Source organism: Sulfitobacter sp. M13, from assembly GCF_053474885.1.
On sequence record NZ_CM130281.1, the window covers coordinates 1,515,946 to 1,572,947 of the forward strand.

Consider the following 57,002-nt stretch of genomic DNA (forward strand, 5'->3'; position numbering starts at 1 on the left):
CCTGCATGTGGACAATGGCGTGCAGATCATTCGGCTGGATGCGGTGGCGTTTCTATGGAAGCAGATCGGGACACCGTCGATCCATCTGCCGCAGACCCATGCGATCATCAGGTTGATGCGGTTGCTGTGTGATTATGCGCCCGAAAAGATCATTTTGCTGACGGAAACCAATGTACCCAAGGCCGAAAACCTTAGCTATTTCGGCGCGGGGGACGAGGCGCATGCGATCTATAACTTTCCGCTGCCGCCGCTGATTTTGCACGCGATGATGTCGGGAAACGGGGCGCATCTGCGGCGCTGGCAGCGCACCATGCCGCCCGCGCCGATGGGCTGCGCGTATCTGAATTTTACCGCCAGCCACGACGGGATCGGGATGCGCCCTGCCGAAGGGTTGTTGCCCGAAGACGAAAAGCAACAGGTCATTGATACGGTGCTGCAGGTCGGCGGGCTGGTGTCGATGCGCAGCTTGCCAGACGGCGGGCAAAGCCCGTACGAGCTGAACACGACCTTTTACGATGCGCTATCTCGGACCTTTAAGGGCGAAGACGACCATCACCACACGCGCTTTATCTGTTCGCAGACCATCGTCATGTCGCTGGAGGGGATACCGGCCTTTTATATTCACGCGATGCTGGCGACGCCCAATGATCATGCGCAGGTCGAACACCGCGGGATGAGCCGCGCGATCAACCGCCATCGGTGGGACTATCCGACGTTACGCGACCGGCTGGCCGATGGGGCCAGCGCGCAGTCGCGGGTTTTGGGCGATTTGTCGGCGCGCTTGAAGATGCGGCAGAAGCAAAAGGCGTTTCACCCCAATGCCACACAGTTCACCGTAAATCTGCAAGACGACCGCGTGTTTGGTGTGTGGCGGCAAAGTCTGGATCGCAAGCAGTCGATCTTTGCGTTGCATAACGTCAGTGATGCGTCTGTTGCGATCTCTGCTGCGGCACTGAACCTGATCGAGGACCAGCCGTGGCTGGACCTGATCAGCGGTGAAATGATTGACGCCGGCGCGGATCATATCACGCTGGAGCCTTATCAATGCATGTGGATCACCAATCGCTTTTGACTGGGCGAAAGACACTGCCGTGATTAGGTGTATTCGGCATCATCCGCCGCCGCGGCTTCGCGTAGTTTCGACAGAAAATCCGGTGCCGCTGAATGGACGCGGTTCCACGTGGGAATAAAGGGCGTCTCGTGCGGGTTGTCCAAAAAGAAATGCCCCGCCCGCATGATGTTTTCGGTGAACAGTTCAATCGCGCGCTCTTCTTGGTGGCGGTCGATGCTGAGGCCGTTCATCTTGGCATCATTGTAATAGGCATCCAGCAGGTCGAGCGCGCAGCGATAGTAGGTCGCTTTTAGGGTGCGGAACACGTTGGGTGTGAACACCGTGCCATCCGCTGCCAGCTTGCGAAAGATCGCTTTGCAGATGTCGGTGGACATGCGGTTTAGGCCCGCGTCGGCATCCGCTTCGCTCAGGTCCTGGTGCTTGTGGTCATAGTCGTCCGCGATTTCGACCTGACAGACTGATTTCGGGGCAAGGTTGCGCCATGCCTCTGACAGAACGCCAATCTCTAGCCCCCAGTCTGACGGGATGCGCAGGTCGGGCAGGATATTGGTACGCATGGCAAATTCGCCCGACAGCGGATAGCGGAAGGCGCGCAGGTAATCGATATAGTCACGATCCCCCACGACCTTTTTCAACGCGATGAGCAGCGGGCTGACCAGCAGGCGCGTGACCCGCCCGTTCAGCTTGTCGCTGCCCACCCGCGCGTAATAGCCCTTGGCCACCTGATAGGGGAAATTTGCATTGGCGACCGGATAGATCAGGCGGGCCAGCAGGTCGTTGGTATAGGTGACGATGTCGCAATCGTGGATCGCCATCACAGCGCTGTCCTGACAGGCGATCAGATACCCAAGAGAGGACCAGACGTTTTTGCCTTTGCCCTTCTCGGCGGGGGCGAGCCCCATTTCTTGTAGCTGAGCCTCAAGCGCTTGCATGCGCGGGCTGTCGTTCCAGATCACAATATGGTTCTGGTTCAAGCCTTTAAAAAACTCTTTGGCGTGGCGGAACTGTGCCTCGTCGGCGCGGTCCAGACCGATGATGATGCGGTGCAGATAGGTGACCTTGGACAGCTCATCCAGAATGCGGGGCATCGCTTCGGTTTCCAGCTCGGAATAGAGGCACGGCAGGATCAGCGTCATTTTGCGGGTCTGGGCGAAGGTTTCAAGCTCGTAGGTCATTTCGGCCTGCGAGCGGGTGCGCAGATTGTGCAGTGTCGCGATGTTTCCGTTCTGATGAAAATCAGCCATGCTTTGTCTATCCTTTGTTCAGGTTAAGGCGCGCGATCAGATCAAGCACGGCGGTGTTCCACCCTGCGGGGCCGGCAAGGGTGGTGCGGGTGATCCGGCCCGTGCCTTCGCCGGGCATCGGGGGCAGGGGGTTACGGTGCGGGTTGGCAACGATGACGCCAAAATCTGCCGCTTGCAGCATCTCGATGTCGTTGGGGGCGTCCCCTAGGGCAAGTGTATGACGGGCCCCAAAACCATCGGTCAGCGCGGCCATCTGATCGGCCTTGGTGCGCCCGTATGACAGTGTGAGAAACCTGCCGCCTTCGCGGGCATGGATGCCGTGGTTGTGCAAGGCGTCGATAAATGTGGTGCGCAGTTGGGCGCTGCCGGACCAGATGCCGGGTTCGGAAAACGCGCGCTCTGCCGCGTTAGAGGCACCGCTGTGCGACAGGCCCGTGATGTGCGCAATCTGCGCCACAGTCATATCGCCGAACCCGCAAAACGGGTCGCGCAGATCGGCGGGCAAACTATCCAGCACGCGGCGCAGCCGGACATAGGTATCCGTGTTGGGTGTGTCGGTGCTCTCGGGGGGCAGAATGCCTGCGCCGTTTTCAATGATCGCGGGGCAATTGGTCCAGCCCAACTGGGCGCGAATCTCTATGATCTCTGGGGCGGATTTGGAGCTGGCGATCACCAGCGCTGCGCCGATATCGCGCAGTGTATCCAGCGCCTGTGTGGCCGCGTCCCAGCGATAGGAGGTATGCGACAGCAACGTGCCATCAAGGTCGGTAAACACCAGCAGAGATGGGGGCATATTCATCTGTTTAGCGTGTGTCGCGGGGCTGATTGTTGCAACGGGGCAGACGGGCCGATGGCGCGGTCCGCGTCGTTTTTTCTAGCGGTTGCCTAAAAAATGTGCACTCATCGGGCTGCGGGGAGTGTGCACGTATAAATGGAAACGGTCCTGTGCCACGGTGGGCGATCCGTGTCGGGTTCAACGCATAGTGCCGTCGCGGCAACTGGCAGTGTTTTCACTCTGACAATAATTTTTATTGTTGACGTAAACAAAGTTGCGCGACAGCCTGTGCGCCAAGATACGCCAAAGCGTGCTTTCGGGGGATTATTTGTCAACAACAGCGATACAGGCGGCAACGCTTTCGCCACCGGATGGATTGGGCGACCGCATGCGGATGCAGCGTCATCGTATGGCGATGACATTGCAGCAGCTGTCCGCCGCGTCCGGTGTGTCGGTCGGCTATCTGAGCCAGGTGGAACGTGCCAATGCGACGCCGACCCTTGGCACGCTCAGCCAGATCGCCGCCGCGCTTGAGGTTAATACAGATTTCTTTGTGCGCACCCCGCGTACGGTCGACAGTCTGACCCGCGGTGCCGGACGCCCCCGTTTTGCGGTGGCAGGATCGTCGATTGAATATGAACAGATCGGTGCCGAACGCGCGGGCCACGAGATGACATCCTATGTGATGAATGTCCCGCCCGGCTACGAATCCGAAACAGTGACCCATGTTGGCGAAGAGATCATCTATATCCTCGAGGGAGAGATCTCGCAGATGGTTGGCGAACGGGAGTATCTGATGACCGCGGGCGACAGTCTGCATTATCTGGGTACCACGCCGCATTGCTGGTCCAACAAGACAGATCGGCAGGCCCGCATATTATGGGTCGGTCGGATGAAATACGATAAGTCCGGGGAAATCGGACAGAATGAGGCCGCGCCAGCAGAGAGCTCGCGCGAAATGTTACCCCTCAGGCGTTAACCCTATCGCCCTCATCGGCCCAAAGAGGCCGTGGGGACATACCACTTTACCAACCAGGAGAGTAAATCGAATGTCTTTTAAGAAAATCATGGCCACTGGCCTGCTGCTGAGCACGCTTGGCGTTGCGGCGCAGGCGCAGTCGCTGGTCTATTGCTCGGAAGGGTCGCCCGAAGGCTTTGACCCGGCCCTGTACACATCGGGCACGACCTTTGACGCGTCCAGCCACCCGGTTTACAACCGCTTGGCGGAATTCAAGGTCGGCACAACCGAAACCATTCCCGCGCTGGCCGAAAGCTGGGACGTTTCCGAAGACGGCAAAACCGTCACGTTCAAGCTGCGCAAAGGCGTCAAGTTTCACAGCAACGCGCAATTCACGCCCACACGTGATTTCAACGCCGATGACGTGATCTTTAGCTTTGACCGTCAGGGCAATGCCGAAAACCCTTACAACAAAGTATCGGGCGGCACGTGGGAATACTACGGTGCGATGTCGATGCCTGATCTGGTCGAAAGCATTGAAAAAGTTGACGATTACACTGTTCAGTTCAACCTGACCCGCGCCGAAGCGCCAATCATCGCCAACATGGCAATGGATTTCGCGTCGATCGTGTCCAAGGAATATGCTGACGCGATGCTGGAAGCCGGCACGCCGGAAATGATGAACCAAGCGCCCATCGGCACCGGTCCGTTCACCTTCCAAGCCTACCAGAAAGACGCCGTGATCCGTTATGTGCGCAATGACGCATACTGGGGTGACCCAGCACGCGTCGAAGCGTTGATCTTTGCGATCACACCAGACGCGTCCGTGCGCTACCAGAAGGTTCAGGCGGGCGAATGCCACGTGATGGCCTATCCAAACCCTGCCGACGTGCAGGCGATGAAAGACGCCGAAGATGTCGTCGTGATGGAGCAAGAGGGCCTGAACGTGGGCTATCTGGCGTACAACACACAGATGCCTCCGTTCGACAACGCCAACGTGCGCAAAGCGTTGAATATGGCGATCGACAAACAGGCGATCATCGACGTGGTGTTCCAGGGCTCCGGCGAGATCGCCAAGAACCCGCTGCCGCCAACAATGTGGTCCTACAACGACGCGATCGAGGATGACAAATACGATCCCGAAGCCGCGAAAGCCGCGCTGGAAGCCGAAGGCGTGTCTGACCTGACGCTGAAAATCTGGGCGATGCCGGTTCAGCGTCCCTATAACCCCAATGCCCGCCGTATGGCCGAGCTGATGCAGGAAGATTTCTCCAAGGTCGGTGTCGACGTCGAGATCGTTTCCTACGAATGGGGTGAATACCTTGAGCGTTCCAAAGCGAAAGACCGCGATGGTGCCGTTCTGCTGGGTTGGACAGGTGACAACGGTGACCCCGACAACTTCCTCGCGGTTCTGCTGGGCTGTGACGGCGTAGAGAAATCCAACCGCGCACAATGGTGCAACGAGGAATTCGACGCCCTGGTTCAGGAAGCCAAGGTTCTGCCAACCCAAGAAGAACGTGCGCCGCTTTATGAAAAAGCGCAGGAAATCTTCAAAGACCAAGCCCCTTGGGCAACCATCGCGCATTCGGTTGTTTACATGCCAATGCGTCCCGAAGTTGAAAACTATGTCGTACACCCGCTGGGTGGCCACATCTTCAACCAGGTTGGTCTGTCGCAATAACAGCGACCACAAAGCAATGGGGACGGTGCATATCACGCCGTCCCTTCCTCTATTCTAGGCCCCGGCCACGTTAACGAAAGGCGCAAGCCCCCGTGTCAGAAAATCTCTCCCAACGTCTTGCCGACTATGCCGCTGTGGCCGCCATTTTGGGTGTCGATGCCGTGGCGCTGGTGCCCGGGCCCAATTTTTCGCGTGCCGTTGGCCAAAGCTTTATGAGCCACGAACGCCCCTTTGTTCTGGTGATCCCCGCGGATAAACCCGCGGCTGTGCTGTTGCCGAACCTCGAGCTGGGCAGCTGGGACACGGTCGGATTTGACGGCGCGGTATTCGATTGGCGTGATCAGACGGGCTATGCCGATGCCTTTGCCGCGCTGACGCAGCATTTGGGCATCTCGTCGCTGGCGGTTGAGGGGCAGGTGATGCGCGTGTTCGTGCACCATGCGTTCAAGACCGCGCAGCCCGATCTGACCATCACCGATGCAGAGCGCGAAATATCGGCACTGAGGATGATCAAAACCCCCGAAGATATTTCTGCCCTGCGCGAAGCCATCGCGATTTCCGAACGCGCCCTGCAGCGGACGTTGGACAGCGTTAAGCTGGGCCAGAGCGAAAAGCAGATTGAACAGACGCTGGTGCAGGCGCTGTTTGCCGAAGGGGCGGATGACCTGTCCTTTGGTCCCATCGTGGCCGCCGCAGACGGATCGGCCCGCCCCCATGCCCACGCGCGCGAGGATTACGCGGTCAAGGCAGGCGACGCGCTGCTGCTGGATTTCGGCGCGCGCAAGAACGGCTTTGCCGCCGACATTACCCGCACCGTTTTTCTGGATCACGTGACCGACGAGGGGCGCGATGTGTATGATACCGTGCTGCGCGCCAATATGGCCGGCCTTGCCGTGACCCGCGCAGGGGTGTCTGCGCACGACATCGACGACGCCGTGATTTCTGTGCTTGAAGCGTCGCCCTATGGTGACCGTATCCGTACCAAGACCGGCCACGGTCTGGGCCGCGAAGTCCACGAGGCCCCCTATATCATGCGCGGCAATCACATGACTTTACCCGCCGGAACGGTTTACACGAATGAGCCCGGTCTCTACGAGATCGGAAATTTTGGCGTGCGCATCGAAGATGACGTGCTGATTACCGACGATGGCTATGAAACGCTGACCAACTTCCCCAAAGAGCTGATGGTGATAAAATGCTGAACTATGTTCTGGGACGTCTGCTGACGTTCATCCCGACCTTTATCGGGGTGACGCTGATCTCCTTCGGGTTCATCCGCGCGCTGCCCGGCGACCCCATTCAGGTGATGGCGGGCGAGCGTGGCATCTCTGACGAACGCTATGCCCAACTGGCCAAACAATTCGGCTATGACCAGCCGATCTATGTGCAATTCTGGGATTATCTAACCGGCGTGCTTCAGGGCGATCTGGGCAACAGCTTTGTCACCAAACGCCCGGTGTTCGATGAATTCTTTACGCTGTTCCCCGCGACGCTTGAGCTGTCGGTCTGTGCGATGATCTTTGCCATCGCGCTTGGCCTTCCGGCGGGGGTGATTGCGGCGGTGAACCGTGGCAAGTTCTTTGACCGGGCGCTGATGTCGACGGCACTGGTGGGCTATTCGATGCCGATCTTCTGGTGGGCGTTGCTGCTGATCATCGTCTTTTCGGGCAACCTGCAATGGACGCCTGTGTCGGGGCGGATCGATCTGCTGTATTATTTCCCCAACCCCACCGGCTTTATGCTGATCGACAGTCTGGCGTCAGGCCAGAAAGGCGCGTTTATTTCGGCGGTGCGGCATCTGATCTTGCCGACGATTGTGCTGGGGACGATCCCGCTGGCCGTGATCGCACGCCAGACGCGGTCGGCTATGCTTGAAGTCTTGGGCGAGGATTATATCCGTACCGCCCGCGCTAAGGGCATGTCTCCGGGACGGATCAACGGCATCCACGCGCTGCGTAATGCGCTGATCCCCGTGATCACCGTGATTGGTCTGTCGGTGGGCACGCTGCTGGCCGGCGCGATCCTGACCGAAACGATCTTTAGCTGGCCGGGCATCGGCAAGTGGATGGTCGATAGTATTTTCCGCCGCGATTACCCCGTGGTTCAGGGCGGGCTGCTGCTGATTGCTGTGATGGTGATGGTCGTGAACCTGACCGTCGACATGCTGTACGGCGTCATCAACCCCAAAATCAGAAAGCGATAATATGGACGACGCACTCTCTGCCGAAGCCGCAATGGTTCAGGAACGTCCGGGCCGCTTGCGCGAATTCTGGTTCTACTTCCGCGAAAACCGTGGCGCTGTCATCGGGCTGTATATCTTTGCGGTCTTCGCCTTTCTGGCGCTGTTCGGCCCTTGGGTTGCGCCTCATGACGCAACCGAGCAATTCCGCGCCGCCACCCTACAGCCCCCCGCGTGGCAGGAGGGCGGCAGCTGGAACCATATTCTGGGCACCGACCCGCTGGGACGCGATATGCTGTCGCGCTTGATCGTGGGCGCGCGCTATTCTTTCTTTGTGGGGGTCGTTGTCGTCTCCATCGCGGCGAGCGGCGGGATCATCATCGGCCTGATCGCGGGCTTTGCGCCTAAATGGGTCGATAGCATCATCATGCGGGTGATGGATATCGTTTTGGCATTCCCGTCGTTGCTGCTGGCGCTCGTGCTGGTGGCGATCCTCGGACCATCGCTGACCAACGCGATGATTGCCATCGCGATTGTTTTGCAGCCCCACTATGTGCGTCTGACCCGCGCCAGCGTCATGTCAGAACGGCAAAAAGATTACGTGACCTCGGCGCGTGTCGCAGGGGCAGGGATAGTCCGGCTGATGTTCGTCACCGTGCTGCCCAACTGTCTTGCGCCGATCATCGTGCAGGCCGCCCTGTCGTTTTCGACCGCGATCCTTGATGCGGCTGCCTTGGGCTTTCTGGGGATGGGGGCGCAGCCGCCCACACCTGAATGGGGCACCATGCTGGCCGAAGCACGCGAGTTCATCCTGCGTGCATGGTGGGTCGTGACCTTCCCCGGCGTGGCGATCCTTGTGACCGTGCTTGCGATCAACCTCATGGGTGACGGCCTGCGCGACGCGCTTGATCCGAAACTGAAACGGAGCTGAGCCATGACACTTTTGCGTATCAGAAACCTAAGCGTTGATTTCGCCACGGCCTCGGGCAAGTTCCGGGCGGTGGACGGCGTCGACCAAGACGTGAACGAAAGCGAAATCCTCGCGATTGTGGGGGAAAGCGGGTCGGGTAAATCCGTGTCAATGCTGGCGTTGATGGGGCTGCTGCCCTGGACGGCTACCGTCACCGCGGACGAGCTGACCTTTGACGGGCACAACCTGCTGACGATGGGCGCCAAAGCGCGCCGCAAGATTGTCGGCAATGATCTGGCGATGATCTTTCAGGAACCGATGTCATCACTGAACCCGTGTTTCACCGTCGGCTGGCAAATCCGCGAGGCCCTGCGGGTCCACCTTGGCATGGGCCGCCGCGAACGTCAGAAACGGGCGATTGAGCTGTTTGAACAGGTCGGTATCCCCGATCCCGAAAAGCGGCTGTCCGCCTTTCCGCACCAGATGTCGGGCGGGATGAACCAGCGTGTGATGATCGCCATGGCGATTGCCTGCAAGCCCAAGCTGCTGATTGCGGACGAACCTACCACGGCGCTGGATGTGACCATTCAGGCGCAGATTCTTGATCTGCTGGCGTCCTTGCGCGAGGAAACCGGCATGGGGCTGGTCTTGATCACGCACGATATGGGCGTCGTTGCGGAAACCGCCGAACGCGTCAGCGTTCAATATGCGGGCCAAAAGATCGAAGAGCAGCCGGTGATCCCGCTGTTTGACACGCCGCATCACCCCTATACGTCGGCGCTGCTGGATGCGTTGCCAGAACGGGCGACGGAGAAACGGCTGCCGACAATTCCAGGCGTGGTGCCGGGGCAGTTCGACCGCCCCGCAGGCTGCCTGTTCTCGCCACGCTGCAAATTCGCCAACGCCAAATGCAAAGCCGAAGCACCGCCCGCTTTGGGCCCTGATCTGGGCTATGCGCGTTGCTTCTACCCCTTGAACACAGACGAAAGGGTCGCATCATGACCGCACCTGTGATGACTGCAACCGCGCTTGAACGCCACTACGAGGTCGGCGGCGGGCTGTTTCGCAAGCCGCAAACTCTCAAGGCGGTGGCAGGGCTGGATTTCACGCTCTACCCCGGCAAGACATTGGCCGTTGTGGGCGAAAGCGGCTGCGGGAAATCGACGCTCGCGCGGATGGTCACCATGATCGAAGACCCGACCGCGGGATCGCTGACGCTGGACGGCAAACCGGTGGTGCGCGAACACTGGGCGTCGTTGCGCAAATCGGTGCAGATCGTGTTTCAAGATCCCTATGGATCGCTGAACCCGCGCCAGCGGATCGGTGCGATCCTCGAGGAACCGCTCAAGATCAACCGCCCCGACATGAGCCGCAAGGATCGCACCGCCAAAGCGCGTGAAATGCTGGGTCTAGTGGGCCTGCGTCCCGAACATTTTGACCGCTACCCGCATATGTTCTCGGGGGGGCAACGCCAACGGATCGCGATTGCCCGCGCGCTGATGCTGGACCCCAAGGTGTTGGTGCTGGACGAACCTGTCTCGGCGTTGGACCTGTCGATCCAAAGCTCGGTACTGAACTTGCTGGTTGATCTGCAAGAACGTCTGCAGCTGGCCTATCTGTTCATCTCGCACGACCTCAGCGTTGTGCGTCACGTCGCCGACGAGGTGATCGTGATGTATCTGGGCCGTGCCGTCGAACGCGGTAGCCGCGAGGATGTGTTCGGCACGCCGTTTCATCCTTATGCCAAAGCGCTGCTGTCGGCGACGCCGCAGGCAGGCCCGCGTGCCGCGAAAGAACGGATCAAGCTGCAGGGCGAATTGCCATCGCCCTTAGCCATTCCCGACGGGTGCCCCTTTGCGCCACGGTGCTGGAAGGTGCAGGATAAATGCCGTGCTGAACGGCCCGAACTGACCCAAGGCCACCATGCGGCGGCTTGCTTCTTTCCCGAAAACGGTGGCACCCCGGCCTAAGGCCGGGGGCTTCCCCTTAGGTGGGCCCGTCTTGTTAGGTGGGCTCGTCTGGTCAGCCGACGCTCGCCTCTGCACAGACCTGAAGCCCTGTGCGCAGATGCTCCCTGCGCGAAACATCTTGTGCCACGACGCCCTGCGCTTTTAGGGCGCGTGCATATAGCGCGGACAGCGGGCTGTCCGATAGGATCACGACTTCGCGCCCCAGCCAGTAGGGGCGCGATCCGGCAAGCTCGAGCCCGATCAGAGCCCCCATCAGCCGCGACCAGCCTGCATCGGGGCTGGTCCCCTCAAGGGCGGCTTGCGCAGAAATCTCGGCAAGGGCGGTACCAAAGCCTTGAGGGCGGGCCATGATGTCATTCACGGCCGTGTCAAACGTCTCTTCAATCAGCGTCGTGCCGGCAACGGCCTGCGACAGGGGGGCGGCACCGCCAAGCTGGAGTGCCATCGCGGGTGTCACGAATGTTTGAAAGCTGACCACCTCGCGCGCGCTGATGTGGCTCCATGTGGACTGCGCATCAAGGGTGCAGATCACGCCGTCGAACTCTGGCAGTCCCTGCAGGTAGCCCGCGATCGCGGTTTCGGGGCCTTGCATAATCTGGGGCGGACTGACCTGTTTCAGCCCCGGCACCGCGCGTAAATCCAAGCGTGGGTCGTCGGCATCCAGACCCAACAACCCGTCAACGGGCAGCGCTGGCACCGGCCTCAGACTGTGTGCGGGCAGGGCGGGCAGCCCAGCCACAATCACCGGCAAGCGCTGGTGCTCTGACAAATAGGGTGACAGCAGGTCGGTCAGTGCGGCAACAAACCCCGCCTCGGCGGGCAAATCGGCAACTGGCCCGTCGGCCTGTGCCAGCACGTCACCACGGGGATCATGCACCCACAAATGCACGTGTCCGTCCGACACATCGACGCCGATCCACGCAGGGCTTGCGCCGCTCACGCGGGGCGACCTGCGTAAAACGGACGGTGATAATGGGGCATGCAGATCATTGGTTTTCTCCTTGTCCGCGCTGCATCATGCCGCGCGGTCCTATAGAAATCGGGTTGCATCGAAGGGCGCGATAGCGCTCTATTGCGCGACCAACAATAAACATAACGGGAGTTCCTCTGCCATGAAAATCCTTGCAGCAACCACCGCGCTTACCTTATCGCTCGCCAGCAGCCTTGCTGCGGCCAGCTGTGACGAAATAACTTTTTCCGACGTGGGCTGGACCGACATCACCGCAACAACCGCTGCGACCACCGTTGTGCTGGACGCATTGGGGTATGAAACCGACGTAAAAATCCTTTCCGTTCCGGTGACTTATACGTCGATGGCTGCGGGCGATATAGATGTGTTTCTTGGCAACTGGATGCCCACAATGGAGGCCGACATCGCGCCTTACCGCGAAGACGGTACGGTTGACACTGTGCGCACCAACCTGACCGGCGCGAAATACACGCTGGCGGTGAACAAAGCCGCCGCCGATCTGGGGATCAAGACCTTCGCCGATATCGCTGCCAATGCAGACGCGCTGGACGGCCAGATTTATGGCATCGAGCCCGGTAACGACGGCAACCGTCTGATCCAGTCGATGATTGACGACAACGCTTTTGATCTGGCCGAATTCGAGGTCAAGGAATCCTCCGAGCAGGGGATGCTGGCGCAGGTGAAACGCCTGTCCGCCAAGGACGAGCCGATCGTCTTTCTTGGCTGGGAACCGCACCCGATGAACGCGAACTTTGACCTGACCTATCTTGAAGGCGGGGACGACTTCTTTGGGCCCGATCTGGGCGGGGCGACAGTTGCGACCAACACCCGCGCCGGTTTCGTCGAAGAATGCCCGAACGTCGGCAAGCTGCTGAACAATCTGGAATTCACGCTCGCCATGGAAAACGAAATCATGGGCGCCATTCTGGATGACGGCGAAGAGCCACGCGATGCGGCAACGGCCTGGATCAAGGCCAATCCTGACGTGCTGAACACATGGCTGGACGGCGTCACAACACGTGACGGTGGCGACGCGATGGCCGCCGCTAAGACCATCGTCGAGTAATTGATCCAACAAAATGTGAAAAGGGCCTGCCACTGGGCGGGCCCTTTTTGCTATGATCGCACGATAACAGTCCTCCGGAGGTTCCCATGAACTGGCTCACCGACAATAAGATCCCGATTGATGACGCCGCAGAGGCGATCTTTGATTGGTTGCTGATCAACGCCGGGTGGCTGTTCGACGGGCTGGCCGTCGCGATGGAGTGGTTGATTGACGCAATCCTCTGGGTGCTGCAAACGCCACATCCGCTGTTCATCATCGCCGTCTTCGGCGCGCTGACATGGGCGATACAGCGCAACTGGAAAACCCCGTTGCTGATCGTGGTGGGGTTTTTGTTCATCCTCAATCAGGACTATTGGGAGGAAACGACCGAAAGCCTGACGCTGGTGCTGTCGGCCTGTGTGGTGTGTATGGGCGTCGGCGTCCCCATCGGCATCGCCGCTGCGCACCGCCCGCGGATGTATCGCTATATGGCACCGGTGCTCGATCTGATGCAGACGCTGCCCACCTTCGTCTATCTAATTCCCGCGATTGTCTTTTTCGGCATCGGCATGGTGCCGGGGCTGATCGCGACGGTGATCTTTGTACTGCCCGCGCCGATCCGGCTGACGCAGCTTGGCATCGCATCGACCCCCAAGGCGCTGCTTGAGGCCGCGCAAGCCTTTGGCGCAAAGCCCAGCCAGACCTTGTGGAAAATCGAACTGCCCTATGCCTTGCCACAGATTATGACCGGTCTGAACCAGACGATCATGCTGTCGCTGTCGATGGTGGTGATCGCAGCACTTGTGGGGGCCGATGGTCTGGGCGTGCCGGTGGTGCGGGCGCTTAATCAGGTGAACACAGGGCTTGGCTTTGAATCGGGGCTGATCATCGTGGTGGTCGCCATCATGCTGGACCGGATGCTACGGGTGACACGTAAATGAGCGATCAAATGAACAACCCCGCAAGCGCCGTCGAATTCGACAACGTATCCATCGTGTTCGGCACGAAACCGGCCAAGGCGCTGCCCTTGATGGATGCAGGCAAAGACCGCGCCGAGATCGAGGTCGAAACCGGCCAGATCCTCGGGGTGCACAACTGCTCGCTCGACGTCAAACAAGGCGAGATCCTTGTGTTGATGGGCTTGTCGGGGTCAGGCAAATCCACCTTGCTGCGCGCGGTCAACGGGTTGAACCCGCTGGCGCGCGGATCGGTGCGGGTGCATGATGGCGACTGGAGCTGTGACGTCACCGCAAGCTCTGCCGCTGACCTGCGCCGTGTGCGCCGTGAATGTGTGTCGATGGTGTTCCAGCAGTTCGGATTACTGCCGTGGCGCACAGTGCGTGACAATGTGGCGCTTGGGCTGGAACTGGCGGATGTGCCGAAACGCGAACGCCTTGAACGGGCAGAGGCGCAGCTGAAACTGGTCGGACTGGCCGATTGGGCCGACCGCAAGGTCAGCGAGCTGTCGGGCGGCATGCAGCAACGTGTGGGTCTGGCCCGTGCCTTTGCCACCGAAGCGCCGATCCTTTTGATGGACGAGCCTTTCTCTGCGCTTGATCCGCTGATCCGTACCCGCTTGCAGGACGAGCTGCTTGATCTGCAACGCGACCTTAAACGCACGATCATCTTCGTCAGCCACGATCTGGACGAAGCCTTCAAGCTCGGCGGTCGCATCGCGATCATGGAGGGGGGGCGCATCGTGCAATGCGGCACCCCGCGCGAGATTTTCTCGAACCCCGCGTCGGACTATGTCGCGGAGTTTGTGGCCAATATGAACCCGCTTGGCGTGCTGACGGCGCGCGACGTGATGGGACCACCGGCCGCCAGCTCGGACGGGGCCGTTGCCGCAGAAACGCCGGTCTCGGAACTGATTGGCAAAATCGGCGACGATGGACAGGCGATCCCCGTCGTCGAAGACGGAGAGACGATCGGGACGGTCACAGCCAGCAGCATCGTGTCGCGGTTGCACTCTGAATAACTCAATGATGCCGGCGGCCTTCATTGCGCGGGCGTGGCAAGCTTCAAGGCAGTAGGCGTGACCCTATGACAAACGCAGCCAATGCGGGCAGTCAAAGCAATGCGCGTGGCATCGCGGGTGTGCTGTTCGCGGGTACCGTTTGGGGCACGACAGGCACGGCCGCGACTTTCGCCCCCGATGTCAGTGCTGCTGCCATCGGTGCTGCTGCCATGGGGATTGGCGGTCTCGGACAGGCGCTGCTCGCGCTGCGGGGCATGGCCCATGCGCGTGCGCAACTGTGGCAGCATCGTGGTTTGCTGCTGCTGGGGGCCTTGGCCGTCATGATTTATCCACTGGCCTTTTACGGCGCGATGCGGCTGGCGGGGGTGACCATCGGTACCGTCGTCACCATCGGCACCGCGCCCTTGTTTGCCGCTCTCATTGAATATGTGATGGAACGATCCAAGCTGACCCTGCGCTGGACCGTCGGTGCGCTGTCGGGCGTTGCGGGGATAGTGCTGATTTGTCTGGCCGAGGGGAGCAGCCACGGCGCTGTGGGCGGTTCATCTGTCCCGCTTGGGGTGGCGCTTGGTCTGCTGGGGGGCTTTACTTATGCGCTGTATAGCTGGACGGCGCGGGCGGTGATGTTGCGTGGCGTGCGGTCATCGGTCGTCATGGGCGCGACTTTTGGTCTGGGAGGGGTGATGCTCATGCCCGTGCTGATCGTAACGGGTGGCCCGCTGCTGGCATCATGGGGCAATGCGGCGGTGGGGCTTTATATGGCGTTTGTGCCGATGTTTCTGGGCTATATCTGTTTTGGGTACGGGCTGTCACGGGTGCGTGCTAGTACGGCCACCACGCTGACGCTGATCGAACCCGTGGTCGCAGCGGTGCTGGCCGTGGTCATTGTGGGCGAACGCTTGCCCGCCTTGGGGTGGACCGGTGTGGGACTGGTCGTGATGTGCCTGCTGGTGTTGACCATGCCTATGGGACACCGTGCCCAGACCGTCCCGCCCATCCCGTCAAAGTAGCACCACGTCGCCTGACGCTGCGACACGCGAAAATTCTTTCGGGTTTTGCTACCTCAACCGCGATGTTTTGGTCTAGAAGCATGCGCAAGCCGGCCCATGCCTGTGCATGCGCCACAGTGATTGCAATGACGTACCTTATACAAAGGACCGCCAAGATGAGCGCAACAGCCCGCAAGACTGCCCCGATGCCGACGGATATTCTGGCTCGAAAAGGGGGGGCTCCGCTGGTGAGCCTGACGGCCTATACGACGCCGATGGCACAGGTGATGGATGGCATCTGCGACTTTGTGCTGGTGGGCGATTCAGTGGGGATGGTGCTGCACGGGCTGCCGTCGACGCTCGAGGTCACGATGGAGATGATGATCTTGCACGGTCAAGCCGTGCGGCGCGGGCTGAAGCAGTCGATGCTGGTGATCGACATGCCCTTTGGCAGTTATGAACAAAGCCCGGCTCAAGCCTTTGAAAACGCGGCGCGTTTGATGCGCGAAACCGGTGCTGGGGCGGTCAAGCTCGAGGGGGGCGAGGTGATGGAAGACACCATCGCGTTCCTGACCAAGCGGGGCATTCCGGTGATGGCGCATATCGGGCTGACGCCGCAGTCGATCCACACGCTTGGCGGCTATAAGGTGCAGGGGCGCGGCGCGGCAGGCACGCAGCTGATGGTCGACGCGCAGGCGGTGACGCGGGCAGGGGCCTTTGCCGTGGTGCTTGAAAAAGTACCGCAAGCGCTGGCCAACCAGATCACCGAAACCGTCGCCATTCCCACCATCGGCATCGGTGCATCCGCGCAATGCGACGGGCAAATTCTGGTGGTCGACGACATGCTGGGACTGTTCACCGCCTTCAAGGCGAAATTCGTAAAACGCTACGCCCATCTGGGTGATGACGCAAAGGCCGCGGTTCAGGCCTATGCCGACGAGGTCACGGCGCGATCCTTCCCCGGGCCCGACCATATATTTTCTGACGAGGTTTCCAAAACATGACACCCCAAATTATCCGCACCCTGACCGAGCTGCGCAGCAAAGTCGCCGGATGGAAAGCCGCGGGCGAAAGTGTCGCCGTCGTGCCCACGATGGGTGCGCTGCATCAGGGTCACCTGAGCCTTGTTCGGGCGGGGAAAGAGGTCTGCGACCGCGTGATCGTGACGATCTTTATCAACCCCAAGCAATTCAATAACCCTGATGACTACAAGAACTATCCCCGCACCGAAGAAGAGGACGCGCGCAAGCTGATCTCGTTGAAGGCGGATGTGGTTTACGTGCCTGACGGGGCGCAGATGTACCCCGATGGCTTTGCGACGACCGTATCCGTCGATGGCATCACCCAAGGGTTGTGCGGTGCGCATCGGGCAGGGCACTTTGACGGGGTTGCGACCATCGTGACCAAGCTGTTCACCCAGACCCAAGCCGACAAGGCGTTCTTTGGCGAAAAGGACTATCAGCAGCTACAGGTGGTCACCCGTCTGGCCCGCGATCTGGACCTCCCGATCGAGGTCGTCGGTTGCCCTACCATCCGCGAAGAGGACGGGCTGGCCATGTCGTCGCGCAACCTGATGTTGTCGGATCGCGCCCGTACGTGGGCACCAGAATTGCACCGCGCGATGGAAGAGATGTCAGAGGGGCTGCGCGCGGGGGGGGATCTTGAAGCATTGCGCGCGGTGGCAGTGAAGCGGATTGAACGCGCGGGCTTTACGCAAGTGGAATACCTTGATTTGCGATCCGCCGACCGATTGGAACTGATGACCACGCCCGACCGTCCTGCACGCTTGCTTGCAGCTGCTTGGTTGGCCGGTGTGCGGCTGATCGACAATATCGCCGTCGGATAACACAGCGAAGCTAGACACAGCAAAGCGGGGCCCGTTAAGGCCCCGCTGATAGCGTGCAATAGATAGGTTGGCGTTACTTGCCGCCAATGCTTAGCGCTGACGCCATACCGGGCGCTTTGGATTCACCGCCCAGCTTTTCACGCACTCCGGCCTCGATCTTGTCGCCGGTTTCCTTGTCGACATTGCGCCAGTATTCAAAGGCGCGGACCAGCACCTTTTCACTGACACCGTCACACAAATGACCCACGACGTTTGACACCAAACGTTCGCGGCCGTCCGCGTCCATGACCTCGCGCACAAGCTTGCCGGCTTGGGTCCAGTCGTCATCATCAGGGCGCAGGGTATAGGCCTGACGCACCATTTCACCGTCGGAATACCACAGGCCGGCCTCATGCCGGTGCGGCTGCGCAGACGGGCCACCGTAGGAGTTGGGCGCGTAAACCGGATCAGAGACCTTTTCAGTCCGGCCCGCACCATCCTTTGAATAGCTATGCGTGGGCGAGACGGGCTTGTTGACGGGAATCTGCTTGTAGTTCACCCCCAGCCGCGCGCGGTGCGCGTCAGCATAGGCAAAGCCGCGTGCCATCAACATCTTATCCGGTGACAGTCCAACGCCCGGCACCATGTTGTTTGGCTCGAACGCGGCCTGTTCGATCTCTGTGTGGAAATCGGTGGGGTTGCGGTTCAGCGTCAGCTTGCCGACCTCGATCAATGGGTAATCGTCGTGCGGCCAGACTTTGGTCAGGTCAAACGGGTTGATGCGATAGGTCTTGGCATCCTCGTACGGCATGATCTGCCATTTGAGCGTCCAGCTGGGGTGGTTCCCGTCGCGGATGTTGTTGAACAGATCGGCGCGGTGATAATCACCGTTGGTCCCGGCCAGCTTGTCGGCCTCGTCCTGACTGAGATAGGCGTTGCCGTTGCCCTGATCGGTGTGGAAGTGGAACTTGACCCAGAATTTTTCACCCTCCGCGTTGACCAGCGAATAGGTGTGGCTGGAATAGCCATTCATCTCGCGCCAGTTTTTGGGGATGCCGCGGTCGCCCATCAGATAGGTTACCTGATGCGCACTTTCTGGCGACAGGGTCCAGAAGTCCCACTGCATGTCGTGGTCGCGCATGTTGTTGTCGGCGCGGCGTTTCTGGCTCCGGATGAACTGCTGGAACTTGATCGGGTCGCGCACAAAGAAGATCGGGGTGTTGTTGCCGACCATGTCAAAGATGCCTTCGTCGGTGTACATCTTGACCGAAAAGCCGCGCGGGTCGCGCCATGTGTCAGGGCTGCCGCGTTCCCCCGCCACGGTAGAGAACCGCATCACCACATCGCATGTCGCACCGGGCTGAAAGATATTCGCCATCGTATATTTCGACACGTCCTGCGTCGTCTCGAAGGTGCCGAACGCACCGGAGCCTTTGGCGTGGGGCTGGCGCTCTGGGATGCGCTCGCGGTTGAAATTCGCCATTTGTTCAAGAAGATAGGCATCATTCAGCACGATCGGGCCATCGGGGCCAACGGTCAGCGAATGTTCATCACTTTGAACGCGAATACCTGCGTCAGTGGTGGTGGGAGGGGTCTGCTTTTTATCGGTCATCTGTAGCTACTCCTTCAGGATCCTTAGGTTAAACCTAAGGAGAGCGCGGAAGGTTCCCGACCGGATGCTTAAGATAGGCGTTAAATGTTGCGCAGGTTGTGCCAGTTAATGGGCGGCGGTGTGAAAGCGGATCACTTGGGCGTTGTCCGCCGGATCCGTGAGGAAGTGGCCGCAGACGCCGAACACCTCGCGCAGCAGAGGTTCGTTCATGATCTCGGACGGGGTGCCAATGGCACGCAAGGTGCCGTTTTGCAGCACGCAGATACGGTCGCAAAGGGTGGCTTGGTTCAGGTCATGAAGCGCGATGATGGCGGTGGTTGGCAGGCGTTGGATCAGCTCGAGGATCGACAGTTGGTGCCGGATATCAAGGTGGTTCGTCGGCTCGTCCAGCAGCAGCACTTGCGGCCTTTGTGCCAAGGCGCGCGCGATATGGACGCGCTGTTGTTCACCGCCCGACAGCGTGTGCCAGTGCCGGTCGCCAAAGCCCGACAGGTCCACATCCGCCAAGGCCTGTGTCACGATGGCATCATCCTGATGGCTCCACCCGCGCAGGGCCGACAGCCACGGTGTGCGGCCCAGTTCAACGGCATGCCGCACGGTGATGCGGTCAGCGGTGTCGGCGTGTTGTTCGACCAACGCCAGCCGTTGCGCGATATCGCGCTGGCGCATCTTTGCCAGCGGTGCGCCGTCCAGTTCGACCCGCCCGCGCGACGGTTTCTGAATGCCGGCGAGCATATGCAGCAACGTGGATTTACCCGATCCGTTCGGCCCGATCAGCCCCAGCTTTTCGCCCGGACGCAAGGACAGGGACACATCGTTGACAATGGCGCGGTTGCGCACCCGCCAGCCCAGTTCGTGACACGACAGGATCATGGCGACGTCCTTTTGCCAATCAGGATCAGCGCAAACACAGGCGCGCCGACCAAAGCGGTAACGACGCCAATGGGCAGCACTTGGCCCGGTACGATCACCCGCGAAATCACATCGGCAAAGACCAGGAACACAGCGCCCGCCAGGGCGGACGCCGGGACAAGGATCGCGTGGCGGTGCCCTACGACAATGCGCATGGCGTGGGGGATCACCAGCCCGACAAAGCCGATCGCCCCGACCACCGATACCATCACCGCCGTGACCAGTGCCGCCGTGCCGATCAGCAGCAGCTGCACGCGGCGCACCGGAATGCCCAAGGACGCGGCACTGTCGCTGCCAAAAGTAAAGGCATCCAACGCACGGGCGTGCCACAGGCAGGCGACCAAGCCGATCATCGCGGCAGGCAGCGCGCTGAACACATCGGGCCAACGCACGCCCGACATGTTTCCCAAGAGCCAGAACATGATGGCGCGGGCCTGTTCCGCATTCGCGGATTTGGTGATCATCAGCGCGGTCAGGGCGTTGAACATCTGGCTGCCAGCAATGCCTGCCAGCACGATCACACCCGCCGCCCGCAGTCCCACGCCGCCCCCCGCTGCCTGCGCCAGCACGGCGACAAAGGCAAAGGCCACAAGCGCCCCGCTGAATGCCCCGATGGACAACGAGATCGCACCACCCCCCAGCCCGAGGATGGTCACCGCGACGGCACCCGTCGACGCGCCCGCCGAGATGCCCAGCAGATAAGGGTCCGCCAACGCATTGCGCAGCAGGGCTTGCAACACGACGCCTGACAGCGCCAGACCGGCCCCGCAACACATCGCGACCACGGCCCGTGCCATGCGGTAGTTCCACACAATGCCTTCGTCGATCTTGTCGACCGCATAGCCCGCGTTCAGCACCTTGTTGGCCAGCACTTTCAGCACCACCTGCGGCGGGATGGAGACTTCGCCAATAGCGGCACCAAACAGCAGGGCGGCCAGCAGCACGGGCGGGATAATCACCCACCAGTGCCACTGCGGCCTGCGCATTACGGGGCGGTCGATTGCGGTCATTCGGCCAGATCGAAACCGGACAGCGCGTCGGCCATCGTCTCGAGCGCATAGATCGCGCGCACGGTCGGGTCCATCGCATGGGCGTCCATGGTGATGATGCGGCCCTCTTCCACGGCCGTCATCTCGCGGGCGACGGGGTCAGTCATCAGGAATTCGCGCTTTTTCTCGATATCATCAGCCGGAAAGCGGCGACGGTCCATCTTGGCAAGAACAATGAAGGTCGGATCTGATTTCGCCAGTGTTTCCCAGCCTACCAGCGGCCATTCCTCGGCCGAGGTCACAACGTTTTCGACGCCAAGCTTGTCCATCATATAGGCGGGCACACCCTGCTGGCCGGCGACATAGGGGTCCGCCGCCATTTCCGACGCAGAGAACCAGAACAACGCTGATGTACCCTGAGGCAGGTTCAGCGATTTGGCCTTCGCCACGGCCTTTGCTTCGCGCGATTGCAGATCTTGCAGCAGGGCGGCACCAGCATCTTGCGCGTTGTAGATCCGGGCAAGTTCCTCGATGCTGGTATAGAGCTGCTGGGTGGTGAACAGTTCAGATCGCGTGCCATCCGCCCCGACCGTATTGTCCTTTGCGGCGCAGTCGGTGGGCATCACATAGGTCGGAACGCCAACCTCGTGAAAACTGTCGCGGGTACCAACCATACCTTCGGGACCGACGTGCCATTCATACATGACGGTGACCAGATCGGGACGTTTGGCCAGAACGCTTTCAAAGCTGGGGTCATTGTCGGCCAACCTGTCGATGGCGGCGTTGGTCTCTTTAAATTCTGGCAGGACAGAGCTGAACCAGACCGACGTGCCCTTGATCCGGTCCTGCTGGCCCAGAAGATACAGGATCTCGGTCGTGGATTGCCCGATGGTCACGGTGGCCTCGGGGGTGCTGTCAAAGGTCAGGCTGTGGCCGCAATTATCGATCGTCAGCGGATAGTCTGTTTCTGCCGCCAGCACGGTGCTACCTGCAAGGGAGGCGATCAGGGTCAGGCCGGTAAATGTCGCTTTTGCGCGTGTGGTTGTCATGTCGAAGGCTCCGGTTGGTCCGACGCCGGGGTCTTTGAATAGAAAGAGAAGGGGCCAGCAAAACGGCGCGAGGGCGCAAGGTGGTCTGCGCGTGTCGTAAGGCTCGGTCCCATCATCATCCTCTCCCGAGCAACCCCGCCCGGTGTTTCAGGTTCAGTGTCGGCAGGTCTCCTGACTGACGGATCGCGGCTGTCCCCGCCTTCCCGGACCAAAGGGCCCAGTGGCATGATGGAGGTAGCTCACCGTCTACAGTTGCGGGGGCAGTTTCGGTTCATTCAAGACCAAGCTCGAATGGCGAATTCCCTATTATTTCCCGAAGGAAACCGACCGCATTTCGATGACAGTTGTTCCGGCACCCGTCAAGCCGCGTTTTGCACGCTACCCTTGGCGTCAGGCATGATTGGTGCGGCCCGGTCTTGATGCGCCATGCCACTGCAGGCCTTAACCGACCGTCGGGTGGGCCAGTAACTGCGGCAAATATAGGTTGGGGGAAAGTACAAGTGGCAGCCCGTAGGGGAATCACACTGGGCTAAATGTAGAACATGCATCAATATGAAGTTAATGAAATCAATAACTTAACGAATATTAGATTCTATTTGCGCAACATGTAGTTGGGGGTTAGTTTGGGGGTCAGTTTTCAGGGGCGCGAAGCCCGACCGATAGAAAGTGACCTCCAGATGTCAAAGCTGAAAGCGGCAGAGTTGCCCGGGCTACCTGTTAAGAAGCACCACGATGGCGCAGGGCTTTACTTCGATAAGAAAAAGCGGGGCGCGTCGTGGATATATAAGTACACGCTGAACGGAGCCGCCCGTGAGATGGGTTTAGGTAAGTATCCTGAAGTATCACTGGCAAAGGCCAGAGAGCTGGCGTCGAAGGCCCGGGGCATTAAGGCAGAGGGCAGGGACCCTATTGCGGAACGTACCGCCGTTAGGCGGCAAGGTGTGACATTTGAAGAAGCTGCCCGGGAGTATTGGCAAGTGCATTGCCAGCACTACGCGAGGCCCCTGAATTGGCTTCGCGGAATGGAGCTTAACGTCTTCCCGCATATCGGAAGGAAAGGCGTCGCGGACCTCACCGCCGATGATCTTATCAAGTTCCTCAAGCCCATGTGGGGGCAGGAGAAGACACGCAAGCTGCGCCAGTGGATTAACGCTGTAGTTGGCTACGTGTCGGTAGATGATCCAAGAGTCGACCGCGACTTGATGGACCGTGTCGCAAATCGCCTAGGGCCTCAGAACATCGAACATGAAAACCATCCTGCAATCCCGTGGCAGGATGCGCCTGCGCTATGGTGTGCACTACAAGATACATCTGTTGGGCTGTCCATGAAGCTCCTGATGTTAACGGGGGTGCGGGTAAACTGCATCGTGATCGCCGAATGGGAGGAGTTCGACTTCAAAGAAAAGGTTTGGACCATCCCAGCGGGCAGGGTGAAGCACTGGGAGTACGTCTTCCGCGTCCCCCTGACGGGGGCCATGATCGATATCCTGCGCACTGCACGGCGCAAATGGGGTGACTCCGGATATGTCTTCCCGTCAGAGGCATCGAAGAGCGGGCATCTTAGTAACAACGCGCACCGCCTTTGGCTCCGCAAGTATGAATGGAAAGATGCCGAAGGGCGTCTCGCCACAGCGCATGGTCTGCGGACCACGTTCCGCAATTGGTCGGATGACGTTCTGCGGATCGACTTCATGCTAGGTGAACACATCATCCAGCACATGAAGGGTCGGGGGGATCGCGATCAGCGTGCCTATCTCCGATCCGATAAGCTGGAGAGGCGTCGCGAGGTTCTGGAGGAGTGGGATACCTATCTACGCAGTCTCGCGGAGGTGCGTTACCGTCGGGATAAGGAGCGGCGCTCCTTGGATGACGTGATTGAGCTTAGCAGTGGGCGAACGAAGCGCGAGGTTCTGGAATGGGTGCATAAGGAAATGACACATGAAGAGTGAGCCGCGTTAGAGGCAAGGCCTGTCAGGCTTACAGAGAGGCCCCTGACGGGGCATCTGCTCATTCTATATACCATCCCGCCAAAGCATCGCGGATATGGCCTGCATTGGCTCTCCTATCGACTTCAGGACCTCGAGTGTGGCACGCAGGTGTGTTTCTACTTCAGCCGCGTTAGCGGCGTGGATGCATCACCACATTATCTTTAGGTATGGCCTCCTGCATCGCGGATAGCTGCTGCTGTGCGTGATCCAACATCCCGCTAAGCTGGCGCATCATCGCCGCAGAAATGGGGGCTAGAGCCGCGTCAGCCATCCTCGATGTCGCGGTAATTAGGTCGCCGTGCATCTGCTCAGAAATTGTCATGATTCGGTTTCTCCATTGGTGTGATTAACACCTAGGAAGCTATAACCTCGCTATGTGACTGTAAACGAAAGAGATTCTTGCCCGCAAATGGCACGCAAAGTGGCGTGGTGCAATTTTGATTCACAATATAATCATTTATGCAAGATAAAATGACCCTTTTTGCTCAAAAAGTTGACAGATGTCACTTTTGCTGTCATACAGGTGTCAAGCAGGAAGACGCAGAGCGTTCCAGCGATCCCCAAAAAAAAAATAATAGGAGTCATCTGTCGATGAGCCTTGATACGAACAGCGCGACGCTGCGCATTCTTGATCTACAGAACCTCGGTGTTGCAACCAAAAGATCACTGGTGCGGTGGTTCCAGCCGCGACCAGTAGCCCACGTGGTTTCAGGCTCGCCTAAGGGCGTCCTGTACCCTCTTCCTGAGGTCGTGGCACGCATCCGGCAGCGCTCTCAGCGTGGGTTGTCTGGCGATGTTCTGCATCGTGTCGTGACCTTCGACTCACAGGTACGCGCCCGGCGTGGTGACGATATCTACCTAGGTGAACACGCTCAGTGTCGATCTGCTGAGTTTGCTTGCTCCCTAGCCCCTGAGGAGGCCGAGCGGGCCAGAGGTATCCAGCGCCAAGTAAGAGAAGCGGCTATCCGAAGCGGTTTGCCGGGGGTGGAACATCTACGCCAGATCACTCTGATCCACCCAGCGGTGGTGCGGTACGTCCTGAGCAATCAAGCCGATGAACTCCCATGGGGTGATGCAGGCTGGCGAAGCTGGATCAGCGCCCTGTGGGCAGTAAACCCTGAGAAAAACACATAAATACAACAACTTGAGGTAAGAAAAATGAGCGATATTAACGAACTGCTACAACATCTCAGCGATGAGGACAGAGCAAATCACTTAAAAGCGCTAGCCGCCGTAAAGTCAGCTTTTGCGGAGTACACCAAGGTTGAGGTTGATAATCCAGCACTGATCGAAAACCTTCCTGCCGTGCGTGAGCACGTCCTCTCGGGCGGTGCCATCGAGCTGGACCTTGAAGCGGCGACTGCCTCCCTGCGGAATGAGCCGTCTATTTCAGCAAAGCTGATCGCCGCTGAGGTGGAAGCGGCAGAAATCAATAAGATTCAAACCGATACCGCCAGCATGAGCAGGCAGGAGAGGATGAATTATGCACGTGAACATGGTCTGGATCGACCCCGGGGTGATGTAGCGGCAGGTATGTCATTGAACTCCCATCTCGCCATCCTTAAATCGCTCGGCCCCCAGCAGCGAATGGCCTATGCGCGTAGACACGGCATCTCCTGACATGAATGATTTTTTGGACAGAGTCATGAACGATGCAGGGCGATTTCAATACGGTGCGCACGGCGACACCGCGACACCACCTCGGAAGAGATCAAAGCAGGATAATAAGCGGCGGAAACAGGTGCGTGAGCGGTTGGAGCGAGGTCTTCAGCGCAGGAAAGAGTGGACGCCTGATCAGCTAGAAGAGGAAGAGGCCCGGATTCAGGCGGAGATCACTGCAATCCTCGCCGCCCGCCGTGAGCAGGATCAAGCAGCATAGAATACTGGCCTACCCATGGCCAGTCGCTCCGGGAGCGGCGATCTCCACGCCCTCGGAGCACCCTCAAATTTCAAGAGAAAGAACTGATAAATGTACGAACAGACAGCAGGTTTGAGCACGCAGCTCGCCAGATTTTTAACAAATTCGATGGAGGCGTTTGAATCACGCGGGCAAGGATTTTACGTCAACTTTAACCGCTTAAAGCGCGAACTGGATGACGATGCAGTTCTGACCATGTCGGTGCTGCTTCAAGCTGGTTTTGCCCAGTCTACAAACACCGATGGAGAGTGGACCACGGCACGCGGTGCAGGAGGGAAGTCTGACCTTTTCACTGCATTCCCGGACGGTGGACTGGTCGACATTCTAGACATTCTGGAGCCTGTGTAATGGCAGCAGAATTGCCCAACAAGCGGCACGAGGAATTTGCGAAGCTTATCGCCGGTGGAGTCAAGCAACGAGATGCATACGCCCGCGCCGGATATGCCGCCACCAACAACAGGGCGGCGGCATCGCGCCTCGCGAAAAAGGTCGCAGCTCGAGTCGAGGAGCTCCGCAATGCGGAATACGCAAGGATTTTCGCGAATATGTGTGGAAGCTCAGGCGGGAGCCTCGCTGACCTAGGCATCACCTTGGGTTGGGTAGCGGACCAGTATAAAATCGTGGCCACCAGGGCTTTAGCGGGCTCAGATTTCAAGGCATCCACCGACGCGACGCGGTCCTTGGAAAAGATGATCCGAGATGCAGAAACGCAGGGCAGTGACGCACCTAAGAAGACCAGCGGTCAAAAGATCGATATTGATCATATGATGGCCATTCTTGCGAAGCTAGCAGCGCCTACAGCCAAGATCGTCGATGATCAGAAACACCCCGGCGAGGATTCCAGAGAAGTTTCGACGCTGGCCCGGAACAGAGCGCATCGGGCAGCGGCAAGGGATGAGCAATAAAAAACGCCGCCCCGTGGGGAGCGACGTTTCTGGGCGGGAGAAAGGGCCGCCACTAAGAGATAACAGGCACAGCTCCTGCTGACTTTACGGTAACGCGGATCACACAATTTGTCAAGAGAATCCGGGGTATAGACGTTATTTTGTGTCCCAGTCGCTACACAAATTGTGAATGCCAGAATCAGCCGAATGATTCGTTGACTTGTGTGAGATTCACACTTATTAATAATTTGCAAGCGGTATTTTAGAGAGATATCAGCTTGAAGCTAAAATAACACAGCAGCCCGCCACGGGCGAAAAAGAGAGAAAGAGACTACGATTTATGACTACTACCCAGCGCAGCGATGCGCCAACTATCAGCGATCTTGAAGCTAGGTGTCCTGATACACATGGCAACGCCTTGGACGCAGTAAGTGATACCCTTGAGAACGTCGTATACTTCAACGATTATAATGGCACTGGGAGCCGGGAAATCCTTCCGCCGGAGGATCTGAACGATGGTAGAATCCGGGAAGTTTTCCCGCCGAAGTATTTAAATGATGCCGAAATCCTAGGCACCGAGCCGGACGGGTTTGGGGATTTTCTTAATCGAGAAGTGACCTTCTTGACCGGGGAGATGTGGGGTGCTCGCGACCGCCGGAACACCCTCGACGGTGATTGGAAGTCTCCCACAATGACATGGGGGCAGTGGATTGGGGGTGGGGCTGGAACCGGCAACGCTCCTGCGTGGGGATTCTCTCGTCACCCTGAAAGCAAGAACAAGGCTGGACCGTGTATCGTGCTCGGATCGTCTGTAGGGGGTGCCCGCAAGGCCAAGGCCATGGACACCATGTTTGCTATGGGTCTGGATATTGACTCCGGCGCAAAGCTCGATGACGTTCTCGCTGATATTGAGGAGAAGGGTCTTCTGTGTCTTGTCTACACCTCATACAACAACGGAACGAGCGGACTTGAGCTGAAGCGCGACGAAGTGCTGCGCAAGCTGAAGATCACTCGTGATCCCACTGAAGGTGAAATCAAGCAATACCTGCGCGAGTTCGACAAGAACCGATATGAAGAATCCTTTATCTCTGGTTGTTCCATCAGTGCCCAGAAGAAGCAGACGACCGAGGGTGTGAAGATCATTCTTGATACTCCTCCTCTTGAAAAGTTTCGTCTAATTTTCCCGCTGGAAACTTCGGTTAAGCTTATCGATTTGGCTGACACGCAGCAGGCCTCTCTAGACCTGTGGGAAGACAAGATTACCGGCCTAGCCCAGAATGTTCTTGGCATTCACTTCGATACATCGTGCAGTGATCCTTCACGGCTATTCTATACCGCCAGACACCCGAAGGGTTCGGATGACTGGTATGCGGCTGTCGTCATGGGCACTCCATTGTGCTTCGATGATGTAGCTCCGATGCGGAAGAGCACCTACACGTCCAATCGGGAGGTTAACGCCTTCACGATGGCGGCGGACATGTCCGGTGACGAACGCCCGCCGATGGCGCTGACACCGTCCGGGAAGAGCCTGAACGACTGGCACACGCGCTATAAGGGCCGCTTTATGCTTGCGGACCTGATGGAGACCTTATGTCCTGATCGTGTCCGTCCAGCAGGTGGTGAAGCACAGGGACACGTCCACACCGAATGTCCGTTCGAGCACGAGCACACCTCAGAAGGTGGTACAGCGACGATGGCGGTAAACGCTATCGATGCCCAGAACGAGTATTGGACTTGGTTCTGTCACCACGATTCATGCCAAGGACGGCACAAGCTACAGCACCTTGAAGAGGCTCTGCGACAGGGGTGGTTCGAAGAGGATGCGCTGACAGAGGATGCAGAATTCCTTCTCGAAGGTGACGACGATTCAATCGAAGAACTGACTATCGATCAGCGCAAGAAGCATGCAAAGGTTGCGGCAGAGGACGCTACTCAGATCAATCAGGACTCAACGCAAGAAGAAATCGAAAACTTCTTCCGGCTACAGCTCAAGGCCGGGGCAGACCTGACCATGAAGAATAACTTAGTTTCACAGATCAAGGCGCAGACTAACTATTCGAAGACCGAGATTAAGCATCTATGGGCGGGCGTAGCTAAGGAAACGAAGAAGGTCGAGGTCAGTGACGCCGCTATCGTAAACATGTGGGACTTTACTGATCAGGTGGACTACGCCCAGAAGGCGCTGCATGCCGCAAACGAAGAAACGCCTCGTCTCTTTTATAACGTTTTCGATCTTGTAACTATTCGAATAGGTTCAGATGGTCGTGCAGGTATGCACAAGGTACACGCCAATGGTATGGCGCATATTCTGAATACCGTTGCGCCGTTCGTTCGTACCACCGAAAACAATAGCGTTGGCGTTTCTGCACCGCAGGACGTTGTGAACCACCTGTTTGCAGGTGATTATTGTGATTATCCCGTTATTCGTGGAATCGTGACGACTCCAAGCTTCACCGCCGAAGGTACGCTTCTTGAAAGCCATGGTTACCATGCTGACAGCGAACTGTACTACAAGCCAGATGATCGAATACAGGTCCCAGAAATTTCGCCAGAACCTTCAGCCGAAGAGGTAGAAGAAGCGAAGCGGCTGCTAATCCAAGAAATTCTAGCGGACTTCCCGCTAGGCGGCATGTCACGAGCTGAAATCTTACGGGCCGTTCTGTGCGCCGAAGAGGATAGTGAGGGCAATCTGGTACATATCGAAGGTGCGCAGCCCACAGCAGCGCCTGACGTATGTCACGCCTTGGTAATGGGCCTTTTCCCCTTCGTCCGGGAAATGATTGACGGGAATGCTCCAGGTATCGCTATCGATAAGCTCAAGCCGGGCACAGGTGCGGGGAAGTTGGAAGCAGCGATGAGCATTATATACGCTGGTCACGCTACATCCGCTATCGCGCTTCCCGGTAACCCTGAAGACATGACCAAGGTACTTTTGCCTGCAGTCCGCTCTGGTAGACCGAATGTGTTTTTCGACAATATCAGCTCCGCCATGGATAGCGGTGAACTAGCCTCTGTCATGACCGCCCGTTATTATGAGGCGCGAATTTTGGGTAAGTCTGAGACGGCGTTGGTACAGGTTCGCAATCAGTGGATCGTGGCAGGTAACAAGCTCAAGCTATCGCCAGAGCTATCGCGTCGTTTTGTGCTAACCTTCCTTGATCCTAAGATGGCCTCGCCAGAGGACCGGACAGGGTTCCGACATGCTGAGATTGAGACGTGGGTGACGGAGAACCGGGGGCAGCTCATCTGGGCCTGCCTTACTTTGATCCAGCATTGGGTTGCTGGCGGGCGTCAGCCCGGTGCGGTGTCTAAGGCCTCGTATGGCGCATGGTCCCGTGTCATGGGCGGAATTCTTGAATCCGCTGGTTTCGTAGGTTTCCTTGGAAATGAAAGCGACATGAAGGCCCGTTCGGCAATCTCTGACGATCCGCTAACGCTGCTGCTAGAGCGCTTGTTTACATATCCAGCGGGTACGCTGTTCGTGACCGGAGCTGTGTCGAAGCGACTTCCAGCAGGCACGGTCTCTGTACGCAGCATTCTCGAAGACTTCTTCGAAGAAGAGGATGACCCTGCGGCGCGATGCCTGCGTCTTCCGGGATGGGGGTATGAAAATGATGGAACATACACCATTCCGCAAAAGCTGGCGGCTGGATGGACGCGAGATGTTGGTGGCGAGCCTCATCGTGTAGGTGATGTACAGATGTCATTTGAAGTGGAGACGCATAGCAGCTCGGGCGTTAAGCTGTGGCGGCTGAAGAAGTAGCGGAGGGCGTTAGCCCCTTTCCTGATGGGCGAACATCGACGGGACCCCCCCGTCAGACAAAAACGGGACCCTACGCGGGGTCCCGTTTTTTGCAACCTATTGTTTTTTATGTTTAAATTCTAATATTGCGAGGTTAGGAACGGGACCTAGGTCCAGAAAAACGGGACCTAGCGGGGGTCCCGTCATAGTCCCGTCATCGTTAAGTGTCTGTTTTTATTGAATAATACGTAAAAAACGGGACAACGGGACTATATACCTCATTTTCTTTCAAAAATATTTTTTTTTCTAAATACCCCTCTCTTCGCTAACCAATCAGAAAAAAAAAATAATAATAGGGCCGACGGCGATTTGGGTCCCGTTGTCCCGTTATTCCCGTTAAACTCATATTTATCTTTTTATTTCAATTGTTTAGTAAAAACGGGACTATGACGGGACCCCCGCTAAGTCCCGTTTTTCTGAACGGGGTCCGGTCATCCCCGTAAACCAGCCTCCAGCCGCTGCACGACCGTGATGGTGCAACCCTGCGAAATCATCCATCACATTCGGTAAATTGAATATAATATCATAAAACACAGGGCTTTGACCCCTGCAACCACCAAGTAACAAAGTTGCGCATGAAGCACCGAGAATGTAATAAAATTACTTTTCGCCAAAGTGGACCTGTATCCCGCTAACGCGGGGCATCACCGACACACAGACCTAACCACATCCACATCCCGCTGACCTATCGCCCCTTTGACCTATCGAATGGGCATCCCCCCGCGTTAGCGGGGACCTGATCGCCGCGCCCCTCCGGTTTCTGATTTGGATCGCTATCAATAGAGATGTCCCTAAAGATATTTGATAGATATCTTTGATACACTATCAATTGAGGCTGGACTCCATCCTAGTGATACACTATCTCTTTCTAGTAGCATGTGGTAAAGGAGAGAGTATCGTGGAAAACTGGGGTTATGTGAGGGTGAGCACGAATGCCGATAAGCAGGCTGCTACATGGCAACATCAAGCAGACCTGCTGACGCAGGCAGGCGCAACGAACATCTTCAAAGAAGAGTCGAGCGCAGGTCATCACCGACCTATCTTTGAAGACATGCTAGAGCAGGCAATGGACCGCGCGGAACAGACAGGCCAGCCCGTCAACATCCATATCACTAAGATGGATCGCGCCTTCCGAGATATTGAACATGCTATCCGGACCGTGAAGCGCTCACACAAGCATGGTATCCGCTTTACGCTGCATGACATCGCTATGACGCCGCTGGACCCCACGGACGCCGCGCAGAGCCTGCACTTCCATGTCCTTGCCGCTATCGGTCAATTCGAGAAAGACCGCTTCGCAGAGCGTCGCGCTGTCGGCATCGCCAAGGCGAAGAAGGAGGGCAAGTACAAGGGCAGAGCACCTACGGCACGGGCCAAGACAGCCGATGTGCTGGCATTGCACGGTCGTGACTTCAAAGCACCTGAGATCGCCAAACAGCTCGGCATCGGCGTTGCGTCGGTCTACCGCATCCTAGCGGACCACAAGGCCAAGGCTGACGCCTAACAGCGCTGACGCGCTCCAGCATGCGTCTCACGTGCTAACGCACGTCAGCGACCTTTACCTGATCCACCGACACACCTGACACGATCTACCGCGAACGCATCGGCACGGGTGACACGGTAGACCAGCGATGTACCCGGGGCGGTTAGTCGGTGGTGGCCTGCGTCAGCAGGTCTGCCCGTGCCATCACCATCACCATTCAATCCAGATCGCAAAGCGAAACACATTAGCAGAGACGTGTAACTAATTGATATTTATATATAACTATCGACGGAGGGACCCAAGACGGGGAGTAGGGAGGGGGTGAGTCGAGCGCACAGGTGCCTCAAGCGACCAGCGGCACAAGTGCTAGTTGTTAAAGTTCTGCTCTGCGTAGCAATATTTTTTCATCGGTCGGGAGGGGGTACCCCCACCCCCTCATCTGAATCGCAAATACCTTCTCAGAAATTTTCACTTTTTAGCTGGCAGGTTGCTCGAAATGACCCGTTGGCAATTAGGTCATAAGTGCTGACATGTGTTATACTTTAGGTATCCAAGGACGGAGCGGCAGTCACCGCACCACCGGGGGGAGCTGCTGGGTGCGCTCCCCCCAATTTACCCAGCACGAAAGATACCAAAATGACAAACACACACGAGATTCGCCTGAATATTAACGCGGCTGCTGCCAAGCGCGGTAGCCGTGATTTTACTGCTGCGATCATCGCAGTAAAGAACGCCATCAAAGACCTCGACCGCGACAGCCAAAACGCTTTCAGCAAGCTTCAGAACAAGAAAGTAACAGTCGATACATCCGGCATCAAAAAGGCTTCGACGGAGCTATCCAGCTTCGATGCCGCCGCGAAGCGTCTGGAGCTTAGTTCTAAGTCAGTATCCCGCGTTGCTGGTTCTCAGTTTGACCGCCTTTACGAGAAGGCCCAGCGCCTATCCGATACAGATGGCATCCGCACACTCACTGTAGAAATGGGAAGGCTTGAGACACGCCTAGCACGTGCACAGACGCCGCTGGATATCGCCGATGCCAAGGGCAAATGGCAGGACTCCGCAGCAGGTGTTATGTCCCTGAATCGCCAGCTTGAACTGCAGGAACGTGCCAGCAATATCGCGGCTACAGCAAACAGAAGCCATGCGGCGGCGGTGGATCAGCTCCGCGCAAAGTATAACCCCCTCTACGCGGCATCGGCACAGTATGAGGGTGCACTTCGCGAGATCGCAGAAGCAGAGCGGCTGGGTGCTATCAGCGCCGTACAGGCCAGCACCGCCCGCAAGGACGCCGCCACGACACTCGCCAGCGCCAGCGGTGTCATGGGCAAGTATGGGGCCTCTATGAAGGTCGCAGGCCATCAGGCTCAAAACGCCAGCTATCAGCTTCAGGACGTCTTCGTTACGGCTGAAATGGGCATGTCGCCGATGCGCATCGCTCTACAGCAAGGCTCGCAGCTTTCGATGGTTCTTAACGATATGTCACGCTCCGCAGGAGGCGCGAAGGGCGTCATCAGTGGTCTAGGTGCTGCCGTTGGGGGGATGCTGAATCCTGTTTCGCTAGCGACCATGGGTGTGATCGCCGGGGGCGCAGCGCTGTACCAGTGGGCATCCAGTGCCAGCGATGCCAGCGAAGAGGCAGAGCGCCTGACAGAGAAGCATAAGCAGCTAACAGAGACGCAGCGGACGCTAAACGATACAGTGCGCGGTATGCGTCTAGGCGTGTCCAGTGACGAACTGATCGCCATGGACTTGCTAGCTGCCAAAGGCGCTGAGATCGCAAAGCAGAAAGAGAAGATCGCGGGTATGGAAGGCTCGCGTATGTATATGGACGTCATCGGTGGCGAGCGCCAAGCTCTGGAAGCATTGCAGAAGGAGAAGGCCGCGCTACAAGATCAACTTTCGACCATCAAGTCTTTGCAGGACGCCAAGGAACGCCTGATCGCATCCACCCGGACCCTCGCAGATGATGAACGAACTGTCGGCGAGGGGATGCAGCTCACCGGACGCCAGCTAGCCGAGAACGAACTTACCGCAGAACTACTGCGCCAAGGAATCTCCGCCAGCGCTATCGCTGGTCTGGACCTGTCACGCGTGGATATGACCAGTGGCATCAGTAGTGCCAGCGCAGAAGCTCTTAAGCTCGCTAGCAATCTGCAACTGTCTCTGAGCGCTGCGCTATCATTGAAGAATATGCAGGACGGTTTGGTATATTCCGGTCGCGGTGGTGATCCCCGGAAGATGAATGACCAGTACACACGCGATCTCAACTACGTAGACCCGCAGGTATATATTGACCGTTTCAACAAGGCACAGGCCAAGGCAAGCAAGGTACGCGGCGGTGGTGGTGGTCGCACCGCCAAGCTTTCCGACGAGGCTAAGGCAATCAAGAACACGACTGATGCCATCGCATCCCGACACGCTGCCCTACTGAGTGAAGCACGTGCGATGGAGTTGGTGTCCAATAGAAGTTTTGCCACGATGGAAGCTGCCAAGCTCTTCGCCGATGCTGAATTGTCCGGCGCGGCTAATGTCGATGCAAAGACGCGGGCTATGCTTGCCCAGATCGATGCAGCGGAACAGCTTAAGGACGCACAGGCCAGCCCCATGGACGCCGTGATGGGTGATCTGGAGGGCAATTTTAAAAGCGCTCTATCCAGTGCGCTGCAAGGCGATTTTGACCTATCCAGCATCGCCGAAGGCATCCGCGCAAGCCTAGCTGACGCTATGGCGGAGCAGATCACAGACGCGATCTTTCCAGAGCTGAATAGCGGCGCATCAGAAGCAGCGCAGATGCAGGCCGCGCTGACAGCGGGCGGGGCTAACGCTGCTCAACAGATAAGAGCTGCGATGGCAACCGGAGCAACCGGAGCAGGCCAGAAACTAGGCTCAGGCGTCAGAACGGCATCTATACAGGGCGCAAGTGCTCTACAACGTGCTGGTATAACCTCTGCAACTTCGATGGCGACAGGCGTCTCAGCCGCAGGTTCTGCAGGCGCAACACAGATGCAATCAGGCATCATCGCAGGTTCCACGGTAGGTGCACAGAAGATGGAGTCTGCAACATCCGGCGGCGGTAATGGTGGTGGAGGTTTCGGTAGTATGTTCAGCGGCGGCAACTGGCTGGGCATCGGTGTAGGCCTGCTAGGCGGTCTCCTAGGTGGCGGAGGAGGTAGCAGCTCCTCCAGCTCCACGTACACACCCGTGACGAAGGTCAGCAGCTACTATGGTCCAGACGACGTCCCCAGCTATGCAGCGGGTACCGCCAATACGTCGGGCATCCCTGCCGTTCTACATCCGAATGAAGCTGTCATCCCGCTTTCCAACAACAGGAAGGTTCCTGTGGAAATGGGTAACGCAGGCGGTCCAGCTCCGATGACGTTCAGCGTCGTGAACAACGTGACGGTGGAAGGCTCAGAAGATGATCAGGAGAACGCCATGAACATCGCGACATCAATCTCTGAGCGCATGGAGATGATGATCGAAGAGAAGATGATCGAGCATTCCCGCTACGGTGGATATCTTAATCCCCGGGGAAGTTAGTGGAGGCGGCGTTAGCCGCCCTTACTGGGAGTGTCATGAACTTTGTGTATCTGGTCTGGCCCATGCGGGTTTTAGATACAGTCACGCATTGAAGCGATCCTCAAACATTATGGCGAAATGATTGCGGGCCGCAAACCATTCTCGAACATTTCGGCCGCCTTTCTCAAACTTGCGGATCGCCAAGTAGATCAGCTTCGTGGCTGCGTCTTCGGTCGGGAACGATCCCCGCGTCTTAATCGATTTGCGGATTACACGGTTCAAGCTTTCAATTGCGTTGGTGGTGTAGATGATCTTTCGGATGGCGGGATCAAAAGCAAAGAACGGGATCACTTCCTGCCAAGCCCTGCGCCAGGCCGGTGCGATGGAGGCATATTTTCCGGCCCATTTTTCCTCGAAGGCATCCAACTCCAAGCCAGCTTGATCGGCTGTAGGGGCGCTGTAAATCCGCCGTAGATCAGCGGCCACTTCCTTGCGATCTTTCCAGGCACAGAAGTTCAACGAGTGGCGCACGAGATGGACAATGCACGTTTGCACGGCCGTGTCCGGAAAGGCTGCAGTGATGGCGTCAGGGAAACCCTTGAGGCCGTCTACGACAGCAATCAGGATGTCTTGCAGCCCACGGTTCTTAAGCTCTGTCATCACGGAGAGCCAAAATTTGGCGCCCTCGTTGTCAGCGATCCAAAGACCGAGAACCTCGCGCACGCCATCCTTGCTGACGCCAAGGGCCACGTAGACGGCTTTGTTCTTGACCATGCGGCTATCGGCGTCACGGATTTTGACCCGTAGAGCGTCAAAAATGACGATGGGATACATCCGGTCCAGCGCCCGGGACTGCCATTCCCGAACCTCATCCAGCACCGCATCGGTCACGCGGCTGATCAAGTCTGGCGAAACTTGCAGGCCGTAGACGTCCTCAAGATGAGCACGGATATCGCGGACCGTCAGACCGGCTGCGTAGAGGCCAATGATCTTGTCATCCATCCCATCAATGCGGGTCTGACCCTTCTTCACCAGTTCAGGTTCGAAGCTACCGTCCCGGTCCCGTGGCACAGCGATAGGCAGTTCGCCGTCTTGCCCCTTCAATCTCTTGGCGGATGACCCGTTGCGACGGTTGGTCTGATCAGGCGGGGCATCCTTGCCGTCTTCATAGCCCAAATGTGACGTCAACTCAGCACCGAGCATTCGCTCCATCAGCTTGATCTTGAGCTCTTTCATTAGCCCGGCATCGCCAAGCAGATCTTCAGGCCGCTCGCAGCCCTTCAGTAGTTCGTCCAGCAGTTCCTTGGATATGGTCATCGTCCTTGCTCCTCTCAGGAAGCATGGACCAGATCGCAATTACACAGAAGATCGGACACTCTCCCCTTACTGACTCAGTTTAATAGGTTAGTCCGCCAATGTTATTTGAACGCCGCCGCTTAGCGGCTTCGGTTCGTTTAGCGGATTCCTCACTAGCTTTTCGTCGCTGTTCGCGATGTACACTCTCTGCAACACTAGCCCGCAGCGTCAGAGGAATACTAAACTGAACGCGGCTAACCTCTTCATTCTGACGGGTGTGTGCACCGTTAACCCCGACCTCTGCAGAGAATACTTTGAGTCCAGCTTTGCCGCCGCCGCCTGTTTCAGTTGCGGCGGTTACGGCAACGTCGAAGCTTACGTTCTGAATCTGCCTATAGACGTGGCCTGTGCCGCCTTCTTTAAATAAATTGGACTGCTTAGAGTCGACAGGCGGATTCACGATGACACCATCATCGCTCCACTTCTCCTGCAACTCATTCGTCGCTTCGATGATCCCCGTGATAGTTTCAGTAATAAATTCTTTCAGGTCCATGCGTTTTCTCCCTTTCGAGAAGGCTAGAGCGGTGCAGTTTACATAGCAAGCGCGTTGCCTATGGTGATCTAGGCGAAGGCAGAGACCTCCATTTTTCACCGATAGGACATTTTGAAATGAAGATATTATTAGCAGTAGCTACCGCATTATTATGCACACCTCTCTGGGCCGAAGGCGATCTATCGGCGCTCTCTCATTCTGAACTGGTGAGCAACTGCGTAGACGTTCTGGACGCCGGAGGGGATGCATCCGGACAAGCAGCGGAGCTTCTGTCGCGCAGTGGTTTCAACCTTGGTGAAGAAAACACACGCAAAGGGCAGCAATGTTTAGGAGCGACATACGGCGCAGCATTCGAATTCATCGGGGGACGCTTCATTAGCCCAGAGCTACAGGCTGTTGCATTAGAGGATGCAGAGGCAAAGCGTGAAGCAGCGCGGCAACGGGAACTCAGATACGTTGAAGCGGTAGCAGAGGTCTGTCTCGAAGAATATGCCGCTGACCGCTTCCGCGCGTTAACAACTCCGATTTGCGGAGAGGTCTTCAAAGCTCAGGGCCTGCCAAGTTCCGACTAAGCCCAGAACCACTATACGGGGATTCTACAATCCCCACGACTGACGTCAGGCAGGGAATCGAAACTTAGGGACCAAACCAACTCTTGGGGGTTCATTTGGGGGCCGCTTTCGCATGGCGGCGCTAAGTATTTGTTATGAATGGGGGAAGTAGGCACAAGTGGCAGCCCGTAGGGGAGTCGAACCCCTCTTTTCAGGTTGAAAACCTGACGTCCTAACCGATAGACGAACGGGCCACTTAGCTTGTGAGCGTTTCTCTAAGGAAAGCGGCGCAGGCACGCAAGCAGAAATCGAAAGAAAGTGAAAAATTTTTATGCAGGGGCCGCGTCTTCCAGACGCAGCTGCACCGACTGTCGCCCCCGCCATGTGTTGATGTCCAGACGCCCCGCCAGATGGAACCGCGCGCCGCCGTGGTTTTCCAGTGCCGGACCAAGCGGCCCGTCAAACGCGCCAAAGGCGATCGCGTCCATTTTTGTATTGTTGCCGTCGCCAAAGCTGATCTTGAGATGGCTTTCACCCACCCGTTTCGCAAAGCGGATTTGCATATCGGCAAACACATATCGCGGGGCAGGGGCACCGGCACCAAAGGGACCGGCCTGTTCCACCTGCTGCGCCAGTTCAACAGTGGCAGCGGCGGGCATCAGCATGCCGTCAAGCTTCAGGTCTGCAGCGCCCGCCAGATGCGCGCCCTGTTTGGCAAGCAGTTCTGACAGCCGCGCCATCGCTTCCTCGAGCTTGTCCTCGGCCACGGTCAAGCCTGCGGCCATTTTGTGTCCGCCACCCTTGATCAACAGGCCCTCGGCTGCCAGCCGCTGGATCGGGGCACCCAGGTCGATCCCCGAGACAGAGCGCCCGGATCCTTTCCCGATGCCATCCTCGAACCCGATCACAACCGACGGACGGTTTGACGCCTCTTTCAGACGAGACGCAACAATGCCCACCACGCCGGGGTGCCAGCCAGCGCCCGACGCCCAAACCAGCGGCGCGTCATACCCGCGTGTTTCTGCTTGATCGAGCGCAGCGGCACGTACGGCGGTCTCTACATCGCGCCGCTCGGTGTTCAACAGGTCGAGCTTTTCAGCAAGGGATTGTGCCTCGTGCGGGTCATCGCAGGCCAGCAATCGCGCCCCGAGATCGGCCTGACCAATGCGTCCGCCTGCGTTGATTCGGGGGCCAAGCAAGAACCCAAGGTGATAGGCCGCGGGGGCCGTATCCATGCGTGCCACATCGGCGAGGGCCGCAAGACCGACCCGGTCGCGCCGCGCCATGACGCGCAGTCCCTGTCGTACAAAGGCACGGTTGACGCCGATCAACGGGGCCACATCCGCCACCGTGGCCAGCCCCACCAGATCCAGCAAACCCATCAGGTCGGGCCCTCGTGCACCCGCCTCGCGCAGCTGCCGCCCGGCCTCGACCAGCATCAAGAATACGACCGCCGCCGCACATAAATGTGCCAGCGCGCCGTCTTCATCCTGTCGGTTCGGGTTCACCACGGCCAAAGCGTCGGGCAGGGTTTCTGCGCCAAGGTGGTGGTCCAGAATGACCACATCCGCCCCGACGGCAGCGGCCACGGGCCCATGAGACAGGGTGCCGCAATCGACGCAGACAATCAGATCATGCGCAGCCGCTAGCTCGGCCATCGCCGCGTCATTGGGGCCGTAGCCTTCGTCGATCCGGTCGGGCACATACAGCGTCGCGGCGCAGCCCATGTCGCGCAGCCAGACCAGCAGCAGCGCGGCAGAGCTACCGCCGTCCACATCATAATCTGCAAAGACCGCAATCCGCTGGCGGGCTTTAACCGCAGCCAGAAAACGGGTCGCGGCCTTTTCCATATCGCGCAGGGATCGTGGGTCGGGCAGCAGGTCGCGCAAGGAGGGGGCAAGGAAGGCCTCGGCCTCTTCCGCCGCCACGCCGCGCCGCGCTAATACCTGACATAGGGCCAGCGGCAGGCTGGTCTGCTGCACCAGAACTTCCGTCGCGCGTTCCACCTCGACACCGGGGCCGACCCAGCGACGCCCCGTCAAAGACGCATCAACACCTAGAAAGCTCATGCATCCCTCACTTCCAAATGGTCAAAAATCCTCGCCGAAGGCATCCGGCCTGTCCTGCGCATACTCCGCAGATCGGGGCCCAAACCTCGCCTGCTTCGGGATCAAAGATCCTCGATACGCAGCGCCACAGGGTCGCTTGCCAGTACACCGGTATGCGCCATCGCGTCCAGCGCCTCGTCCAGCGCGGTACGGCTGCATTTATGCGTAACGATCAGCACCGGGGCCTGATCGCTGCGATGTTCGGTCTGGCGCATGCGGTCGATGCTGATGCCGGCCTCGCCCAGAACGGTGGCGACTTTGGCCAATGCGCCGGGTTTGTCCAGCAGCCCCATGCGCAGATAGAACGCGGCAGGGCGTTGCGACAGCGCTGCGGTGGCCGAGGCGAGCGTCGTCGCCTTCTGACCAAAGACCGGTCCATGCCAGCCGCGCGCGATATCGCAGATATCTGACAAAACAGCACTGGCCGTGGGGCCTTCGCCCGCACCGGGGCCGCGTAGGACGATCTGCCCAATTGCGTCGCCTTCCAGCACGATCATATTGGTTCCGCCCGCCAGCTGCCCCAGCGGAGAGCTGTCAGGCACAAGGCAGGGCTGCATGCGTTGTTCCAGCCCGCGGCCGGTCATTTGTGCGACACCTAGAAGCTTGATCTTGTAGCCCATGTTGGCGGCGGCCAGAATGTCGTCGATGCTGACGCGCTGGATGCCTTCGATTTCGATCCCGTCGAAATCCACCTGTGTGCCAAAGGCGATAGACGACAGGATCGCCAGCTTATGCGCGGCGTCAATGCCGCCAACATCAAGGTTCGGGTCCGCCTCAAGGTAGCCAAGCGCCTCGGCCTCTTCGAACAGCGAGTTGTAGCCGTTGCCGGTCTCTTCCATGCGGGTCAGGATGTAGTTGCAGGTGCCGTTCATCACGCCCATGACGCGGGTGATCTCGTTCCCGGCAAGGCTTTCCGTCAACGCCTTGATCACCGGGATGCCCCCTGCGACGGCGGCCTCATAGCGGATCAGGCAGCCGGCAGCTTCGGCTTGTTCGGCCAGCGCCTGACCGTGGATGGCCAGCAAAGCCTTGTTCGCGGTGACCACATCCTTACCCGAGGCCAGTGCGGCCTCGGTGGCATCCTTGGCGGGACCTTCGTCGCCGCCCATCAGTTCGACAAACACATCGACGTCGTCGCGTTTCGCCAGCGCGACCGGATCGTCCTCCCAAGCGTAGCCGGACAGGGACACACCACGATCTTTGTCGCGGCTGCGTGCAGAGACGGCGGTGATGGTGATAGGGCGGCCTGTGCGCGCTTCGATCAGTGCGGCCTGCTTGCGGATGATCCGCACCACGCCAACCCCAACGGTGCCCAATCCGGCAATCCCAAGACGAAGCGGTTGTGACATGGTGCAATCCTTTTGGTGGTGCGCGGCAGCGGGCTGCGGCGTTTAACGGGGTTCGCCGCGATGTATCCTTTTCCCGCCGCGCACGCAACGCGACATTGCATCTGCTTTACCGCAAACCTTGGGACAAACGCTGCTTTTCAGACCCCGACAGGACCGATCCACGCAACCGTGCAGCACGCGCCTGTAACCGTTCGACCCGTGCCGTCAGGCCGTTTTCGATCTGCGGGATGTTGACCTCTCCGGCGTCTGCCTTGGCCAGCAGCGGATCAATTGGCACCAGCGCGGGGTAATCCGCGGCAAGCAGCTCGGGCGTGGCACGGCTGTCGAGCGCGGGAAACTGGGTGCACGCCGCCGGCAGGACCAGCGCGGCAAGGCAGAATGATAGGAGGATACGGTTCTTCATTTCTCAGTCATGCACCAGCGACAGAAATCGCGCAAGCAGGGGTTTGCCTTTGTACATGTGTTCAATTAACCTTTGCCCCATGGGGCGTACAACCGGATCACATTCTGACATCACTCGGCCAAAAATTCGCGCGGCTGCGCTGCGGCTGTTTGCGCGGCACGGCTTTGCCGCCGTGTCCATGCGCGCGCTCGCGACCGAGGTGGGGGTACAGGCAGGGGCGCTCTATAACTATACGCCGGACAAGCAAACGCTGCTGTTCACACTACTTCAGGATCACATGAACGATCTGCTTGAAGCCTGCACCAGTGACGCTGCCCCGACCGCGCTTGAACGCCTGCGGCATTTCGTTGATTTCCACATCCGGTTCCACGCGGATCGCCCGGACGAGGTGTTCATTTCCTATATGGAACTGCGCAACCTGACGCCCGAGAATTTTGCCACTGTCGAGGCCCTGCGCCGTCAGTATGAGGACCGGCTTGAGACGATATTGCGCGATGGGGCCGCCGCCGGAGATTTCGCCATCGCAGATACCAAGATTGCCACGTTGGCGGTGATTGCGATGCTGACGGGGGTAAACACGTGGTATCGCGCGGGCGGGCGGTTGTCGCTGGACGAGGTGATAGCGCAATATTGGGGTATGGTGCGCAAATCCGTCATGGCGGGGTAGGGCCGAGCCGGCCCATACCCCTTTGATTTGGTATTTAGTGTGCGGGTTTGATGAACGTCCCGTTGTTCAGATCGCGCATCGCCTGACGCAGCTCCTCTTGCGTGTTCATCACGATCGGACCGTGCCACGCGACGGGTTCGTCAATCGGTGCACCCGAGATCAGCAAAAAGCGTACGCCTTCTGGTCCTGCCTGCATCGTGACCTCGTCACCCGTGCCAAAACGGATCAGTGTGCGGTCGCCGCTGAGATCGCGGATGTTCACCTCTTCGCCGCCGACCTCTTTCTCTAGCAAGACACCTGACGGGGCAGAGGCATCGGCAAAGGCGGCTGACCCCTGAAAAACATAGGCAAAGGCGCGGCGGTAGGTGTCGATGCGAAAGGTTTTGCGCACACCGGCTGGGACCGTGATATCAAGATATTGCGGATCGGCGGCGATGCCGTCCACGGGGCCTTTTTTGCCCCAGAATTCGCCTGTGATCACGCGTACTGTCGTGCCATCGTCATCGGTGACCACGGGGATATCCTTGGCCGTGACATCCTGATAGCGCGGCGCAGTCATCTTTTGCGCAGATGGCAGATTACCCCAAAGCTGAAACCCGTGCATTTGACCCTTGGCGTTTCCGTTGGGCATTTCTTGATGCAGGATGCCAGAGCCCGCCGTCATCCACTGCACATCACCAGCACCAAGCGTGCCGACGTTGCCCAGGGAATCCCCGTGTTCGACCGTGCCTTCCAGCACATAGGTGATTGTTTCGATCCCGCGGTGCGGGTGCCACGGGAACCCTTTTTCGAAATCCTGCGGACGTTCGTTGCGGAAATCGTCGAACAGCAGGAAGGGGTCCAGCTCGGACGGGTCCTGAAACCCGAAAGCACGGTGTAGCTTCACGCCTGCGCCTTCCATCGTTTGCTGGGCCGCGCGGGTCTCTAGGGTAGGGCGGATCGACATAGGGGCTCTCCTTATCCTGGTCTGGAACTTAGATAAGGGGCGTGCGTTCATGCGGCAATAGTCGCTGTGCGAACCATAAGTGTGCATGGTCGCACAGGGCGGGCAGCGATGCTTTCCCCCGTGCGACACAGTCAGATTTTATCAGTCGTCGAAGCCGACGAAGCGGGTCACCTCTTCGACGGGACGGCGGGTAGAGATGACGGCATTGGCCGAAAAATCCTCGTCGGGCCAGCCCATAGCGACACAGGTCATGATCACCTGATCGTCGGGGATTTGCGCGTGTTCGCGGACCACGGGCGATTGCATGATACCCTGACCGTTAATGACGCAGCCCAGTCCCTTGCTCCATGCGGCAAGGACAAGGCCATAGGTTACCGCGCCCAGATCAAAATGCGCGATGGTGCCATTGTCATTCAGCGACTTGTCAAAGCACACCACGATGGACACGGGCGCATCAAACTGGCGGAAACCGCGCATGACCCAATCCTGACGGCGTTCCTTGTCTTCGCGTTCAATCCCCATAGCGGCAAAAAGCTGTTTCGCGATGCCCACCTGACGGTCCCGGTGCACCCCCGCATAAGCCCCGTGGTCGCTGATTTCACGCACGGGCGGCACGCCTTCCAACATGCGCGTGGAGTTTCCCTCGCGGACTTTTTCCAGCGGGTCACCCGTCAGGACGTGCAGATACCACGGCTGCGTGTTCATCGACGATGGCGCACGGTTGGCCAGTGCGACGACTTCTTCAAGCAGTTCGCGCGACACGGGTTCTTTCTTGAAACCCCTGATGCTGCGTCTTTCCTGCATTGCCTGTTTCAGTTCCATGATGCCCCTCCCGCAAATTTCCTGACGGCTGTCAGACTGTTGTAGTTCCGCGGTGGGGTCAAGCGCGGGCAGGGCTGCGTGCCGCTGCGTAAGATCAGCAGTTGGGAACGTTCACCGCCAGCCCGCCAAGCGAGGTTTCCTTATATTTCTCGGACATATCCGCACCGGTCTGGCGCATGGTTTCGATGCAGGCATCCAGCGGTACCAGATGGGTGCCATCGCCGCGCAGCGCCAGCGAGGCCGCCGACACTGCCTTGATCGCGCCAAGCCCGTTGCGTTCGATGCACGGCACCTGCACCAGACCGCGCACGGGGTCGCAGGTCATGCCCAGATGATGTTCCAGCGCGATTTCAGCGGCGTTTTCGATTTGCGCGGGCGTCCCGCCCATCACGGCACAAAGTCCCGCGGCAGACATCGCCGCGGCGGATCCGACTTCGGCCTGACAGCCTGCTTCGGCCCCCGAGATCGATGCGTTGAACTTGACCAGCCCGCCAATCGCCGCGGCGGTCAGCAAGAAGTCCTCGATATGCGCTTCGGAGGCACCGGGTACGTGGTCCAGATAATAGCGTAAGGTCGCAGGCATAACGCCAGCGGCCCCGTTCGTCGGAGCGGTGACAACTTGCCCACCGGCAGCGTTTTCCTCGTTCACGGCCATGGCGTAGACGCTCATCCAGTCGTTGATTGTGTGGGGCGCGCGCTGGTTCTGGCCGCGTTCTTGCAGCAGGGCGTCATGGATCGCCTTGGCGCGGCGTTTGACGTTTAACCCACCGGGCAGGATGCCGTCGGTTTCGAGCCCACGGTTGATGCAATCGTTCATCACCTGCCACAGACGTTTCGTGCCGTCGCGCAGGTGTTCTGCCCCGCCGCGGGATTCTTCGTTTGCGCGTTTCATCTGCGCGATGCTCTTGCCGGATGCCGCCGACATTCGCAGCATCTCGGCCGCGGATTTGAACGGGAAGGGGACAGGCGCGCCTTCGTCCGAGTCCTTGCCCCCGGCGAGCTCGCTTTCGGTCATCACAAAGCCGCCGCCGATGGAATAATACGTCTCGCGTAGGCTGACGTCGCCTTGGGCGTCGGTGGCCATCAGCATCATCCCGTTGGCATGGCCGTCCAGCTTGGTGTCATAGTCAAAGATCATATCGGCCTTGGGCGCAAATTTCAGCGTGCCAAGACCGGGCAGGGTGATCTGTTGCGTCTCGTGTATCTTGGCCAGCACCTCTTCGGCACGGTCATTGTCATAGTCTTGCGGCGTGAACCCCGCGAGGCCCAGTATCGTGGCGCGGTCAGTGGCGTGGCCGACGCCGGTAAAGGCGAGGCTGCCATGCAACGACGCGCGCAGGCCCGAGAATCTGAACGGCGAGGCGCGCATCAAGTCCAAAAAACGCGCTGCCGCCACCATGGGCCCCATTGTATGGGACGAGGACGGGCCGATGCCCACTTTGAACATATCGAAGACAGAGAGAAACATCAGGTGGCACGTCCTTGCAGGCTGTGATCGGTCATAGGGTGGTGGTATCTCATTGCATTTGGGGCGGGCGATTGAAAACGACCGATCTGCGCGGTTTGCGGTACTCTATCGTGATAATCGCTGCATAAAACCCCTGCGCGGGTCACCTTGGCGGGCACGAGGGCCACAAGAGCCACCAATATCGCGGTTTTGAGGGTCGCGCGTGCGGACGGCTGCGTCTATAAGGGCATCGATTAACGAGGAGTCGCTGCCATGACCGGAGAATTGTCACCCATCGATAAGGCCAAATTTGTCGCCGCCAAACGCGCTGCGCAATTTGTAGAAGACGGCATGCGCGTCGGATTGGGCACCGGCTCCACCGCTGCGTGGCTGGTGCGCTGTTTAGGCGAAATGGTGCGCGACGACGGGTTGCGGATCAAGGGCGTGCCCACCTCCACCCGCACAGCACAGCTGGCGCGCGAAGTGGGGATCGAGGTGATCAGCCTCGATGAAGCCAAGTGGCTGGACCTGACCATCGACGGCGCGGATGAATTCGACGGCGAGCTGAACCTGATCAAGGGCGGCGGCGGTGCGTTGTTGCAAGAAAAGATCGTGGCGACCGCGTCAGATCAAATGGTCGTGATTGCCGACATCGGCAAAGAGGTCGAAACGCTGGGTGCATTTCCCCTTCCGGTAGAGGTTATTCCCTTTGGCTGGCAGACCACACAGGCGCTTGTCGAAGAGACTTTGGTGTCTATGGATGTGCTGGGGCGCAATTCGACGCTTCGGATGAACGGCGAGATCCCCTTTATAACGGATGAGGGAAACTACATCCTTGACCTGCACCTCAAGCGGATCGGCAACGCCCGCCAGATGGCTCTGGTGATGAACCAGATGCCGGGTGTAGTTGAAAACGGGCTGTTCATTGATATCTGTGATGCTGTGGTGATCGGCTATGGCGATGGCCGCGTCGAAGTGCGCGACATCAACGAAGGTACTGTTGATCGCGCTAAGATGGAGTTCGTCGAGACAGATAATCTGTTTTCCGACCTGAGCGATTAACAAAGAAAGGCCCCGGCCCAGATGAGCGATTTTGATTACGACCTTTTTGTCATTGGTGGCGGTTCCGGCGGGGTACGCGCCGCGCGTGTTGCTGCGGGTGAATACGGGGCCAAGGTCGCCCTCGCCGAAGAGGACCGGTATGGCGGGACTTGCGTAATCCGGGGCTGTGTGCCGAAAAAGCTGATGGTGTTCGCGTCGGGCTATGCCGAACTGGTGGACGAAGCACAGTGCTTTGGCTGGGACATCAAGCCTGGTACGTTCGACTGGCACGCGTTCAAAGGCCGTCTGAACAACGAGCTGGACCGGCTTGAAGGCGTCTATCGCAAGCTGCTGGCCAATTCCGACGTTGATACCTTTGACCAACGCGCCACGATCAAGGACGCGCATACGGTGCAGCTGGCGAACGGCGAAACCCGCACTGCCAAGCATATCTTGGTGGCCACCGGTGGCCGCCCCGTCCGTCCTGACGTGCCCAACGCCCAGCTCGGCATCGTGTCGGATGATATCTTCCATCTTGAAAGCCTGCCCAAGTCGATCCTGATCATCGGCGGCGGCTATATCGGGTGCGAATTTGCCTGTATTCTGAACGGGTTGGGCGTCGAAGTGACGATGTACAACCGTGCAGCACAGATCCTGCGGGGCTTTGACGATGAAGCCCGCGGGCTGATCGCGGAATCCATGACAGAGGCGGGTATCGATATCCATTGCGGCACCAATATCGTCGAAATGGCGTTGGAATCCCAACACGAAGCCGGCACCATGCCCAGCAACTCTGATGCGGCGATGGGTGCCACAGCTGAGCAGTCGAACGAGTTGAACAGCAGCGCCGCACCCCAAGGCACGCAGGGGCCGATTTGGGTCAAGGCATCCAACGGGTCCGACAAAGTGTTCGATATGGTGCTGTTCGCCACAGGGCGCGCGCCGAACACAGGGGATATGGGGCTGGAAGAGGTCGGCATTTCGCTCGGCCGCCGCCAAGAGATCGAAGTCGATGAATACAGCCAGTCAGGCGTGCCGTCGATCTATGCCATTGGCGACGTCACCGACCGCGTGAACCTGACACCTGTCGCAATCCGCGAAGGGATGGCCTTTGTGCAGACCGTCTTTGGCGGGAACCCGACGCCGGTGGATCACGATCTGATCCCGTCGGCCGTGTTTACCCAGCCTGAATTCGGCACTGTCGGGATGACCGAAGAGCAAGCAGCAGAGCAAGAACCGGTCGAGATTTACTCGGCATCGTTCCGGCCGATGCAAACGGCCTTTGCGAACAAGAACAAACGTGTGATGATGAAGCTCGTTGTGAGCAAGGAAACACGCGTTGTACTGGGGTGCCACATCGTCGCACCAAACGCAGGCGAGCTGATCCAGCTGGTGGGCATTGCCGTCAAGGCAGGGCTCACAAAAGAGCAGTTTGACGCGACCTGCGCCGTGCACCCGACCATGTCCGAAGAACTGGTCACCATGCGCAGCCCGACACGCACTGCTTGAAGTCCGGGCGATTATGCCCGACTCTGCACACGATCAAACCGCTTAGGCGGTTGGGATAGGGCCGCTGAAGCGGTCAAAAAATAGGGAAGAATTAATGGCTGGAAATACAGGCGGTCCTTGGGGCGGCGGTGGAAACTCAGGCGGAGGTAACAACGGCGGTGACCAGAACCGTCCCGGTGGTGAACGACCCACCGGTGGCGGCGGACGTGGACCGGGCGGTGATAAAGGCCAACGACCCGAAATCGACGATCTGATGAAGAAGGGGCAGGAACAACTGCGCGTTCTCATGGGGGGTAAAGGCGGCGCGCGGAATTCCGGTGGTGCTGGCGGCAGCGGCGGCGGTGCGGGCCCGAAACTCACCCGTGGCACAGTCGGTCTGGGTGTGCTGGCGGCTGTCGTCGTCTGGGGTATGGCTAGCTTTTATACCGTGCGTCCCGAGCAACAGTCGATCGAGCTTTTCTTGGGTAAATTCTCGGGTATAGGCACCGAGGGTTTGAACTTTGCACCTTGGCCGCTTGTGACAGCCGAAGTATTTGACGTGACCACAAACCGCGCCGAAACCATCGGTGCAGGTCGAAATTCGGACGACAACGATGGTCTGATGCTGACGACCGACGAGAACATCGTCGACATCGATTTTCAGGTGGTCTGGAACGTGAAAAGCGCGCAGGATTTCAAATTCTCGCTGCGTGATCCGGATTCGGCCGTGCGCGCGATTTCTGAGTCCGCAATGCGCGAGATTATCGCCCAATCCGAATTGGCACCGATCCTGAACCGCGACCGTGCCGCCATTGAAGCCGCTGCGCGCGAGTTGATTCAAACGACGCTGGACAACCGTCAGACCGGGATCAACATCATCCGCGTCAACTTTAACAAGGTGGATCCGCCCAGCCAGACGGTAACAATGACTGACGCCGAAGGTCGTACGACACAGCAGACCGTGATTGATGCCTTCCGCGATGTTCAGGCCGCCGCACAGGAGCGCGACCGGGTGGAACGTCAGGCGGACGCCTATGCGAACCGGCGCACTGCCGAGGCACGCGGTGAATCGGCACAGATTTTGGAAGCTGCAGAAGGTTACCGTGCCCGCGTCGTCAACGAAGCCGTGGGTGAAGCAAGCCGGTTCGAAGCCGTTTTGCAGGAATACACCGCAGCGCCTGAAGTAACACGCAAGCGGCTTCATCTTGAGACGATGGAAAAGGTTCTGGCGGATGTCGACAAGATTATCCTTGAGAACAACGAACAAGGCGGCGGACAAGGTATCGTGCCTTATGTGTCGCTGAATGAGTTGCGCCGCAATGCTGGCAACGCCGGAGGGTCAAACTGATGAACAAACTAAAATTTATTGTTCCCATCATCGCCGTGGTGCTCGTGGGCTTGCTGTCATCTGTTTATATTGTGGACGAGCGTGAAAAGGCGCTGGTACTGCGGTTTGGCCAGATCAAACAAGTACGCGAAGAGCCGGGCCTTGGCTTTAAGATGCCCTTGCTTGACGAAGTTGTGCGTTACGAAGACCGCATTCTGACGCTTGAAACCCCGATGATCGAGGTGACCCCAGCTGATGACCGCCGGCTTGAGGTGGACGCGTTTGTTCTTTACCGGATCTCCGACATTCGTCAGTTTCGCCAAGCTTTGGGTGTTGATGGTGGGCGTCAGGCTGAAATCCAGCTGAACGGTATCCTCGACGGTCAGATCCGTGCGGTGCTTGGTTCACAGGGTGTGACGTCTGATACGATCCTGTCGCCCGAGCGCTCTGCCCTCATGGACCAGATCCAAGTACGCAGCGATCAACGTGCAAAGGCATTGGGTCTCACAGTCGTCGACGTGCGTCTGCGCCAGACCAATCTGCCCGAGCAGAACTTTGATGCGACTTTGCAGCGTATGATTGCCGAGCGGGACCGCGAAGCAACTGACGAACGGGCGCGTGGTCGCGAGGCGGCTCTGCGTGTGACCGCCCTTGCGGATCGTACCTATACCGAAATCCTGTCGGAAGCCCGTCGTGATGCCCGCATCACCGAAGGTGAAGCAGACGCCGAGCGAAACAAGATCTTTGCGCAGGCCTATTCCAAGGATGTAGAGTTCTTTGAATTCTACCGCTCGCTTAGCGCCTACGAGACGGCGTTGAAGGGTGAAAACTCCACCATGGTTATGTCACCTGACGGCGAGTTCTTTAACTACTTCAATTCAGAAGAAGGCAGCCGGAGCAAAAGCGCGACGACGGCCCCCGGCACGACGACCCAGGGCACTGGGACCGGAATCGGCACCACGTCCGGCAACTGATCCCAATCAGGTTGACTTTTAAACAGGGGCTGGCAGCAATGCCGGCCCCTGTTTCGTTTGGGGCGCGGAATGTGCTGCCGACCGTGTTACGAGCGGCAATTTCGGTTAGAAACCGCTGCACGCGTTGACATGCGCGTGAGGATGACCATCTTTCACCTTGCAGCAGTGAGTTTGCAGATGCACTCTGCCTAGACATCAAAAACGGGGTCTAGCGCCCCTTATATAACCGGAGTTGACGAATGCAGCCAAAGGCCGTTTCCCAGTCGCGTACCGACGCAATATCACCCCAGATCAAATGGTTAATGATGGGTATGCTGGCGCTGGCCTTTGTCCTGATGCAGACCGTGATGGCGATGGCCAAACCTGAAAGCCTCGCGCCGCTTGCTGAAAAGATCAGCCCGTCGGTTGTGAATATCACCACCTCGACCACCGTCGAAGGTCGCACTGGCCCCCGCGGCATCGTCCCCGAGGGATCACCCTTCGAGGATTTCTTCAAGGAATTCCGTGACCGCAACAATGGCGACGAGGTCCCGACGCCGCGTAAATCATCCGCGCTCGGATCGGGTTTTGTGATCTCTGAGGACGGTTTTGTCGTAACGAACAACCACGTGATCGAAGGCGCGGACGAGATCACCATCGAATTTTTCACCGGCCTTGAACTGAAGGCCGAAGTGATCGGCACCGACCCCAACACCGATATCGCGCTGTTGAAGGTCGAAGCCCCAAGCGCCTTGGCGTTTGTCAGCTTTGGCGACAGCAACGCCGCGCGTGTGGGCGATTGGGTGCTGGCGATGGGGAACCCGTTGGGGCAGGGGTTCTCTGTGTCGGCCGGTATCGTATCGGCGCGCAACCGTGCCTTGTCCGGCACCTATGATGACTATATCCAGACTGACGCCGCAATTAACCGTGGCAACTCGGGGGGGCCGCTGTTCAACATGGACGGCGAGGTGATCGGCGTGAACACGGCGATCCTATCCCCCAATGGCGGGTCCATCGGTATCGGTTTCTCGATGGCGTCCAATGTTGTGACTCGTGTGGTCAACCAGTTGAAAGAATTTGGCGAAACGCGCCGCGGTTGGCTGGGCGTCCGCATTCAGGATGTCACACAAGACGTGGCCGACGCGATGGGGCTCGCCAAAGCAACTGGCGCGTTGATCACGGATGTGCCCGAAGGTCCCGCCAAGGAGGCCGGCCTGAAAACCGGTGACGTCATCCTTAGCTTTGCGGGTGTCGAGGTCGAAGATACCCGTGGTCTGGTCCGTCAGGTGGGCAACAGCACCGTTGGGGCATCGGTCCGCGTGACCGTTCTGCGCGAAGGCAAATCCCAGACGCTCAAGGTTAAACTTGGCCGCCGCGAAGATGCGGAAGGGACAGGACCAACCGTGTCCGCACCAGAGGACGAGGCACAGCCCGAAGCGCCTGCAGTGAAATCTGTCCTTGGCCTGACCGTCACGCCGCTGACCGACGACATGCGCACCGACCTCGGGGCCGATGATTCCGTCGAAGGTCTGGCCGTGACCGAGGTCGACGAGATGTCGGAAGCCTTTGAAAAAGGCCTGCGCGTTGGTGACATTATCACCGAGGCAGGGCAGCAGCCGATCCTGTCGATCACCGATCTGGAAAACCGCATCACAGAGGCCAAAGACGGTGGTCGCAAATCGCTGCTGCTGCTGGTTCGCCGCGCGGGCGATCCACGGTTTGTGGCCTTGGGTCTGGACGACTAAACCACCCCTAAAGATTGATGAAAACGCTGCCCTCCGTCGGTCCTGTACCGGCGGGGGTTTTGCGTGGCGCCGGCGCAAACGCTTGTCGGTTGTTTCGCATATCGAAAGCCGATAGGATTTAGGAGAATTAAAGGACAGCTACATGCACGATACATCCTCTTTGGCCATCCGCAGCGACAGGCTGTCTGTACTGCGCACGCAAATGCTGGCAGAGGCGGAAATTACCAATGTGCAAAACCAGTCGCTGATCCAAAGCCGCCGCGAGCAGATTTGCGAAGCAGCGCTGTCGTTGTTTCTGGAAAAGGGCTTTGCCGCGACGACGATCCGCGACATCTGTGCGCGGTCGGGCGTCAATCAGGCCAGCATCTATGACTACATCGCCAACAAGAACGACATCCTGCGCCGGCTGCTGAACCAGTTGTGGTTTCGCGAAGACGTTTCGACCTTGCCGATTATCCTGCTGGATCAAGACCTGTCACTGGAAGACGCGTTCGAGAAATATTTCCGAGAAAGCTGGTCGATGAAACGGGACGGCACCCTGCTGGCCTATCGCTGTGTGCCACATATGAAGGCCGAAGATCGCCGTGCCCTGCATGCCCGTGAATTCGCGGTGATGAAGGACCTGGCCGATCAGCTTGGTCCGCGACTGGGGCTGCAAAGCGACGATCAACGGCTTGATATTGTTGCAAACCTGATGGTGTTCTTGTCGGCCTTTGGCCCCATGCGCGACTGGCTGATCCGCGACATCCCCGACGAAGTGATCTTGCGCACGATTTCAGCCGGTGCCGCGGCGATGGTCAAATCCCTCGCGGATCAAACGCAGACCTAAACCTTGCGCGCGCGGATCACCGTGTGGTGGCTGACCAGCTCATAGCCCATTTCGGCGGCGACGCGGTCCAGTAGGCTTGCGATCTCTGTCCCCGGAATTTCCACCAGTTCGCCGCTGTCCATGTCGACCAAATGGTCGTGGTCGGTTTGGGGCATCATCTCGTACCGTGCGGGGGCGTCCTCCAGCACCAGTTTGCGCACCAGCCCTGCATTCTCAAGCACTGACATGGTACGATAGACCGTGGCGACAGACACGGTGTCGTCCAGCCTACGCGCCTTTTCATACAGGTCTTCGACATTGGGGTGATCGTCGGTCTCCGACAGCAACGACACGATCGTTGTCCGCTGTGGCGTGACCCGCAGGCCCGCTTCGCGTAGCAGTTGTTTGTAATCAATGCTCTGGGTCAATGCCGGTATCCTTTGTCGTCTGTGGTTCTTTTAGGCGAGATTCCCCTTGTCCGCAAGTTTATGCGACCTATTCTTAATTGCATGTTTGACATATGCGATTAATTCGCATTTACATCTAGCGAATGCATTGGTCCGTGGAGGAACAGAATGAAAAAGAGTGTGCTGGCGTCGGTTTTAGGCGTTGCAGCGATGGCGGGAATGCCCGCGGTCGCAGCTGATTTCAAAGTCGTTACCACCTTTACCGTGCTGGCCGACATGGCGCAGCAGGTGGGGGGCGATGGGGTCGAGGTGGTGTCGATCACCAAGCCCGGCGCAGAAATCCACGGCTATCAGCCCACGCCCCGCGATATCGTAGGTGCGGTAGGCGCAGATTTGATCTTGTGGAACGGCATGAACCTTGAGCTGTGGTTTGAACAGTTCATCTCCAACCTTGGCGAAATCCCGTCGGTCACACTGACAGATGGTGTCGACCCCATCTCGATCGGTGAGGGGGAGTATGAGGGCAAACCGAACCCCCACGCATGGATGGGTTTGGAAAATGCATTGATCTATGTCGACAATATTGCCGCTGCCTTTTCCCAACATGACCCCGACAATGCCGCGACATATGCGGCCAACGCTGAAAGTTACAAACAAGAGATTCGCGACACGATCACGCCGCTGCGCGACCGGATTGCACAAATCCCCGAAGACCAGCGCTGGCTTGTGACCTGCGAAGGGGCCTTTAGCTATCTCGCACGCGATTTCGGGATGAAAGAGCTGTATCTCTGGCCGATGAACGCCGATCAGACCGGCACGCCGCAACAGGTCCGCAAGGTCATCGATTCCGTGCGTGACAACGATATTCCGGTCGTCTTTTGCGAAAGCACGGTGAACACCTCGCCTGCGAAACAGGTGGCGCGCGAAACCGGCGCTGCCTATGGCGGTGTGCTTTATGTCGACAGCCTCAGCACAGCCGAGGGGCCCGTGCCAACCTATCTGGACTTGCTGCGCGTCACTTCGCAGACTGTCGCAGACGGGCTGGATGCAGGCCTGAAGTAAATGGAAACCGATATGAACCCCGCCACCACTACCGCCCCCGTATCAGAGCTTGCCGCCGATGCCATTGGCATCAAGGCCACGGATGTCACGGTGACCTATCGCAATGGTCATACCGCGCTTTATGATGCCAGTTTTGAGATCCCACGCGGCACGATCACGGCGCTAGTAGGCGTCAACGGCGCGGGGAAATCCACACTGTTCAAAGCGATCATGGGGTTTGTGCCCGCCGCGCAAGGGCAGATCACGCTGTTGGGGAAGACCGTAAAAGAGGCGCTGCGCGAGAACCTTGTGGCCTATGTCCCCCAGTCAGAGGAGGTCGATTGGGCCTTTCCGGTGCTGGTGCAGGACGTGGTGATGATGGGACGCTATGGGCATATGGGGTTCTTGCGCCGTCCGAAGGCTGCAGACCATGCGGCGGTGGACGACGCCCTGCGCCGCGTCAACATGACCGAGTTCCGCCACCGCCAGATCGGAGAGCTGTCCGGTGGGCAGCGCAAGCGGGTCTTTCTGGCGCGGGCGCTGGCACAGAACGGTCAGGTGATCTTGCTGGATGAACCCTTTACCGGCGTGGACGTGAAGACCGAGGATCAGATCATCGATCTTTTGCGCGAGCTGCGCGACGAGGGGCGGGTGATGCTGGTGTCGACCCATAACCTAGGCTCTGTGCCCGAATTCTGCGACCGGACGGTGTTGGTCAAAGGCACGGTGCTGGCCTATGGCCCGACGGAAACGGTCTTTACCCACGACAATCTGGAAACCGCCTTTGGCGGGGTACTGCGGCATTTCACCCTTGGGGGCCAAGACCTGCACGACGACGATGACGGGCGCGAACTGCGGATCATCACCGACGACGAACGGCCTTTCGTGCATTACGGCGAACGCATCAACACGACCGAGGACGACAAATGATCGACCTGCTGCTAGAGCCGTTTAGCTATGATTATATGTTCAATGCCATGTGGGTATCGGCGATGGTCGGCGCAGTTTGCGCCTTTCTGTCGTGCTATCTGATGCTCAAGGGATGGTCGCTGATCGGTGACGCGCTGAGCCACTCGGTCGTGCCCGGTGTGGCGGGGGCCTATATGTTGGGGCTGCCCTTTGCGCTTGGCGCGTTTTTGGCGGGCGGCATGGCGGCGGGGGCGATGCTGTTTCTGTCGGGACGGTCGGGCCTAAAGATCGACGTGATCATCGGCATCATCTTTACCGCGTTTTTTGGTTTGGGCCTCTTCATGGTGTCGCTGTCGCCCATGTCTGTCAGCATCCAGACCATCATTATGGGCAATATCCTTGCCATCGCCCCGCAAGACATCGTGCAGCTGGCGATCATTGGCGTGGTCTGCCTGACCGTGCTGCTGCTGAAATGGAAAGACCTGATGGTTACCTTCTTTGACGAAAATCACGCGCGGTCCATCGGGCTGCGGCCCGAGCTGTTGAAAGTAGTGTTCTTTATGTTGCTGTCGGCGGCGGTGGTGGCCGCGATGATGACCGTCGGGGCCTTTCTGGTGATCGCAATGGTCGTGACACCGGGGGCGACGGCCTATCTGCTGTGTGACCGTTTCCCACGGCTGATCATCGTGTCGGTACTGATCGGCACAATCACCAGCTTTCTGGGGGCCTATGCCAGCTATTTCCTCGACGGGGCCACAGGCGGGGTGATCGTCACCCTGCAAACCGCGATCTTCCTGTTGGCCTTTGTGTTCGCCCCGAAACACGGTGTGCTGGCCGCACGACGCAAGGCGAAGTCTGCCCTGAAATCTTTGCGAGACGGGGTGGCCCCATGATCGACACGTTGCTGTTTCCGTTCCAGTTCCCCTTCATGCAGAACGCCTTTTGGATCGTGCTGCTGGTCGCCCCGCCCACGGCGCTGCTGTCGTGTTTTCTCGTGCTCAAAGGGTGGGCGCTGATGGGCGATGCGGTCAGTCACGCTGTGTTGCCTGGGGTGGTGCTGGCGTGGATCACGGGGTTGCCCCTGATCGTCGGAGCCTTTGCCGCGGGGATGTCCTGCGCGATGTTGACCGGATACCTGAGCCATAACAGCCGGATCAAACAGGATACCGTGATGGGGGTCGTCTTCTCTGGCATGTTCGGGATCGGCATCATCATGTACACCTCGATCACCACGAACCAGCATCTCGATCACGTGCTGTTTGGCAATATGCTGGGCGTCGGCGCGCAGGACCTTTGGACGGCTGGGCTGATCTCGGTCTTTGTGACGGCGTTTCTGGTGCTCAAGTGGAAAGACCTGCTGCTGCATGCATTCGATCCGGCACAGGCACA

The 57,002-nt window shown here is 58.5% G+C and carries 52 protein-coding genes, 1 tRNA gene and 1 riboswitch (2 of these 54 only partly in view); of the genes, 35 read left to right on the forward strand and 18 right to left on the reverse strand.

Annotated features, from left to right (window positions below):
• Nucleotides 1-1,072, forward strand: partial view of a sugar phosphorylase gene (locus tag ACVBAU_RS07210; RefSeq protein WP_448328735.1) — the 3' portion only. Its footprint begins 677 nt before the window's first position; the window shows 1,072 of its 1,749 coding nt (coding positions 678-1,749); its start codon lies off the left edge, out of view; its stop codon occupies nt 1,070-1,072.
• A gap of 23 nt (nt 1,073-1,095) precedes the next feature.
• On the opposite strand, the gene ACVBAU_RS07215 is transcribed toward ACVBAU_RS07210, so the two are convergent.
• Together ACVBAU_RS07215 and ACVBAU_RS07220 are read right to left on the reverse strand one after the other, a co-directional pair.
• Entirely contained in the window at nt 1,096-2,316 is a 1,221-nt protein-coding gene (locus ACVBAU_RS07215) for a glycosyl transferase (protein ID WP_448328737.1), read from the reverse strand.
• 7 nt (nt 2,317-2,323) lie between these two features.
• Nucleotides 2,324-3,115 carry an HAD-IIB family hydrolase gene (locus tag ACVBAU_RS07220; protein WP_448328739.1) on the reverse strand — a complete coding sequence of 264 codons (792 nt, stop codon included), beginning with the start codon at nt 3,113-3,115 and terminating at the stop codon, nt 2,324-2,326.
• A gap of 364 nt (nt 3,116-3,479) precedes the next feature.
• On the opposite strand from ACVBAU_RS07220, the gene ACVBAU_RS07225 reads away from it, so the two are divergent.
• From ACVBAU_RS07225 to ACVBAU_RS07255, 7 genes are all read left to right on the forward strand, one after another.
• A complete protein-coding gene (locus tag ACVBAU_RS07225) occupies nt 3,480-4,070 on the forward strand; it encodes a helix-turn-helix domain-containing protein (protein ID WP_138923790.1) in 591 nt (196 codons plus the stop codon).
• Between the two features lie 70 nt (nt 4,071-4,140).
• The gene (locus ACVBAU_RS07230; RefSeq protein WP_138923789.1) at nt 4,141-5,730 is read left to right on the forward strand and encodes an ABC transporter substrate-binding protein; all 1,590 of its coding nucleotides are present in this window, start codon (nt 4,141-4,143) and stop codon (nt 5,728-5,730) included.
• A gap of 92 nt (nt 5,731-5,822) precedes the next feature.
• Nucleotides 5,823-6,932 carry a M24 family metallopeptidase gene (locus ACVBAU_RS07235; protein WP_448328741.1) on the forward strand — a complete coding sequence of 370 codons (1,110 nt, stop codon included), beginning with the start codon at nt 5,823-5,825 and terminating at the stop codon, nt 6,930-6,932.
• Nucleotides 6,926-7,933: an ABC transporter permease subunit gene (locus ACVBAU_RS07240; RefSeq protein ID WP_093733222.1), complete on the forward strand. Its 1,008-nt coding sequence runs from the start codon at nt 6,926-6,928 to the stop codon at nt 7,931-7,933. Before ACVBAU_RS07235 ends, ACVBAU_RS07240 begins: the two co-directional genes overlap by 7 nt.
• A 1-nt stretch (nt 7,934) precedes the next feature.
• Nucleotides 7,935-8,840 (forward strand): ABC transporter permease subunit, encoded by a 906-nt coding sequence (locus tag ACVBAU_RS07245; RefSeq protein WP_138923786.1) that lies wholly within the window; start codon nt 7,935-7,937, stop codon nt 8,838-8,840.
• A gap of 3 nt (nt 8,841-8,843) precedes the next feature.
• On the forward strand, nt 8,844-9,821 hold the full coding sequence (locus ACVBAU_RS07250) for an ABC transporter ATP-binding protein (protein WP_138923785.1): 978 nt from the start codon (nt 8,844-8,846) through the stop codon (nt 9,819-9,821).
• On the forward strand, nt 9,818-10,789 hold the full coding sequence (locus ACVBAU_RS07255) for an ABC transporter ATP-binding protein (RefSeq protein ID WP_448328744.1): 972 nt from the start codon (nt 9,818-9,820) through the stop codon (nt 10,787-10,789). The genes ACVBAU_RS07250 and ACVBAU_RS07255 overlap by 4 nt, the downstream gene beginning before the upstream one ends.
• A gap of 52 nt (nt 10,790-10,841) precedes the next feature.
• Here the strand turns inward: ACVBAU_RS07255 and ACVBAU_RS07260 are convergent, their stop codons facing one another.
• On the reverse strand, nt 10,842-11,729 hold the full coding sequence (locus ACVBAU_RS07260; RefSeq protein ID WP_448328746.1) for a 2-dehydro-3-deoxygalactonokinase: 888 nt from the start codon (nt 11,727-11,729) through the stop codon (nt 10,842-10,844).
• 172 nt (nt 11,730-11,901) lie between these two features.
• Here ACVBAU_RS07260 and ACVBAU_RS07265 point away from each other — a divergent pair, with 172 nt between their 5' ends.
• The 6 genes from ACVBAU_RS07265 to panC all read left to right on the forward strand — a co-directional run bounded on the left by ACVBAU_RS07265 (nt 11,902) and on the right by panC (nt 17,617).
• Entirely contained in the window at nt 11,902-12,825 is a 924-nt protein-coding gene (locus tag ACVBAU_RS07265; RefSeq protein ID WP_138923782.1) for a choline ABC transporter substrate-binding protein, read from the forward strand.
• Nucleotides 12,826-12,911: 86 nt separating this feature from the next.
• Complete coding sequence (gene choW / locus ACVBAU_RS07270) at nt 12,912-13,745, forward strand: choline ABC transporter permease subunit (protein WP_138923781.1); 834 nt, start codon at nt 12,912-12,914, stop codon at nt 13,743-13,745.
• The gene (gene choV, locus ACVBAU_RS07275; RefSeq protein WP_448328749.1) at nt 13,742-14,782 is read left to right on the forward strand and encodes a choline ABC transporter ATP-binding protein; all 1,041 of its coding nucleotides are present in this window, start codon (nt 13,742-13,744) and stop codon (nt 14,780-14,782) included. Before choW ends, choV begins: the two co-directional genes overlap by 4 nt.
• A gap of 65 nt (nt 14,783-14,847) precedes the next feature.
• Nucleotides 14,848-15,792, forward strand: coding sequence for a DMT family transporter (locus tag ACVBAU_RS07280; RefSeq protein WP_448328750.1), 945 nt, complete (start codon nt 14,848-14,850; stop codon nt 15,790-15,792).
• A 155-nt stretch (nt 15,793-15,947) separates the two neighbouring features.
• Nucleotides 15,948-16,775 (forward strand): 3-methyl-2-oxobutanoate hydroxymethyltransferase, encoded by an 828-nt coding sequence (gene panB / locus ACVBAU_RS07285; protein ID WP_448328752.1) that lies wholly within the window; start codon nt 15,948-15,950, stop codon nt 16,773-16,775.
• Nucleotides 16,772-17,617, forward strand: coding sequence for a pantoate--beta-alanine ligase (panC, locus tag ACVBAU_RS07290; protein WP_138923777.1), 846 nt, complete (start codon nt 16,772-16,774; stop codon nt 17,615-17,617). The genes panB and panC overlap by 4 nt, the downstream gene beginning before the upstream one ends.
• Before the next feature lie 73 nt (nt 17,618-17,690).
• Here panC and ACVBAU_RS07295 read toward each other — a convergent pair whose 3' ends face one another.
• From ACVBAU_RS07295 to ACVBAU_RS07310, 4 genes are all read right to left on the reverse strand, one after another.
• A complete protein-coding gene (locus ACVBAU_RS07295; RefSeq protein WP_448328755.1) occupies nt 17,691-19,208 on the reverse strand; it encodes a catalase in 1,518 nt (505 codons plus the stop codon).
• Nucleotides 19,209-19,313: 105 nt separating this feature from the next.
• Nucleotides 19,314-20,081: an ABC transporter ATP-binding protein gene (locus ACVBAU_RS07300; protein ID WP_138923775.1), complete on the reverse strand. Its 768-nt coding sequence runs from the start codon at nt 20,079-20,081 to the stop codon at nt 19,314-19,316.
• Nucleotides 20,078-21,106 carry a FecCD family ABC transporter permease gene (locus ACVBAU_RS07305; protein ID WP_254700569.1) on the reverse strand — a complete coding sequence of 343 codons (1,029 nt, stop codon included), beginning with the start codon at nt 21,104-21,106 and terminating at the stop codon, nt 20,078-20,080. Before ACVBAU_RS07305 ends, ACVBAU_RS07300 begins: the two co-directional genes overlap by 4 nt.
• Before the next feature lie 20 nt (nt 21,107-21,126).
• On the reverse strand, nt 21,127-22,158 hold the full coding sequence (locus tag ACVBAU_RS07310) for an ABC transporter substrate-binding protein (RefSeq protein ID WP_448328757.1): 1,032 nt from the start codon (nt 22,156-22,158) through the stop codon (nt 21,127-21,129).
• 144 nt (nt 22,159-22,302) lie between these two features.
• Nucleotides 22,303-22,501, reverse strand: a riboswitch (cobalamin riboswitch).
• A 334-nt stretch (nt 22,502-22,835) separates the two neighbouring features.
• Between ACVBAU_RS07310 and ACVBAU_RS07315 the strand changes: the two genes are divergently transcribed.
• A complete protein-coding gene (locus ACVBAU_RS07315; protein ID WP_448328759.1) occupies nt 22,836-24,107 on the forward strand; it encodes a tyrosine-type recombinase/integrase in 1,272 nt (423 codons plus the stop codon).
• Nucleotides 24,108-24,276: 169 nt separating this feature from the next.
• Here the strand turns inward: ACVBAU_RS07315 and ACVBAU_RS07320 are convergent, their stop codons facing one another.
• Nucleotides 24,277-24,468, reverse strand: a complete 192-nt coding sequence (locus tag ACVBAU_RS07320; RefSeq protein ID WP_448326743.1) for a hypothetical protein — start codon at nt 24,466-24,468, stop codon at nt 24,277-24,279.
• A 137-nt stretch (nt 24,469-24,605) separates the two neighbouring features.
• Between ACVBAU_RS07320 and ACVBAU_RS07325 the strand changes: the two genes are divergently transcribed.
• From ACVBAU_RS07325 to ACVBAU_RS07360, 8 genes are all read left to right on the forward strand, one after another.
• Complete coding sequence (locus ACVBAU_RS07325; protein ID WP_448326742.1) at nt 24,606-25,280, forward strand: hypothetical protein; 675 nt, start codon at nt 24,606-24,608, stop codon at nt 25,278-25,280.
• A 24-nt stretch (nt 25,281-25,304) separates the two neighbouring features.
• Nucleotides 25,305-25,766, forward strand: a complete 462-nt coding sequence (locus ACVBAU_RS07330) for a hypothetical protein (protein ID WP_448328761.1) — start codon at nt 25,305-25,307, stop codon at nt 25,764-25,766.
• 1 nt (nt 25,767) lies between these two features.
• Nucleotides 25,768-26,025 (forward strand): hypothetical protein, encoded by a 258-nt coding sequence (locus tag ACVBAU_RS07335; RefSeq protein WP_448328763.1) that lies wholly within the window; start codon nt 25,768-25,770, stop codon nt 26,023-26,025.
• A gap of 90 nt (nt 26,026-26,115) precedes the next feature.
• Nucleotides 26,116-26,412, forward strand: coding sequence for a hypothetical protein (locus tag ACVBAU_RS07340; protein WP_448328765.1), 297 nt, complete (start codon nt 26,116-26,118; stop codon nt 26,410-26,412).
• A complete protein-coding gene (locus ACVBAU_RS07345) occupies nt 26,412-26,969 on the forward strand; it encodes a hypothetical protein (RefSeq protein WP_448328767.1) in 558 nt (185 codons plus the stop codon). The genes ACVBAU_RS07340 and ACVBAU_RS07345 overlap by 1 nt, the downstream gene beginning before the upstream one ends.
• Nucleotides 26,970-27,288: 319 nt before the next feature.
• Nucleotides 27,289-30,711: a hypothetical protein gene (locus tag ACVBAU_RS07350; RefSeq protein WP_448328769.1), complete on the forward strand. Its 3,423-nt coding sequence runs from the start codon at nt 27,289-27,291 to the stop codon at nt 30,709-30,711.
• A gap of 937 nt (nt 30,712-31,648) precedes the next feature.
• On the forward strand, nt 31,649-32,254 hold the full coding sequence (locus tag ACVBAU_RS07355) for a recombinase family protein (protein ID WP_448326738.1): 606 nt from the start codon (nt 31,649-31,651) through the stop codon (nt 32,252-32,254).
• 615 nt (nt 32,255-32,869) lie between these two features.
• A complete protein-coding gene (locus ACVBAU_RS07360; protein ID WP_448326737.1) occupies nt 32,870-35,773 on the forward strand; it encodes a phage tail length tape measure family protein in 2,904 nt (967 codons plus the stop codon).
• Between the two features lie 81 nt (nt 35,774-35,854).
• On the opposite strand, the gene ACVBAU_RS07365 is transcribed toward ACVBAU_RS07360, so the two are convergent.
• Nucleotides 35,855-37,069, reverse strand: coding sequence for an IS256 family transposase (locus tag ACVBAU_RS07365; protein WP_237271842.1), 1,215 nt, complete (start codon nt 37,067-37,069; stop codon nt 35,855-35,857).
• 79 nt (nt 37,070-37,148) lie between these two features.
• Complete coding sequence (locus tag ACVBAU_RS07370) at nt 37,149-37,601, reverse strand: hypothetical protein (protein ID WP_448328771.1); 453 nt, start codon at nt 37,599-37,601, stop codon at nt 37,149-37,151.
• A gap of 116 nt (nt 37,602-37,717) precedes the next feature.
• Here ACVBAU_RS07370 and ACVBAU_RS07375 point away from each other — a divergent pair, with 116 nt between their 5' ends.
• Nucleotides 37,718-38,173 carry a hypothetical protein gene (locus ACVBAU_RS07375; protein WP_448328773.1) on the forward strand — a complete coding sequence of 152 codons (456 nt, stop codon included), beginning with the start codon at nt 37,718-37,720 and terminating at the stop codon, nt 38,171-38,173.
• Between the two features lie 158 nt (nt 38,174-38,331).
• Here the strand turns inward: ACVBAU_RS07375 and ACVBAU_RS07380 are convergent.
• The 4 genes from ACVBAU_RS07380 to ACVBAU_RS07395 form a co-directional block, all read right to left on the reverse strand.
• Nucleotides 38,332-38,406 (reverse strand) — tRNA-Glu (locus ACVBAU_RS07380).
• A gap of 75 nt (nt 38,407-38,481) precedes the next feature.
• Nucleotides 38,482-40,221 (reverse strand): single-stranded-DNA-specific exonuclease RecJ, encoded by a 1,740-nt coding sequence (recJ, locus tag ACVBAU_RS07385; RefSeq protein WP_138923763.1) that lies wholly within the window; start codon nt 40,219-40,221, stop codon nt 38,482-38,484.
• A 101-nt stretch (nt 40,222-40,322) separates the two neighbouring features.
• Nucleotides 40,323-41,609: a homoserine dehydrogenase gene (locus ACVBAU_RS07390; protein ID WP_448328775.1), complete on the reverse strand. Its 1,287-nt coding sequence runs from the start codon at nt 41,607-41,609 to the stop codon at nt 40,323-40,325.
• 106 nt (nt 41,610-41,715) lie between these two features.
• Nucleotides 41,716-42,012: a hypothetical protein gene (locus ACVBAU_RS07395; RefSeq protein WP_138923761.1), complete on the reverse strand. Its 297-nt coding sequence runs from the start codon at nt 42,010-42,012 to the stop codon at nt 41,716-41,718.
• 79 nt (nt 42,013-42,091) lie between these two features.
• On the opposite strand from ACVBAU_RS07395, the gene ACVBAU_RS07400 reads away from it, so the two are divergent.
• On the forward strand, nt 42,092-42,679 hold the full coding sequence (locus tag ACVBAU_RS07400) for a TetR/AcrR family transcriptional regulator (RefSeq protein ID WP_138923760.1): 588 nt from the start codon (nt 42,092-42,094) through the stop codon (nt 42,677-42,679).
• Nucleotides 42,680-42,713: 34 nt separating this feature from the next.
• Here ACVBAU_RS07400 and ACVBAU_RS07405 read toward each other — a convergent pair whose 3' ends face one another.
• The 3 genes from ACVBAU_RS07405 to ACVBAU_RS07415 form a co-directional block, all read right to left on the reverse strand.
• Complete coding sequence (locus ACVBAU_RS07405; RefSeq protein ID WP_093733690.1) at nt 42,714-43,625, reverse strand: pirin family protein; 912 nt, start codon at nt 43,623-43,625, stop codon at nt 42,714-42,716.
• 141 nt (nt 43,626-43,766) lie between these two features.
• Nucleotides 43,767-44,447, reverse strand: coding sequence for a nitroreductase (locus ACVBAU_RS07410; RefSeq protein ID WP_448328778.1), 681 nt, complete (start codon nt 44,445-44,447; stop codon nt 43,767-43,769).
• A 94-nt stretch (nt 44,448-44,541) separates the two neighbouring features.
• Nucleotides 44,542-45,915, reverse strand: coding sequence for an L-serine ammonia-lyase (locus ACVBAU_RS07415; protein WP_448328780.1), 1,374 nt, complete (start codon nt 45,913-45,915; stop codon nt 44,542-44,544).
• 252 nt (nt 45,916-46,167) lie between these two features.
• Here ACVBAU_RS07415 and rpiA point away from each other — a divergent pair, with 252 nt between their 5' ends.
• From rpiA to ACVBAU_RS07445, 6 genes are all read left to right on the forward strand, one after another.
• On the forward strand, nt 46,168-46,956 hold the full coding sequence (rpiA, locus tag ACVBAU_RS07420) for a ribose-5-phosphate isomerase RpiA (protein WP_138923757.1): 789 nt from the start codon (nt 46,168-46,170) through the stop codon (nt 46,954-46,956).
• A 21-nt stretch (nt 46,957-46,977) separates the two neighbouring features.
• On the forward strand, nt 46,978-48,444 hold the full coding sequence (locus ACVBAU_RS07425) for an FAD-dependent oxidoreductase (protein ID WP_335745330.1): 1,467 nt from the start codon (nt 46,978-46,980) through the stop codon (nt 48,442-48,444).
• 94 nt (nt 48,445-48,538) lie between these two features.
• Nucleotides 48,539-49,771 carry an FtsH protease activity modulator HflK gene (hflK, locus tag ACVBAU_RS07430; protein ID WP_138923755.1) on the forward strand — a complete coding sequence of 411 codons (1,233 nt, stop codon included), beginning with the start codon at nt 48,539-48,541 and terminating at the stop codon, nt 49,769-49,771.
• The gene (gene hflC / locus ACVBAU_RS07435) at nt 49,771-50,724 is read left to right on the forward strand and encodes a protease modulator HflC (protein ID WP_448328783.1); all 954 of its coding nucleotides are present in this window, start codon (nt 49,771-49,773) and stop codon (nt 50,722-50,724) included. Before hflK ends, hflC begins: the two co-directional genes overlap by 1 nt.
• Before the next feature lie 239 nt (nt 50,725-50,963).
• Nucleotides 50,964-52,448, forward strand: coding sequence for a Do family serine endopeptidase (locus ACVBAU_RS07440; RefSeq protein ID WP_138923753.1), 1,485 nt, complete (start codon nt 50,964-50,966; stop codon nt 52,446-52,448).
• A gap of 142 nt (nt 52,449-52,590) precedes the next feature.
• Nucleotides 52,591-53,277 carry a TetR/AcrR family transcriptional regulator gene (locus tag ACVBAU_RS07445; RefSeq protein ID WP_448328785.1) on the forward strand — a complete coding sequence of 229 codons (687 nt, stop codon included), beginning with the start codon at nt 52,591-52,593 and terminating at the stop codon, nt 53,275-53,277.
• Here ACVBAU_RS07445 and ACVBAU_RS07450 read toward each other — a convergent pair.
• On the reverse strand, nt 53,274-53,684 hold the full coding sequence (locus ACVBAU_RS07450) for a Fur family transcriptional regulator (protein WP_138923751.1): 411 nt from the start codon (nt 53,682-53,684) through the stop codon (nt 53,274-53,276). The two genes, ACVBAU_RS07445 and ACVBAU_RS07450, sit on opposite strands and share 4 nt — an antisense overlap.
• A 147-nt stretch (nt 53,685-53,831) precedes the next feature.
• Between ACVBAU_RS07450 and ACVBAU_RS07455 the strand changes: the two genes are divergently transcribed.
• The 4 genes in view from ACVBAU_RS07455 to ACVBAU_RS07470 are tightly spaced (at most 12 nt apart) and all read left to right on the forward strand, a layout consistent with a single transcriptional unit that may run on beyond the window.
• Entirely contained in the window at nt 53,832-54,725 is an 894-nt protein-coding gene (locus ACVBAU_RS07455; RefSeq protein WP_448328786.1) for a metal ABC transporter substrate-binding protein, read from the forward strand.
• 12 nt (nt 54,726-54,737) lie between these two features.
• Nucleotides 54,738-55,634 carry a manganese/iron ABC transporter ATP-binding protein gene (locus ACVBAU_RS07460; protein ID WP_448328929.1) on the forward strand — a complete coding sequence of 299 codons (897 nt, stop codon included), beginning with the start codon at nt 54,738-54,740 and terminating at the stop codon, nt 55,632-55,634.
• On the forward strand, nt 55,631-56,506 hold the full coding sequence (locus tag ACVBAU_RS07465) for a metal ABC transporter permease (protein ID WP_335745328.1): 876 nt from the start codon (nt 55,631-55,633) through the stop codon (nt 56,504-56,506). The genes ACVBAU_RS07460 and ACVBAU_RS07465 overlap by 4 nt, the downstream gene beginning before the upstream one ends.
• Nucleotides 56,503-57,002, forward strand: partial view of a metal ABC transporter permease gene (locus ACVBAU_RS07470; protein WP_448328789.1) — the 5' portion only. Its footprint extends 343 nt past the window's final position; only the first 500 of its 843 coding nucleotides appear in the window; its start codon is at nt 56,503-56,505; its stop codon lies off the right edge, out of view. The genes ACVBAU_RS07465 and ACVBAU_RS07470 overlap by 4 nt, the downstream gene beginning before the upstream one ends.

Excerpts from the sequence above, each read along its gene's own strand:
- ACVBAU_RS07220 (WP_448328739.1), bottom strand. The coding sequence starts at position 3,115 with ATGAATATGCCCCCATCTCTGCTGGTGTTTACCGACCTTGATGGCACG.
- ACVBAU_RS07375 (WP_448328773.1), top strand. The coding sequence starts at position 37,718 with ATGAAGATATTATTAGCAGTAGCTACCGCATTATTATGCACACCTCTC.
- rpiA (WP_138923757.1), top strand. The coding sequence starts at position 46,168 with ATGACCGGAGAATTGTCACCCATCGATAAGGCCAAATTTGTCGCCGCC.
- ACVBAU_RS07230 (WP_138923789.1), top strand. The coding sequence starts at position 4,141 with ATGTCTTTTAAGAAAATCATGGCCACTGGCCTGCTGCTGAGCACGCTT.
- ACVBAU_RS07370 (WP_448328771.1), bottom strand. The coding sequence starts at position 37,601 with ATGGACCTGAAAGAATTTATTACTGAAACTATCACGGGGATCATCGAA.
- ACVBAU_RS07400 (WP_138923760.1), top strand. The coding sequence starts at position 42,092 with ATGGGGCGTACAACCGGATCACATTCTGACATCACTCGGCCAAAAATT.
- choV (WP_448328749.1), top strand. The coding sequence starts at position 13,742 with ATGAGCGATCAAATGAACAACCCCGCAAGCGCCGTCGAATTCGACAAC.
- ACVBAU_RS07440 (WP_138923753.1), top strand. The coding sequence starts at position 50,964 with ATGCAGCCAAAGGCCGTTTCCCAGTCGCGTACCGACGCAATATCACCC.
- ACVBAU_RS07215 (WP_448328737.1), bottom strand. The coding sequence starts at position 2,316 with ATGGCTGATTTTCATCAGAACGGAAACATCGCGACACTGCACAATCTG.
- ACVBAU_RS07405 (WP_093733690.1), bottom strand. The coding sequence starts at position 43,625 with ATGTCGATCCGCCCTACCCTAGAGACCCGCGCGGCCCAGCAAACGATG.
- ACVBAU_RS07365 (WP_237271842.1), bottom strand. The coding sequence starts at position 37,069 with ATGACCATATCCAAGGAACTGCTGGACGAACTACTGAAGGGCTGCGAG.
- ACVBAU_RS07425 (WP_335745330.1), top strand. The coding sequence starts at position 46,978 with ATGAGCGATTTTGATTACGACCTTTTTGTCATTGGTGGCGGTTCCGGC.
- ACVBAU_RS07335 (WP_448328763.1), top strand. The coding sequence starts at position 25,768 with ATGAATGATTTTTTGGACAGAGTCATGAACGATGCAGGGCGATTTCAA.
- panC (WP_138923777.1), top strand. The coding sequence starts at position 16,772 with ATGACACCCCAAATTATCCGCACCCTGACCGAGCTGCGCAGCAAAGTC.
- ACVBAU_RS07265 (WP_138923782.1), top strand. The coding sequence starts at position 11,902 with ATGAAAATCCTTGCAGCAACCACCGCGCTTACCTTATCGCTCGCCAGC.
- ACVBAU_RS07300 (WP_138923775.1), bottom strand. The coding sequence starts at position 20,081 with ATGATCCTGTCGTGTCACGAACTGGGCTGGCGGGTGCGCAACCGCGCC.
- ACVBAU_RS07310 (WP_448328757.1), bottom strand. The coding sequence starts at position 22,158 with ATGACAACCACACGCGCAAAAGCGACATTTACCGGCCTGACCCTGATC.
- ACVBAU_RS07225 (WP_138923790.1), top strand. The coding sequence starts at position 3,480 with ATGCGGATGCAGCGTCATCGTATGGCGATGACATTGCAGCAGCTGTCC.
- ACVBAU_RS07325 (WP_448326742.1), top strand. The coding sequence starts at position 24,606 with ATGCAAGATAAAATGACCCTTTTTGCTCAAAAAGTTGACAGATGTCAC.
- ACVBAU_RS07295 (WP_448328755.1), bottom strand. The coding sequence starts at position 19,208 with ATGACCGATAAAAAGCAGACCCCTCCCACCACCACTGACGCAGGTATT.
- ACVBAU_RS07410 (WP_448328778.1), bottom strand. The coding sequence starts at position 44,447 with ATGGAACTGAAACAGGCAATGCAGGAAAGACGCAGCATCAGGGGTTTC.
- choW (WP_138923781.1), top strand. The coding sequence starts at position 12,912 with ATGAACTGGCTCACCGACAATAAGATCCCGATTGATGACGCCGCAGAG.
- ACVBAU_RS07445 (WP_448328785.1), top strand. The coding sequence starts at position 52,591 with ATGCACGATACATCCTCTTTGGCCATCCGCAGCGACAGGCTGTCTGTA.
- ACVBAU_RS07250 (WP_138923785.1), top strand. The coding sequence starts at position 8,844 with ATGACACTTTTGCGTATCAGAAACCTAAGCGTTGATTTCGCCACGGCC.
- ACVBAU_RS07280 (WP_448328750.1), top strand. The coding sequence starts at position 14,848 with ATGACAAACGCAGCCAATGCGGGCAGTCAAAGCAATGCGCGTGGCATC.
- ACVBAU_RS07305 (WP_254700569.1), bottom strand. The coding sequence starts at position 21,106 with ATGCGCAGGCCGCAGTGGCACTGGTGGGTGATTATCCCGCCCGTGCTG.
- ACVBAU_RS07455 (WP_448328786.1), top strand. The coding sequence starts at position 53,832 with ATGAAAAAGAGTGTGCTGGCGTCGGTTTTAGGCGTTGCAGCGATGGCG.
- ACVBAU_RS07345 (WP_448328767.1), top strand. The coding sequence starts at position 26,412 with ATGGCAGCAGAATTGCCCAACAAGCGGCACGAGGAATTTGCGAAGCTT.
- hflK (WP_138923755.1), top strand. The coding sequence starts at position 48,539 with ATGGCTGGAAATACAGGCGGTCCTTGGGGCGGCGGTGGAAACTCAGGC.
- ACVBAU_RS07460 (WP_448328929.1), top strand. The coding sequence starts at position 54,738 with ATGAACCCCGCCACCACTACCGCCCCCGTATCAGAGCTTGCCGCCGAT.
- ACVBAU_RS07415 (WP_448328780.1), bottom strand. The coding sequence starts at position 45,915 with ATGTTTCTCTCTGTCTTCGATATGTTCAAAGTGGGCATCGGCCCGTCC.
- ACVBAU_RS07255 (WP_448328744.1), top strand. The coding sequence starts at position 9,818 with ATGACCGCACCTGTGATGACTGCAACCGCGCTTGAACGCCACTACGAG.
- ACVBAU_RS07360 (WP_448326737.1), top strand. The coding sequence starts at position 32,870 with ATGACAAACACACACGAGATTCGCCTGAATATTAACGCGGCTGCTGCC.
- hflC (WP_448328783.1), top strand. The coding sequence starts at position 49,771 with ATGAACAAACTAAAATTTATTGTTCCCATCATCGCCGTGGTGCTCGTG.
- recJ (WP_138923763.1), bottom strand. The coding sequence starts at position 40,221 with ATGAGCTTTCTAGGTGTTGATGCGTCTTTGACGGGGCGTCGCTGGGTC.
- ACVBAU_RS07330 (WP_448328761.1), top strand. The coding sequence starts at position 25,305 with ATGAGCGATATTAACGAACTGCTACAACATCTCAGCGATGAGGACAGA.
- ACVBAU_RS07320 (WP_448326743.1), bottom strand. The coding sequence starts at position 24,468 with ATGACAATTTCTGAGCAGATGCACGGCGACCTAATTACCGCGACATCG.
- ACVBAU_RS07390 (WP_448328775.1), bottom strand. The coding sequence starts at position 41,609 with ATGTCACAACCGCTTCGTCTTGGGATTGCCGGATTGGGCACCGTTGGG.
- panB (WP_448328752.1), top strand. The coding sequence starts at position 15,948 with ATGAGCGCAACAGCCCGCAAGACTGCCCCGATGCCGACGGATATTCTG.
- ACVBAU_RS07395 (WP_138923761.1), bottom strand. The coding sequence starts at position 42,012 with ATGAAGAACCGTATCCTCCTATCATTCTGCCTTGCCGCGCTGGTCCTG.
- ACVBAU_RS07240 (WP_093733222.1), top strand. The coding sequence starts at position 6,926 with ATGCTGAACTATGTTCTGGGACGTCTGCTGACGTTCATCCCGACCTTT.
- ACVBAU_RS07465 (WP_335745328.1), top strand. The coding sequence starts at position 55,631 with ATGATCGACCTGCTGCTAGAGCCGTTTAGCTATGATTATATGTTCAAT.
- ACVBAU_RS07315 (WP_448328759.1), top strand. The coding sequence starts at position 22,836 with ATGTCAAAGCTGAAAGCGGCAGAGTTGCCCGGGCTACCTGTTAAGAAG.
- ACVBAU_RS07340 (WP_448328765.1), top strand. The coding sequence starts at position 26,116 with ATGTACGAACAGACAGCAGGTTTGAGCACGCAGCTCGCCAGATTTTTA.
- ACVBAU_RS07245 (WP_138923786.1), top strand. The coding sequence starts at position 7,935 with ATGGACGACGCACTCTCTGCCGAAGCCGCAATGGTTCAGGAACGTCCG.
- ACVBAU_RS07350 (WP_448328769.1), top strand. The coding sequence starts at position 27,289 with ATGACTACTACCCAGCGCAGCGATGCGCCAACTATCAGCGATCTTGAA.